At 72.5% G+C, this 57,671-nt stretch carries 53 protein-coding genes and 2 tRNA genes (1 of these 55 running past the window's edge); 12 read left to right on the forward strand and 43 right to left on the reverse strand.

Features of this window, described 5'->3' with window-relative positions:
• Positions 1-75: 75 nt before the first annotated feature.
• From MXD61_RS12940 to rpsB, 6 genes are all read right to left on the reverse strand, one after another.
• Positions 76-1,359, reverse strand: coding sequence for a PHB depolymerase family esterase (locus MXD61_RS12940; protein ID WP_248813221.1), 1,284 nt, complete (start codon positions 1,357-1,359; stop codon positions 76-78).
• A gap of 58 nt (positions 1,360-1,417) precedes the next feature.
• Positions 1,418-2,647: a 23S rRNA (adenine(2503)-C(2))-methyltransferase RlmN gene (gene rlmN, locus MXD61_RS12945; RefSeq protein ID WP_248813222.1), complete on the reverse strand. Its 1,230-nt coding sequence runs from the start codon at positions 2,645-2,647 to the stop codon at positions 1,418-1,420.
• A 94-nt stretch (positions 2,648-2,741) separates the two neighbouring features.
• Positions 2,742-3,632, reverse strand: a complete 891-nt coding sequence (locus tag MXD61_RS12950) for a phosphatidate cytidylyltransferase (RefSeq protein WP_248813223.1) — start codon at positions 3,630-3,632, stop codon at positions 2,742-2,744.
• Between the two features lie 54 nt (positions 3,633-3,686).
• Entirely contained in the window at positions 3,687-4,244 is a 558-nt protein-coding gene (frr, locus tag MXD61_RS12955; RefSeq protein ID WP_163547021.1) for a ribosome recycling factor, read from the reverse strand.
• Between the two features lie 307 nt (positions 4,245-4,551).
• Positions 4,552-5,166 (reverse strand): translation elongation factor Ts, encoded by a 615-nt coding sequence (locus tag MXD61_RS12960; RefSeq protein ID WP_163547023.1) that lies wholly within the window; start codon positions 5,164-5,166, stop codon positions 4,552-4,554.
• A 147-nt stretch (positions 5,167-5,313) separates the two neighbouring features.
• A complete protein-coding gene (gene rpsB / locus MXD61_RS12965; RefSeq protein WP_248813224.1) occupies positions 5,314-6,324 on the reverse strand; it encodes a 30S ribosomal protein S2 in 1,011 nt (336 codons plus the stop codon).
• 1,163 nt (positions 6,325-7,487) lie between these two features.
• On the opposite strand from rpsB, the gene MXD61_RS12970 reads away from it, so the two are divergent.
• Positions 7,488-7,904 carry a murein hydrolase activator EnvC gene (locus tag MXD61_RS12970; RefSeq protein ID WP_248813226.1) on the forward strand — a complete coding sequence of 139 codons (417 nt, stop codon included), beginning with the start codon at positions 7,488-7,490 and terminating at the stop codon, positions 7,902-7,904.
• A 48-nt stretch (positions 7,905-7,952) separates the two neighbouring features.
• On the opposite strand, the gene MXD61_RS12975 is transcribed toward MXD61_RS12970, so the two are convergent.
• From MXD61_RS12975 to MXD61_RS13055, 17 genes are all read right to left on the reverse strand, one after another.
• A complete protein-coding gene (locus MXD61_RS12975) occupies positions 7,953-8,951 on the reverse strand; it encodes a tyrosine-type recombinase/integrase (protein WP_308222743.1) in 999 nt (332 codons plus the stop codon).
• A gap of 79 nt (positions 8,952-9,030) precedes the next feature.
• Positions 9,031-10,224 (reverse strand): DNA-processing protein DprA, encoded by a 1,194-nt coding sequence (gene dprA / locus MXD61_RS12980; RefSeq protein WP_248813228.1) that lies wholly within the window; start codon positions 10,222-10,224, stop codon positions 9,031-9,033.
• Entirely contained in the window at positions 10,221-11,777 is a 1,557-nt protein-coding gene (locus MXD61_RS12985) for a YifB family Mg chelatase-like AAA ATPase (RefSeq protein ID WP_248813231.1), read from the reverse strand. The genes dprA and MXD61_RS12985 overlap by 4 nt, the downstream gene beginning before the upstream one ends.
• Entirely contained in the window at positions 11,777-12,133 is a 357-nt protein-coding gene (locus MXD61_RS12990; RefSeq protein ID WP_248813233.1) for a YraN family protein, read from the reverse strand. The genes MXD61_RS12985 and MXD61_RS12990 overlap by 1 nt, the downstream gene beginning before the upstream one ends.
• A gap of 235 nt (positions 12,134-12,368) precedes the next feature.
• Positions 12,369-12,665 carry a DUF2469 domain-containing protein gene (locus MXD61_RS12995; protein ID WP_163547032.1) on the reverse strand — a complete coding sequence of 99 codons (297 nt, stop codon included), beginning with the start codon at positions 12,663-12,665 and terminating at the stop codon, positions 12,369-12,371.
• On the reverse strand, positions 12,662-13,384 hold the full coding sequence (locus MXD61_RS13000) for a ribonuclease HII (protein ID WP_248813235.1): 723 nt from the start codon (positions 13,382-13,384) through the stop codon (positions 12,662-12,664). Before MXD61_RS13000 ends, MXD61_RS12995 begins: the two co-directional genes overlap by 4 nt.
• Before the next feature lie 11 nt (positions 13,385-13,395).
• Complete coding sequence (gene lepB / locus MXD61_RS13005) at positions 13,396-14,535, reverse strand: signal peptidase I (RefSeq protein ID WP_248813237.1); 1,140 nt, start codon at positions 14,533-14,535, stop codon at positions 13,396-13,398.
• A 182-nt stretch (positions 14,536-14,717) separates the two neighbouring features.
• Positions 14,718-15,074: a 50S ribosomal protein L19 gene (gene rplS / locus MXD61_RS13010; RefSeq protein WP_163547035.1), complete on the reverse strand. Its 357-nt coding sequence runs from the start codon at positions 15,072-15,074 to the stop codon at positions 14,718-14,720.
• Between the two features lie 242 nt (positions 15,075-15,316).
• Complete coding sequence (gene trmD, locus MXD61_RS13015) at positions 15,317-16,090, reverse strand: tRNA (guanosine(37)-N1)-methyltransferase TrmD (RefSeq protein WP_248813238.1); 774 nt, start codon at positions 16,088-16,090, stop codon at positions 15,317-15,319.
• Positions 16,091-16,132: 42 nt separating this feature from the next.
• On the reverse strand, positions 16,133-16,690 hold the full coding sequence (gene rimM / locus MXD61_RS13020; protein WP_248813240.1) for a ribosome maturation factor RimM: 558 nt from the start codon (positions 16,688-16,690) through the stop codon (positions 16,133-16,135).
• A 45-nt stretch (positions 16,691-16,735) separates the two neighbouring features.
• The gene (locus MXD61_RS13025; RefSeq protein WP_163547041.1) at positions 16,736-16,969 is read right to left on the reverse strand and encodes an RNA-binding protein; all 234 of its coding nucleotides are present in this window, start codon (positions 16,967-16,969) and stop codon (positions 16,736-16,738) included.
• Complete coding sequence (gene rpsP, locus MXD61_RS13030; RefSeq protein WP_163547043.1) at positions 16,970-17,416, reverse strand: 30S ribosomal protein S16; 447 nt, start codon at positions 17,414-17,416, stop codon at positions 16,970-16,972.
• Positions 17,417-17,729: 313 nt separating this feature from the next.
• Positions 17,730-19,328: a signal recognition particle protein gene (ffh, locus tag MXD61_RS13035; RefSeq protein WP_248813242.1), complete on the reverse strand. Its 1,599-nt coding sequence runs from the start codon at positions 19,326-19,328 to the stop codon at positions 17,730-17,732.
• A gap of 387 nt (positions 19,329-19,715) precedes the next feature.
• Positions 19,716-21,026 (reverse strand): signal recognition particle-docking protein FtsY, encoded by a 1,311-nt coding sequence (gene ftsY / locus MXD61_RS13040; RefSeq protein ID WP_248813243.1) that lies wholly within the window; start codon positions 21,024-21,026, stop codon positions 19,716-19,718.
• A 70-nt stretch (positions 21,027-21,096) separates the two neighbouring features.
• Positions 21,097-24,855: an AAA family ATPase gene (locus tag MXD61_RS13045; protein WP_248813244.1), complete on the reverse strand. Its 3,759-nt coding sequence runs from the start codon at positions 24,853-24,855 to the stop codon at positions 21,097-21,099.
• Positions 24,856-25,241: 386 nt separating this feature from the next.
• Positions 25,242-25,439 (reverse strand): hypothetical protein, encoded by a 198-nt coding sequence (locus MXD61_RS13050; protein WP_163547050.1) that lies wholly within the window; start codon positions 25,437-25,439, stop codon positions 25,242-25,244.
• Between the two features lie 213 nt (positions 25,440-25,652).
• Positions 25,653-25,964, reverse strand: a complete 312-nt coding sequence (locus MXD61_RS13055; RefSeq protein ID WP_248813245.1) for an acylphosphatase — start codon at positions 25,962-25,964, stop codon at positions 25,653-25,655.
• A gap of 48 nt (positions 25,965-26,012) precedes the next feature.
• Between MXD61_RS13055 and MXD61_RS13060 the strand changes: the two genes are divergently transcribed.
• Positions 26,013-26,330: a hypothetical protein gene (locus tag MXD61_RS13060; RefSeq protein ID WP_248813246.1), complete on the forward strand. Its 318-nt coding sequence runs from the start codon at positions 26,013-26,015 to the stop codon at positions 26,328-26,330.
• 240 nt (positions 26,331-26,570) lie between these two features.
• Here the strand turns inward: MXD61_RS13060 and mutM are convergent, their stop codons facing one another.
• From mutM to recG, 8 genes are all read right to left on the reverse strand, one after another.
• Positions 26,571-27,455: a bifunctional DNA-formamidopyrimidine glycosylase/DNA-(apurinic or apyrimidinic site) lyase gene (mutM, locus tag MXD61_RS13070; protein ID WP_248813247.1), complete on the reverse strand. Its 885-nt coding sequence runs from the start codon at positions 27,453-27,455 to the stop codon at positions 26,571-26,573.
• 18 nt (positions 27,456-27,473) lie between these two features.
• Entirely contained in the window at positions 27,474-28,370 is an 897-nt protein-coding gene (rnc, locus tag MXD61_RS13075) for a ribonuclease III (RefSeq protein WP_248813248.1), read from the reverse strand.
• On the reverse strand, positions 28,367-29,530 hold the full coding sequence (locus tag MXD61_RS13080) for a phosphate starvation-inducible protein PhoH (RefSeq protein ID WP_248813249.1): 1,164 nt from the start codon (positions 29,528-29,530) through the stop codon (positions 28,367-28,369). The genes rnc and MXD61_RS13080 overlap by 4 nt, the downstream gene beginning before the upstream one ends.
• 7 nt (positions 29,531-29,537) lie before the next feature.
• The gene (rpmF, locus tag MXD61_RS13085; protein WP_163547060.1) at positions 29,538-29,708 is read right to left on the reverse strand and encodes a 50S ribosomal protein L32; all 171 of its coding nucleotides are present in this window, start codon (positions 29,706-29,708) and stop codon (positions 29,538-29,540) included.
• Positions 29,709-29,765: 57 nt separating this feature from the next.
• Entirely contained in the window at positions 29,766-30,392 is a 627-nt protein-coding gene (locus MXD61_RS13090; protein ID WP_248813250.1) for a DUF177 domain-containing protein, read from the reverse strand.
• A 240-nt stretch (positions 30,393-30,632) separates the two neighbouring features.
• Positions 30,633-31,115, reverse strand: a complete 483-nt coding sequence (gene coaD / locus MXD61_RS13095; RefSeq protein WP_163547064.1) for a pantetheine-phosphate adenylyltransferase — start codon at positions 31,113-31,115, stop codon at positions 30,633-30,635.
• On the reverse strand, positions 31,112-31,669 hold the full coding sequence (gene rsmD, locus MXD61_RS13100) for a 16S rRNA (guanine(966)-N(2))-methyltransferase RsmD (protein ID WP_248813251.1): 558 nt from the start codon (positions 31,667-31,669) through the stop codon (positions 31,112-31,114). The genes coaD and rsmD overlap by 4 nt, the downstream gene beginning before the upstream one ends.
• Positions 31,670-31,679: 10 nt before the next feature.
• On the reverse strand, positions 31,680-33,911 hold the full coding sequence (gene recG / locus MXD61_RS13105) for an ATP-dependent DNA helicase RecG (protein WP_248813252.1): 2,232 nt from the start codon (positions 33,909-33,911) through the stop codon (positions 31,680-31,682).
• A gap of 341 nt (positions 33,912-34,252) precedes the next feature.
• On the opposite strand from recG, the gene rpmB reads away from it, so the two are divergent.
• Both rpmB and MXD61_RS13115 read left to right on the forward strand, forming a co-directional pair.
• Positions 34,253-34,441 (forward strand): 50S ribosomal protein L28, encoded by a 189-nt coding sequence (gene rpmB / locus MXD61_RS13110; protein ID WP_163547068.1) that lies wholly within the window; start codon positions 34,253-34,255, stop codon positions 34,439-34,441.
• Between the two features lie 55 nt (positions 34,442-34,496).
• A complete protein-coding gene (locus MXD61_RS13115; RefSeq protein ID WP_248813253.1) occupies positions 34,497-35,603 on the forward strand; it encodes a D-alanine--D-alanine ligase family protein in 1,107 nt (368 codons plus the stop codon).
• Between the two features lie 52 nt (positions 35,604-35,655).
• On the opposite strand, the gene MXD61_RS28480 is transcribed toward MXD61_RS13115, so the two are convergent.
• Both MXD61_RS28480 and MXD61_RS13125 read right to left on the reverse strand, forming a co-directional pair.
• Positions 35,656-36,099, reverse strand: a complete 444-nt coding sequence (locus tag MXD61_RS28480; protein WP_248813254.1) for a DUF3515 family protein — start codon at positions 36,097-36,099, stop codon at positions 35,656-35,658.
• Positions 36,100-36,398: 299 nt separating this feature from the next.
• The gene (locus tag MXD61_RS13125) at positions 36,399-36,632 is read right to left on the reverse strand and encodes an Lrp/AsnC family transcriptional regulator (RefSeq protein WP_248813255.1); all 234 of its coding nucleotides are present in this window, start codon (positions 36,630-36,632) and stop codon (positions 36,399-36,401) included.
• Positions 36,633-37,074: 442 nt separating this feature from the next.
• On the opposite strand from MXD61_RS13125, the gene thiD reads away from it, so the two are divergent.
• The gene (gene thiD, locus MXD61_RS13130; protein ID WP_248813256.1) at positions 37,075-37,848 is read left to right on the forward strand and encodes a bifunctional hydroxymethylpyrimidine kinase/phosphomethylpyrimidine kinase; all 774 of its coding nucleotides are present in this window, start codon (positions 37,075-37,077) and stop codon (positions 37,846-37,848) included.
• A 111-nt stretch (positions 37,849-37,959) separates the two neighbouring features.
• Positions 37,960-39,351 carry a UDP-N-acetylglucosamine 1-carboxyvinyltransferase gene (gene murA / locus MXD61_RS13135; RefSeq protein WP_248813257.1) on the forward strand — a complete coding sequence of 464 codons (1,392 nt, stop codon included), beginning with the start codon at positions 37,960-37,962 and terminating at the stop codon, positions 39,349-39,351.
• Positions 39,352-39,354: 3 nt separating this feature from the next.
• Here murA and MXD61_RS13140 read toward each other — a convergent pair whose 3' ends face one another.
• Positions 39,355-40,353, reverse strand: coding sequence for an NAD(P)H-dependent glycerol-3-phosphate dehydrogenase (locus MXD61_RS13140; protein WP_248813296.1), 999 nt, complete (start codon positions 40,351-40,353; stop codon positions 39,355-39,357).
• Positions 40,354-40,595: 242 nt separating this feature from the next.
• Between MXD61_RS13140 and cofC the strand changes: the two genes are divergently transcribed.
• Positions 40,596-41,270 (forward strand): 2-phospho-L-lactate guanylyltransferase, encoded by a 675-nt coding sequence (cofC, locus tag MXD61_RS13145; protein WP_248813259.1) that lies wholly within the window; start codon positions 40,596-40,598, stop codon positions 41,268-41,270.
• Here the strand turns inward: cofC and MXD61_RS13150 are convergent.
• Both MXD61_RS13150 and MXD61_RS13155 read right to left on the reverse strand, forming a co-directional pair.
• Positions 41,267-43,795 (reverse strand): EAL domain-containing protein, encoded by a 2,529-nt coding sequence (locus MXD61_RS13150; RefSeq protein ID WP_248813261.1) that lies wholly within the window; start codon positions 43,793-43,795, stop codon positions 41,267-41,269. The genes cofC and MXD61_RS13150 overlap by 4 nt on opposite strands.
• Before the next feature lie 195 nt (positions 43,796-43,990).
• Entirely contained in the window at positions 43,991-44,950 is a 960-nt protein-coding gene (locus MXD61_RS13155; RefSeq protein ID WP_248813263.1) for a transglutaminase family protein, read from the reverse strand.
• Positions 44,951-45,292: 342 nt separating this feature from the next.
• Between MXD61_RS13155 and MXD61_RS13160 the strand changes: the two genes are divergently transcribed.
• Positions 45,293-47,512, forward strand: coding sequence for an RNA degradosome polyphosphate kinase (locus MXD61_RS13160; RefSeq protein ID WP_248813265.1), 2,220 nt, complete (start codon positions 45,293-45,295; stop codon positions 47,510-47,512).
• 49 nt (positions 47,513-47,561) lie between these two features.
• Here the strand turns inward: MXD61_RS13160 and MXD61_RS13165 are convergent, their stop codons facing one another.
• The 3 genes from MXD61_RS13165 to leuC all read right to left on the reverse strand — a co-directional run bounded on the left by MXD61_RS13165 (position 47,562) and on the right by leuC (position 50,347).
• Entirely contained in the window at positions 47,562-47,846 is a 285-nt protein-coding gene (locus MXD61_RS13165; RefSeq protein WP_163547079.1) for an HU family DNA-binding protein, read from the reverse strand.
• A gap of 453 nt (positions 47,847-48,299) precedes the next feature.
• Complete coding sequence (gene leuD / locus MXD61_RS13170) at positions 48,300-48,887, reverse strand: 3-isopropylmalate dehydratase small subunit (protein WP_248813266.1); 588 nt, start codon at positions 48,885-48,887, stop codon at positions 48,300-48,302.
• Between the two features lie 62 nt (positions 48,888-48,949).
• A complete protein-coding gene (gene leuC, locus MXD61_RS13175) occupies positions 48,950-50,347 on the reverse strand; it encodes a 3-isopropylmalate dehydratase large subunit (RefSeq protein ID WP_248813268.1) in 1,398 nt (465 codons plus the stop codon).
• Between leuC and MXD61_RS13180 the strand changes: the two genes are divergently transcribed.
• The 3 genes from MXD61_RS13180 (at position 50,346) to MXD61_RS13190 (ending at position 54,153) form a co-directional block, all read left to right on the forward strand.
• Entirely contained in the window at positions 50,346-50,564 is a 219-nt protein-coding gene (locus MXD61_RS13180) for a hypothetical protein (RefSeq protein ID WP_248813270.1), read from the forward strand. The genes leuC and MXD61_RS13180 overlap by 2 nt on opposite strands.
• Positions 50,565-50,691: 127 nt before the next feature.
• On the forward strand, positions 50,692-51,408 hold the full coding sequence (locus MXD61_RS13185; RefSeq protein WP_163547087.1) for an IclR family transcriptional regulator: 717 nt from the start codon (positions 50,692-50,694) through the stop codon (positions 51,406-51,408).
• A gap of 537 nt (positions 51,409-51,945) precedes the next feature.
• Positions 51,946-54,153 carry a serine/threonine-protein kinase gene (locus tag MXD61_RS13190; RefSeq protein ID WP_248813271.1) on the forward strand — a complete coding sequence of 736 codons (2,208 nt, stop codon included), beginning with the start codon at positions 51,946-51,948 and terminating at the stop codon, positions 54,151-54,153.
• A gap of 300 nt (positions 54,154-54,453) precedes the next feature.
• On the opposite strand, the gene MXD61_RS13195 is transcribed toward MXD61_RS13190, so the two are convergent.
• Positions 54,454-56,085 carry an ATP-binding protein gene (locus MXD61_RS13195; protein WP_248813272.1) on the reverse strand — a complete coding sequence of 544 codons (1,632 nt, stop codon included), beginning with the start codon at positions 56,083-56,085 and terminating at the stop codon, positions 54,454-54,456.
• Positions 56,086-56,286: 201 nt separating this feature from the next.
• Between MXD61_RS13195 and MXD61_RS13200 the strand changes: the two genes are divergently transcribed.
• Positions 56,287-56,571, forward strand: a complete 285-nt coding sequence (locus tag MXD61_RS13200; RefSeq protein WP_248813273.1) for a hypothetical protein — start codon at positions 56,287-56,289, stop codon at positions 56,569-56,571.
• A 124-nt stretch (positions 56,572-56,695) separates the two neighbouring features.
• On the opposite strand, the gene MXD61_RS13205 is transcribed toward MXD61_RS13200, so the two are convergent.
• The 3 genes from MXD61_RS13205 to MXD61_RS13215 all read right to left on the reverse strand — a co-directional run.
• A tRNA-Glu gene (locus MXD61_RS13205) sits at positions 56,696-56,768 on the reverse strand.
• A gap of 120 nt (positions 56,769-56,888) precedes the next feature.
• A tRNA-Gln gene (locus tag MXD61_RS13210) sits at positions 56,889-56,960 on the reverse strand.
• A gap of 200 nt (positions 56,961-57,160) precedes the next feature.
• Positions 57,161-57,671, reverse strand: the 3' portion of a protein-coding gene (locus tag MXD61_RS13215) for a fumarylacetoacetate hydrolase family protein (RefSeq protein ID WP_248813274.1). The gene runs 269 nt beyond the window's last position; only the last 511 of its 780 coding nucleotides appear in the window; its start codon lies beyond the right edge, outside the window; its stop codon occupies positions 57,161-57,163.

The raw sequence follows: 57,671 nt of genomic DNA on the forward strand, positions 1-57,671 counted from the left end.
CCCGCCCCGCCGGGCCGCCCCGCCCCGCCGGGCCCCCCCGGCAGGGGCCCCTTCGCCGCCTGCCGCCGGCCCCGTTCAGCGGGCGCGCACGGCCCCGTTCTGGACGGCCGTGGTGGGCGTGACCTGCGGCGCGGGGGCGGTGGTCGCGGGTGTCTGCCCGTCGCCGTCCACCGGTGGGGCCGTGGACCCGCTCGCCGTCGGCGCGGGCGCGGTGGGCGGCGCGCTCGCCCCCGCCGGGCCGCTCGGGGCGGTCGGGGTGGGGGCCTGCGGGGCCACCGACGGGCCCGGCACCGTGGTGCCACCACCGGTGGCGGCGTCACCGCCCAGGTCGGCCGCCGTCGGCGTGTAACCGAAGAAGGTGAGCGCGACGATGGTGGCGTTCAGCGCCATCGACGTCGCACCGCGCTCCGGGCGGGCCTGGGCGCCGGGCCAGGTGTGCCCGCCGGCCTGCATGACCAGCAGCCCGACGTCGCGGTCAGCCGGGCAGCCCGACCACACCGTGCGGGACCAGTCGGCGGTGTCGACCGCCGAGGAGCGGGCGCCCGAGCAGCCCAGCGCGGAGGCGTACCGGGCCAGCCGGTCCGGCGCCGGCTGGGCGACGCTGCCGGTGTACGGCGCCGCCCGTGCCGGCCCGCCACCGTCCAGCGGTGCGATCGGGTCCCCCGCCCCGTGGATCTCCAACAGGCTGGCGGACGGGCGAGCGCACGACGTCGGCAGCACACTCGCCGCCACCGCCACGGCCGCGACGAAGCGACCCGGCAGCCCGCACAGCGCGGTGAGCACCATGTCCGCGCCGTCGGCGTAGCCCACGGTGAAGATCCGCTTGACGTCCAGGCACATCCGGCCGGTCAGATCGTTGAGCAGCAGCCCGCTGAACAGCACGTCGTCGGGCCCGACCGCCGCCGAACGCGGGAAGTTCCACCGGGCGCGCTCCCCGACCGGGAAGGCGACCACGAACCCCGCTCTGGTGCCCTGGTCGGCCAGGTGCGTGTACGCCTCGAGATCGAACGCGCTCTGACCGGTGTCGTGGTAGCCGACGAGCAGCGGCAGCGGCCGCGCCGCGCCACCGGCCGCGCCGGTGGGCACCGCGAGCACGTAGGACCGGGTCACGCCGGCGACCTGCAGCGTGCGGGTACTGACCCCCGAGGGCAGCGTCCGACCGGTCACACAGCCACTGGTCGGCGGCGGGGGAACCGTCGGTGTCGGTGCGGCGGACGACGCCGCGGCCGCCCGCGGACTGTCCGAACCCGCCGGGCCGCCATCGGCCGCGGTCGTCCTCGCCGGGCCCGGCCCGCGCGACATCGCGTACCACAGCAGCACCAGCAGGACGCCCACAGCCGCGATGATCGGCAGCCACACGGTGTTCGTCGTGCGGGTCCGGTGCCGCAGCGCCGCGCGACGTCGGCCCCCCGGCGGACTACCGGAGACCACGGCGCTGAGCCGGTTCGGCGGCCAGTTGGCCGCAGGCGGCAGCGATCTCCCGCCCCCGGGTGTCACGCACCGTCGTGGAGATGCCACGTTCGCGCAACCGGCGAACGAACGCCCGCTGCCCGGACTCCGCGCTGGCCCGCCAGGACGAGCCGGCCGTCGGGTTGAGTGGGATCAGGTTCACGTGTGCCAACTGGCCGGAGAGCAGGGTGGCCAGGGCGTCCGCCCGAGGCACGTCGTCGTTGACGCCATCGATCAACGCGTACTCGATGCTGACCCGCCGCCCGGTGCGCTCGGCGTAGGCCCACGCCGCGGCCAGCACCTCGGCCACCGGCCACCGGTTGTTGATCGGGACCAGTTCGTCGCGCAGTTCGTCGTCCGGCGCGTGCAGGGACACCGCGAGTGTCACCGGCAGTCGCTGCTCGGCCAGCCGGTGCATCGCCGGCACCAGGCCCACCGTGCTGACCGTGAGGCCACGCGCGGACAGCCCGAGCCCCTCCGGCGGCTCCGCCACCAGACGGTGCAGCGCCGCGAGGAGAGCGCCGAAGTTGGCCAGCGGCTCCCCCATCCCCATGAAGACGACGTTCGACAGCCGCCGGTTGCCCTCGCCGAGGTCGCCGCGGCGCAGCGCCCGCGCCGCGTGGACGACCTGCTCCACGATCTCCCCCGTCGACAGGTTGCGGGTCAGCCCGCCCTGACCGGTGGCGCAGAACGGGCAGCCCATCCCGCAGCCGGCCTGGCTGGAGACACAGACCGTGGCCCGGTCCGGATAGCGCATGATCACCGACTCGATGAGCGCGCCGTCCCCGGTCCGCCAGGCGATCTTGCGGGTCTGGCCGTCATCACAGGTCAGCGTCTTGGCCGGGGTGAGCAGCCGCGGCAGCAGCGCCGCGAGCAGCGGCTCACGGATCCGCTCGGGCAGGTCGGTCATCTGCGCGGCCGTGTCGACGTCGAGCAGCCGGGCGAAGTAGTGCCGGGAGAGCTGGTCGGCACGGAAGGCCGGCAGGCCCAGCGAGACGGCGACCGCCCGACGATCCTCCCGGCAGAGATCGGCCAGGTGTCGGACGGGCCGCCCCGTCCGCCGCGACAGGGTCAGGCTGACCGACCGGTCGGCTGGTGCGGATGCCTGCGCCGTGGGGGCCGCTGGCGTGGGGGTCGCCGGCCCGGGTTGGGCTGACCCGGGTTGGGCTGACCCGGATGGGGCGGTCGAGGAAGTCATAGCGGCTCCAGTGTGCCAGCCAGCCGCTGCCCAGACGAATACGGTGATTCGCCCCGGACCCGCGGGGCAGCCCGGACGTCCAGGTCAGCCGACGTCAGTGCAGGAAGGCTGTCAGCAACAGCCAGGAGATGGGAGCGGTGCACAACAGCGAGTCCAGCCGGTCCATGATGCCGCCATGGCCGGGTAGCAGACTGCCCATGTCCTTGATACCGATGTCCCGTTTGAGCAGCGATTCGCCGAGATCCCCGACGGTGGCGGTGGCGGCGGTGGCCAGCCCCAGCAGCATCCCCTGCCAGGCATGAGCCCCCAGCGGCCAGGCGACCACCACCGCGGCGACGGTCACACAGGCGAGCACGGAACCGGCGAAACCCTCCCAGGACTTCCCCGGTGACACACTGGGTGCCAGCTTGTGGCGACCGCCGGAGAGCACGCCGGCCGCGTAGCCACCGATGTCGCTGGCCACCACCGTGCCGATGAAGGCCAGCACCCGAAAGCTGCCCTGGGACGCCCCGGTCAGCAGCGCCGCGAACCCGGCGGGGAAGCCCACATAGGCGGCCACGAACACGATGCCGGCCAGATCACGCAGCAGTCCGTCGCTCGGCCCGAGGACCCGCGTGACGATCGCGGCCGCGATCGTCACCAGCACCGCGGCCAGCAGGCCGTCCAGCCCACCGAGGAAGGCGACGGGAGGGATCACGAACGCACCCACGGCCAGCGGCACGATCGGGATGCGCCGTCCGGTCAGGCGCAGCGCGCGGATGACCTCGACCGTCCCGATCGCGACCGCGGCACCGACCACGACGGTGAACGCCGCACGGACGGTGAACAGCGTGACCAGGATGATCGCGCCCAGCAACGCGCCGACGCCGATCGCCGCCGGTAGGTCGCGTCCCGCTCGGGACCGCCGGGGCGGGGCCGTCATCGGTGCTTCGGAGTTCGCGCTCTGCCCGCCGTCAACCACGGTCGGGCCGTTGACTGCCGTCATGAAGGCTTTCATCCCGACGCAGAAATCCGGTTCGAACAGGGCGACCCGCGCGGATCACACTGACAGCAGATCCGCTTCCTTGAGTCGGAGCAGCTCGTCGACCTGCCCGACATAGCGGTGCGTGGCCTCGTCGAGGTCCTTCTCCCCCCGGCGGCCCTCGTCCTCACCGGCGTCGCCGTCGCGGACGATGCGGTCGATGGCGTCCTTGGCGTGTCGCCGCACGTTACGGATACTGATCTTGGCGTCCTCGGCCTTGCCGCGCGCGACCTTGACCAGGTCCCGGCGACGCTGCTCGGACAGCTCCGGGAAGACGATCCGGATGATTGTGCCGTCGTTGCTGGGGTTGACGCCCAGATCCGAGTCCCGCACGGCCTTCTCGATCGCCGCCAGTGACGACTTGTCGTACGGCGTGACGATCACCATGCGTGGCTCGGGGATGTGGAACGACGCGAGCTGCTGTACGGGTGTCAGGGCACCGTAGTAGTCCACCACGATCTTGGAGAAGACCGCGGGGGTGATACGGCCGGTACGGATGTTCGCGAAGTCCTCCTTGGCGACCGTGACGGCCTTCTCCATCTTCTCCTCAGCATCGAGAAGTGTGTCGTCGATCACCGCAGTTCCTTCCGTCCGCTGCTCGCTACGATCACGATGCTCGCACAGCCGTCCGACGCAGTGTCCCGTACCGGCTCACCGCCGGGTGGCCCGGGGTGGCACGCCACGCCACGGTCGATGCATCCCACCCGCCGGTGGGTGCCGGCCGGGGCTCCGGCTGGAGGCCCGGCCGGAGCACCGGCCGGGGCCCGGCAACGCGAAACCGGCGGGTGGTCAGGTCGACCACCCGCCGGCTGGTCCGGTCTGATCCGATCCGATCCACGGTTCCCCGCGGCCGACCGGGTCAGCGCGACCGGTGCGCCCGTGCTCAGGCCTGCCGGATGTTGAACCGGGAGAACCTGGCGATCTCGATCTTCTCGCCCAGTGTCGCGCCGGCCTGGTCGACCATGGCCCGGATCGTGAGCTTTCCGTCCTTCACCCAGGGCTGGTCCAGCAGGACGCTGGCCTTCACGTAGCCGTTGACCCGGCCCTCTACGATCTTCGTGATCGCGGCCTCGGGCTTGCCCTCTTCCCGCGCGGCCGCCTCGTAGATCTTCCGCTCGGCCTCGAGCACCTCGTTGGGGATCTCGTCGGCGTTCACGTACAGCGGGTCAGCAGCCGCGATGTGCTGCGCGAGGTCACGGGCCAGCTGCTTGAAGCCCTCGGTCTTGGCCACGAAGTCCGTCTCGCAGCGCACCTCGACCAGCACACCGAGGGTCGGCGGGAGCTGCGGGTCGGTCCGGTGCAGGTAGGACTCGACCAGGCCGTTGGCGGCGCTGCGGGCGGCACGCTTGGCGACCTGCGCCTTGCCCTTCTCCCGCAGCCAGGCCTTTGCCTTCTCGAAGTCGCCGTCGTGGTCGACCAGCGCCTTCTTGACGTCGCTCATCCCGGCCCCGGTCAGTTCGCGGAGCTTGCGGATGTCAGCAACGGGGATGTCTGCCATGGTGCTCTTCTCGTCGGTGAGATCGAATGCTGTCGTTGTCCAGACCGGGGCGCGCGGCACCGCGGGGTCGGATCAACGGTCTCACGAGCTGTCCGCCCATGCCGCCGTGGGCCGACCCGCCTCGGAGCCGCCCGGCCCCGAGGGGGATCAGACCGCCGAACCGACCGGGGCCTGGGGCTCGCTCTCGGCCACCACGGCAGCCGCGTCGTCGACCACGGGCGTCTCGGTGGCCGCGCTCGCCTCGGTGACCGCGGGCGTCTCGGTGACCGCAGGCGCGTCGCTGGCCGCCTCGGCATCGGTGGCCGGGGCTGCCTCGGCATCGGTGGCCGGGGCCGCGTCGGCATCGGTGGCCGGGGCCGCGTCGGCCGTCGGCGCCGCGCCCTCACCGCGCAGCACCGCCTGCTCCCACTCGGCCAGCGGCTCGTTGCCCGTCGCCGGCTCGGGCTTGGCGTCCGCCGAGCTCGAGGCGCCGGCCCGGGACATCAGACCATCGGCGACCGCGTCCGCGACCACACGGGTCAGCAGGGCGGCGCTGCGGATGGCGTCGTCGTTGCCCGGGATCGGGTAGTCGACCTCGTCGGGGTCGCAGTTGGTGTCGAGGATGGCGACCACCGGGATACCCAGCTTGCGCGCCTCACCGACCGCGATGTGCTCCTTCTTCGTGTCCACGACCCACACGGCGCTCGGCACCCGGCTCATGTCACGGATGCCGCCGAGGGTCCGCTCGAGCTTGGCCTTCTCCCGGCTCAGCACGAGCTGTTCCTTCTTCGTGCGGACCTCGGTGCCGCCGGTGACCTCGATCTCCTCGAGCTCCTTGAGCCGCTGGAGCCGCTTGTAGACGGTGGAGAAGTTGGTCAGCATGCCACCGAGCCAGCGCTCCTTGACATACGGCATCCCGACCCGCGCGGCCTGCTCCTCGATGGCCTCCTGCGCCTGCTTCTTCGTGCCGATGAACAGCACCGTGCCGCCGTGGGCCACGGTCTCCTTGACGAAGTCGTACGCGCGGTCGATGTACGAGAGGGTCTGCTGCAGGTCGATGATGTAGATGCCGTTACGCTCTGTGAAGATGTAACGCTTCATCTTCGGGTTCCAGCGCTTGGTCTGGTGCCCGAAGTGAACGCCGCTCTCCAGCAGCTGCTTCATCGTGACGACGGCCATGGCACGTCGCTCCTCTCCGCCCGGCCGCAGCCGGACGCCTCGGTTGTGACGGCGCCGCCCCGCGGCTGGCGCCCCTGACGCCCGTGGTCATGGCCATCGCAGGTGCGATGGACCGAGGCGACCCTCCCGAGAACCTGCCCCGCGGGCTGTTCCGCCAGCAGCGATACCGGCGGTCAGACCAGCTGCGGGCCGGTCGGAAGTGGGCGTGCGAACTGGGTTCGGAGACCGATCCCTGTGGTCATGGTACCCGCCCGAGCGCCGGGGTCTCAGCGGCTGTCACCCCACGCCGGGACCCCCGTCACCGGCCGCGCGGACCGGCATGTCGGCGCGGCCGGCGCGACCGTCGAATCGATCTTGGACAAGGCGGCGTACCAGCCCCGTCCACAGCCTGCCCCGGGACGGCGACCCTGCCGCTATCCCGCAACGGTTCGTCCCGCTGTCGCCGCATCGCAGGTCAGCGGCGTGACCGCGGCCTTCCCCGCGCAAATTGTCCACAGCGCGAAACATCGTGCTTTCCAAGCCGTGGAATTACCCGCACCGTGGAACGCGGTCGACCCGCCGCGTCGCGGGTCGACCAGCGGCGGCCGGGAGCACCCCGGACCATCCCGGCCGCCGCACCTCCCCCGACCCCGGAGGTCGTTGCCCATGCCCCGCACGCCCCGTCCCGATCCGTGGTGGTTCGTCGTGCCGACGTTGGCCATCCTGATCGCCCTGGGCTGGCCTTCGCGCCTGCCGGTCAACCCTCGAGCGGACCCGCGAGCCACCGTCCTGTCCGAGCGGCCGGCACTCGCGGCGGGCCGGGCCGAGGTGGCCCCGCCGCCCCGGCCCGGCCCGCCGCGTGGCGCTGTCGCCGTGGTCGATCCGATCCGCCAGGCCCTCGCGCCGCTGGCCCACCCGGCCGTGCCGAACGCGACGCCCGCCACGATGCCGGTCACGATGCCGGTCGCGACGGCCACCCCAGGTGGCTCGATCACCCACCTGACCCCCGATCCTCTCCCCGGGCCGAGTGTTACCAGGCCCGGGGCTTCCAGGCGACCGGCCCTGCCCCCGCCGGTCGCTACCCGTCCGGGCATCCCCTGGGCGTCGCCGCCTCGCCGACGGTCGGGATACCCGCACCGGCCGCGAGCGGCTCGGCTACGGCTGCTGGCGGGTCCCGACCCAGGTTGGGATGGCCGCTACCCGGGCCGGTCGCCGTCAGCCGCGCCTTCGAGCGACCGGCGACGCCCTTCGGTCCCGGGCACCGCGGCGTTGATCTGCCCGCCCCGCCCGGCGGCCCGGTGATCGCGGCCGCCGACGGCACGGTGAGTTTCGCCGGGCCGGTGGCGGGCCGCGGCGTGGTGACGGTCACGCACGGCGAGCTGCGTACGACCTACGAACCCGTGCTTCCCACCGCCCAGGTCGGCGCGGTACTGCGCGCCGGTGAACCGCTGGGCACCCTGCTGGCCGGTCACGGCGGTTGCCCGGCTCCGGCCTGCCTGCACTGGGGGCTGCTCCGCGGCAGCGAGTACCTGGATCCGCTGGGCATGTTCCGTCGCGTCCCACCCCGCCTGCTACCGCTGGGCGGCGTCAACGCCAGGTAGGAGCACCGCCTCGCCAGGCGGCGCGGAACAGGCGCATCCCCGGGTCGGTCAGGCCCGGGGATGCGCCTGTTCGAAGGCCGCCCGGAGCCGTTCGGGCGTCACATGGGTGTAGATCTGCGTGGTCGCGAGACTGGCATGGCCGAGAAACTCCTGGACCGAACGCAGGTCGGCGCCCCCCTCGAGCATGTGCGTCGCCGCCGAGTGGCGCAGCCCGTGCGGGGTCAGCCCCGCAGGCAGGGCGGCGTCAGCCATACGTAGCCGCAGCACCCGCCGCACGGCGCGCGGATCGAGGCGTCCACCGCGCTGACCCAGCAGCAGGGCCGCCCCCGCGGCACCGGTCGACAACCATGGTCGCCCGGCCCGCAGCCAGGCGCGCAGGGCCGCCGCGGCTGGCACCCCGAAGGGCACACTGCGTTCCCGGCCGCCCTTGCCCCGCACCCGCAGCAGGCGCCGCTCCTCGTCCACGTCGCCGAGGTCGAGGCCACACAGCTCGGAGACCCGCAGCCCGCTGCCGTACAGCAGCTCCAGCACCAGGTCATCGCGCAACGCGACAGCGCGCCGGGTCCGCGCCGCCGCCTCACGCTGCTGGCCCACCCCCGCGGCCGATGCCGGCGGCGGCGAGGCCGGGGGTGCCGAGGCGAGCAGGGTTCTGGCCGCCTCGGCGCTGAGGATCTGCGGGACCTGGCGGACCGTGCGCGCGCCGACCAGGCGGGCGGCGACATCCTCGGTGAGATAGCCACGGCGGGCGGCGAAGGCGCAGAAGACCCGCGCCAGTGAGGCCCGACGCGCCAGCGTGGCCGGGGCGACCCCGGCCACGCGCATGGCGGCCAACCAGCCGCGCAGAAGGTTCAGATCCAGCTCGGCGAGATCGGCGGCCCCGGCCCGTGCCGCGTGCGCGCGCAGACCCGCGAGGTCACCCAGATAGGCCCGGACTGTCTGCGGGGACCGGTTGCGCTCGGCGATGAGATGGCGCCGGAAGGCCAGCGTCGCCTCGGCCCAGCCCTGGCCGCCGGCACCCGCCTCCGCGGGTTCCTGTCCTGCCGTCACGTCCTGTCCTGCCGTCACGTCCAGGACGGTGCCGGTGGCCGGGCAACCCGTCAAGGCCTGCGCGCGGGCCGGCCGAACCTCACTGCCGGCGGGTGGTGGACGGGGCCCGGCCGAGTTCGGTGAGCCGGTATCCCCCGGGCACCGCGTCGACGAGCCCCTCGACGACCAGCGGCCCCAGCATCGCCAGCACGTCCTGGGGTCGCAGGCGCAGCGCACCGGCCAGTGCGGACAGTCCGATCGTGGCCCGGGCGGGCATCGCGTCCAACAGCTCCCGGACGATCGCGGACAGCCCGTCGCGGGCGTCGCGGGCGTTCTCGCGCCCGGCGAACGAACCGACGTCGGCGATCTCCTCGCAGATGTCGTCGGCGCTGGTCACGAGAGTGGTCTGCTCCCGGAAGTCGCGTAGCAGCCGATGACAGCCGGCGCTGGTGGAGCTGGTCACCGGACCCGGCACGGCCAGCACCTGACGCCCGAGTCGCCGCGCGTGCGCGACGGTGTTCAGCGCCCCGCTACGCAGCCCCGCCTCGACGATCACCGTTGCCCGGCACAGCGCGGCGATCACCCGGTTGCGGGTCAGGAAGCGGCGCCGAAACGGCGGTGTGCCCGGCGCGATCTCGCTGATGACGGCGCCGACGTCGGCGATCTCGGCCAGCAGCCGCGCGTGCGCGCCCGGGTAGGGCACATCGACACCGCCGGCGAGCACCGCGATCGTGCGGCCGTGGGCGGCCAGCGCCGCCCGGTGGGCGGCGGCGTCGATGCCGAAAGCGGCTCCTGACACGATCGTCCAGCCACGTTCGGCCAGGTCGAAGGCGATCTCGCCGGCCAGATGGAGCCCGTAGCTCGTCGCCGCCCGACACCCCACCACCGCGACGCTCCTCGCCGCGAGCTCCTGCGGATCCGCCGGACCACGCACCCACAGACACAACGGCGCGCCCGGCAGCGCGCCGCCCCGCTCCCCGGGCAGGCGATCCAGGGCGTCCAGCGAGGTCGGCCACTGCGGATCACCGGGGCACACCAGGCGGGCCCCCACCCGGGCGGCGGCCTCCAGATCGCGGTGTGGGTCGACCCCCGGGTGCGCCGCCCGGGCCCGCTCCCACACCGCCGCGGCACCGAACCGGCCCACCTCGAGAGCCACCGCGCGCCGCTCCGGGCCGTAGGCGCGGGACAACGCGACCCGGGCGAGCCGCTCCGGGCTCGACGCGTCGCCACCGGCCGCCCCGATCGGCCCCGGCCGGACCGGCTCCGGCTCGGCGGACTCGCCGCGCGCACTCATCTCGCCCACCCGGGCAGCCGCAGATCGAGGGCCGCCCCGACCTGCTCGGCTCCTGGCTGCGACCGATCGGCGAGATCGGCGAACGTCCAGGCCAGGCGCAGCACGCGGTCGAACCCGCGCAGGGTCAGCAGGCCCCGTTCAAGGGCCCGTTCAGCCGGCGCGACCACCCTGCGGGGCAGCGGCCAGTCGCGGCGCAGCACCGGACCGGGCACCTGGGCGTTGCACCGCCATGGGGTGGCGGCCCATCGGGTGGCCGCCCGTTCGCGGGCTCGCGCGACCCGGGCGGCCACCGTGGCTGTCGGCTCGCAACGCCGCGCGTCGGCGCGCAGCTCGGCCCGGCTCGGCACACTGAGCGCCACCTGGATGTCGATGCGGTCCAGCAACGGCCCGGACAGCCGGGCGAGGTAGCGCCGACGGACCAGGCTCGGGCACTCGCAGGCCGCCGAGCGCGACCCCTGCGCCTTCGCGCACGGACATGGATTGGCCGCGAGAACGAGCTGGAACCGCGCCGGGAAGCGGGCGGTCACCCGGGCCCGGGCGATCTCGATCGTGCCGGTCTCCATCGGCTGGCGCAGCGCGTCGAGGCTTGATCTGCCGAATTCCGGAGCCTCATCGAGGAACAGGACGCCGTGGTGCGCCTGGCTGGCCAGACCGGGTCGTACCACCGCCACACCCGAACCGACCAGCGCCGCGGGCGTGGCACTGTGATGCGGGTTGCGATAGGGCGGCCGGGTGATCAGCGGGGCCTCGACCGGAAGCTGCCCGGCCACCGAATGGACCGCGGTGACCTCCAGGGCGGCGCCGCGGTCGAGATCGGGCAGCAGGCCCGGGAGCCGGTCGGCGAGCATCGTCTTGCCGCTGCCGGGTGGGCCCTGCATGTACAGGTGGTGGCCGCCCGCCGCGGCGACCTCCACCGCCAGGCGCCCCCGGCTCTGCCCGACCACCTCGGCCAGGTCACCCGCCTCGTCCGCCGGCATGCCGGGTGGGGCCGCCGCGGCCCCCGGGCTGCGCGGTGAAGCCTCCCGGACCGGGGCGGGCGCCGCTCCCCGGAGCATGGCGAGCACTCCGGCGAGATCCTCGGCCGGCTCCACCCGGGCGCCAGGCACGAGTGCGGCCTCGGCGGCGTTCGCCGCCGGCACGACCATCCGCTCGATACCAGCCCGGGCCGCGCGAAGCACCGCTGGCAGCACCCCCCGCACCGCCCGCACCCGCCCGTCGAGGGCCAGTTCCCCCAGGAAGAGCCACCCGCGCAGGGCGTCGCGGGGCACCACCGCGGCCGCACCCAGCACCGCGACCGCCATCGCCAGGTCGAATCCGCTGCCCGCCTTGGGCAGCGTCGCGGGAAACAAACCGATGGTGATGCGCCGGTCCGGCCAACGTTCGCCGGAGTTGACCACGGCGGCACGAATCCGGTCCCGTGCCTCGTGCAGGGCCGTGTCGGGCAGGCCGACCAGGGTGAGGCGGGGCAGGCCGGCGGCCAGATCCGCCTCCACCTCGACCAGGTGACCCTCGACGCCCAGGACGGCCACCGCCTGCGTGCGTGCGAGCGCCATCAGAACGCCCCACGCAGGTGCTCGACGCTGACCGGACCCTGCCGCGGCCGGAACACCAGCACCACGTCGAAGCGCACCGGGGACGGCGGATGTGGATGCTCGGCGAGCCAGCGTGCCGCCAGCCGGCGGATCCGGGCGGCCTTGGGGCCCACCACCGCTTCCGCCGCGGACCCGAACCTGGTGCTCGACCTGGTCTTGACCTCGCAGAACACCAGAGCGCCACCGTCGCGCACGACGATGTCGAGCTCGCCGTCGCGGCAGCGCCAGTTGCGGTCGAGGATCGCCGCCCCGGCCTGGGCCAGGTGCCGGCAGGCGACCTCCTCGCCGAAGCGACCCAGCTCGTCCTTAGCCCGCATCGTCGCGCTCCCGTCCGCGGCGGGGCATTCGCCCGCCTGTCGGACCTCAGCGTCCGCGCGATCCGGGAGCCGAACCAGCGACGGTCACCGGCCTGTGGACACGACGACGCTGTCCACAGGCCCACTCCCGGCACGCGGACCGCCGCAGGACGAATCCGACCCACAGAGCCAGATCAGACAGGGGCGACCATCCGCGGAACGACCATCCGCGGGACGAGCATGGGGAGCGGACGGTTCAGAGCTCCGCCTTGGTCAGCTCCTCGACGTTGATGTCCTTGAACGTCACAACTCGGACGTTCTTCACGAATCGTGCTGGACGGAACATGTCCCAGACCCAGGCGTCACGCAGGGTCAGCTCGAAGAAGACCTCTCCGTCCCCGCTGTTCCTGATCTCGATCTGGTATTCGTTCGCGAGGTAGAACCGACGCTCCGTCTCGATGACGTACGAGAACAGACCGACGACATCGCGATACTCGCGATAGAGCTGAAGCTCCATCTCGGTCTCGTACTTTTCGAGATCTTCCGCGCTCATGCGTACTCCGTGACGCCGGGCAGGCTGGTCGCAAGCACCGTGTCCTCCAGGCGCGAAGATCGGGCGTCCCCCGTCGGCGTCGCGTGCGCAGCCACGTTCACGTACGACTTCCGATGCTCGTCACACGGCCCGTACCGCGCCAGCGCCGCCGTGTGGGCCGCGGTGACGTATCCCTTGTGTTGCGCGAAATCGTACTCGGCATAACGCGTGTGCAACGCCCGCATGATCCGGTCCCTCGTCACCTTCGCCACGATCGAGGCCGCCGCGACACACGCGGCGACCCGATCCCCCTTCACCACCGCCAACGACTCCGTGCCGAAGCCGGCGACCGGAAACCCGTCGGTAAGGACATAACCGGGCCGCTGGTCCAGGCGCGCGACCGCACGGCGCATTCCGGTGATGTTCGCCGCGTGCACACCGACCTGGTCGATCTCGGCCGCGGAGATCACGATCGCGGCCCAGGAGACCGCTGCGAGCATGATGTCGTCGAACAGCCGCTCCCGCACCGCCTCGGTCAGCAGTTTCGAATCCGCCAGCCGTCCCAGTCGCCGTCCGCCGTCCGCCGGCAGCACCACGGCGGCCACGACCAGCGGGCCGGCACAGGCACCCCGCCCGGCTTCGTCGACTCCCGCCACCGGGCCCAGCCCGCGGCGCGTCAGGGCGCGTTCATAGCCGAACAGGCCCGCGTCACGGCGCACCGTGGCCCGCCGCGGTGTCATGGACAACAGCGTCACCCGTCCCGGCCCCGACCTGCGACCTGGGCCGCCTGGTCCCAACGCCGCCGCGAGCGCCATGCCGGCGCCACACCGATGGACAGTGCCACCAGCGTCGGCCCGTCGGCCGAGATCGGCTCCGAGCCGGACGGATCCGCCGGGCCGGCCGAACCGCCGGCCGGCCCCAGGGCGGCGGGACTGGGCGCGCTCGGCCGCGGCGTGACACGCGAGGACGATGACGTCGCCGCGGCGGGGATGCCGCTGAAGGTGCCGGGGACACCCAGGAAACCGAACCGGTTCAGAGGCCAGACCCGCACGAACGCCCGTCCGACGACCTTGCTCTGCGGGACGGGTCCGTTCTGCCGGGCGTCCGAGGACGCGCCGCGATGGTCACCCATCACCCACAGGTAGCCGTCGGGCACCTTCACCGGGCCGAAGCGCTGGTAGTCGTTCTCGTAGACGTAGGGCTCGTCGAGGGGATGGCCGTTGACCGTCACCCGGCCCTCCGCGTCGCAGCAGGCGACAGTGTCCCCACCCACGCCGATGACCCGTTTGATGAAGTCCGTCTCGCTCGGGGCGCCGAGGCCAAGCAGGCGCTGTACATCCCGAACCAGGCGACTGACGACGTTCGTCGGCTTGGGAACGATCGACTCCTGATGGTCGAATCCGGTGCCCTTGCCATTGAAGACCACCACCTCGCCCCGATGGACGTCGCGGAAGTGGTACACCACCTTGTTCACCAGGACGCGGTCGTTGATCAGCAACGTCCGTTCCATGGACTCGGACGGGATCCAGAAGGCCTGGACCAGCAGCGCCTTGATGAGCAGCGCCAGCAGGAAGGCCACCAGCACCAGAACCGGCAGCTCGCGCAGGAACGAGCCGCGCCCACGCGGACCGGAGCCACGCGGGTCGGAGCCAGGGCGTCGATCCGCGTCGGTCCTACCCGTGTCGCCCGCGTCCGAGCCGCCCGCGTCCGAGCCGCCCGCGGGCGGACGCCCACCTGGGCCAGCCCCGGCGTCGTCGGTGGCGGACAGCGCACCGCTCGGGTGTGGGGGCTCGGCCGCGAGCGGGTCCGCACCCGCCCAACCGTCGGCGTTCGACTCGTCACCGTCCGCATGTGAATGTGGACGGTGACCACCCGGGCTCGCTGCGTTCACTCCGCCACCTCGCTGGTTCGGCCGTCAGAGCTCATCGGACCGGCCGACGTGCCAACAGCCGCCCTCGCGACGACGTTGCGGACCGTGACTCCCATCTTGGTCCAGAAACGAGGTCAACACGCGGACGGAGTGCCGGCAAGTCGCCAACCAGGACTCAGGCGGGACACGGAGGATCGAGATCCTCAGCGCGCGATCGGCTCGCGCTTCTCCTTGATCTTCGCGGCCTTGCCGCGCAGCTGACGAAGGTAGTAGAGCTTGGCGCGCCGCACATCACCGCGCGACACGATCTCGACCTTGGAGACGATCGGGCTGTGCACCGGGAAGGTGCGCTCCACCCCGACGCCGAAGCTCACCTTGCGCACGGTGAAGGTCTCCCGCACGCCACCGCCCTGGCGGCGGATGACGGCACCCTGGAACACCTGGATGCGCTGACGGTTTCCTTCGACCACCCGCACGTGAACCTTGAGGGTGTCGCCCGGCCAGAACTCGGGCACGTCGGTCCTCAGCGACTCGGCGTCGAGGCTGTCCAGGGTGTGCATGGCAGTCGCTTCCTGAAGAAAGTGGGGGTGGATCGCCCGGCGACCGATGGCCGCAGCGAACGATCCGTGTTCGAACCCGACCCGGACCACATGTCGACCTACGCCACCGCGGGCATCCCGCGGGGAGCGACCAAGCAGGGGTCACCGAGCCGGCCACGAACCGGCGGACACTGCATTCTACTGTGCCACACGCGCGGGTGACCCGACCGTGCGACCCAGAGTGGTCGCGCTTCGTGGCGGGGTCAGTCGGTTTCGCGATCGGCCCGGCCGGCGCCGTCACCGGTGGCTCCGGCGGCGACCTCAGCGGCGGCACGGTTCGCTGTCCCCGCCCGGGTGGCCTCGGCCAGCAGGTCCGGGCGGCGCTGGCCGGTACGCGTGAGTGACTGCTCCCGCCGCCAGCGCGCCACCGCGCCGTGATCGCCCGAACGCAGCACGGCGGGAACCTCCATGCCCCGCCAGACCTGCGGCCGGGTGTACACCGGCGCCTCGAGCAGCCCGTCGGAGAACGAGTCCTCGGCGGCCGACGCGCTGTTGCCGAGCACACCGGGCAGCAGCCGAGCCACCGCTTCCAGGATGACCAGGGTCGCCACCTCACCGCCGGCGAGCACGTAGTCCCCGATGGAGATCTCGTCGTCGGCCCAGGCCTCGACCACCCGGGAGTCGATGCCCTCGTAGCGACCGCAGCAGAACACCAGCCACGGCTCCCGCGCCAGCTCCTCGGCCTTGCGCTGGGTGAAGGGCACCCCGGCCGGGGTGGGGACGACGACGCGCGGCCGGGACCCGGGGACGGCAGCGGAGATCTCGGTGAGCGCGGCGTCCCAGGGTTCTGGGCGCATGACCATCCCCGGCCCACCCCCGTAGGGCGCGTCATCAACGGTGCGATGCAGATCGCTGGTCCAGGTGCGCAGGTCGTGCGCCCGCACGTCGAGCGTCCCGCGTTGCTGGGCCCGCCCTACCAGCGACAGCCGCAACGGCTGCAGGTAGTCGGGAAAGATGGTGACCACATCGGCACGCATCACGAGGCTCCGCTGGGACGTGGACTGGCCCGCCAGCCCGGATCAGTCAAGCTCCAACAGACCCGGCGGCGGGTCGACCACGATGCGCCCGGCCACCGGATCCACCGTCGGGACGATCTCTCGAACGAACGGGACGAGATGCTCGCCGCCGCCTGGGCGTGCGATGGCGAGCAGGTCTCCCGCCGGGGAGTGGATGATGTCGGTGACCCGCCCGAGCGGCGCGTCGGTGGTCGTCACGGCCGCGAGGCCGACCAGGTCGCGATCCCACCAGAGATCGGCGGGATCGCCGTCGGCGCCACCGTCGGCGTCGTCGTCGGCCGGCGATCCGGCGTCGGAGGCGTCGATGGTGAGCAGCACGTTGCGCAGGGTCTCGGCCGCGACACGATCGCCGATGCCCTCGAAGCACAGCAGCAGACGGCCCGAGTGCCACCGGGCATCGGTGACGGTGAGGGCCGCACCGCCGCCCGCACGCCCGAGGACCGCACCGACCGTGAACCGGCGCTGCGGCAGGTCCGTGCGAACCTCGATCGTGACCTCGCCGCGCACGCCGTGCGGTCTACCGACCCGTCCGACGACGATCGGGTCGTCGACGCCGGCCATCAGCCGGCGCCGATGACAGGACGGGGGGCGCTGCGCGGACGACGACTAGCGGTCCACATCGACGACGTCGATCCGCAGCCCGCGGCCACCGACACCGCCCATGACGGTGCGCAGGGCGCGGGCGGTCCGCCCGCGCCGACCGATGACCTTGCCGAGGTCATCCGGATGCACCCTGACCTCAAGAGTGCGGCCACGGCGGCCGTTGTTGAGGTCCACGCGGACATCGTCGGGATGCTCGACGATGCCGCGCACGAGATGCTCGAGGGCAGCTTCCAGCACCTACTGCCCCGCGGCCGTCGACGCGTCTGCGGCCGGAGCCTCGGCACCCTCCGCCGGCGCGGCCTTCTTCGCCTTCTTCGGAGTGGTCGCCGGACGGTCCTCGGCACCGGCGGCGGCCCGGGCGGCGGCCTGGAAGACCTCACGCTTGTCGGGCTTGGGCGCGGCGACCAGCATCGGCGGCGGTGCCGGCAGGCCCTTGAACTTCTGCCAGTCACCGGTGACCTTGAGGATGGCCACGACCGGCTCGGTGGGCTGGGCACCGACCGACAGCCAGTGCCCGACCCGGTCGGCGTCGACCTTGATGATGCTCGGGTCGGACTTGGGGTGGTACTGCCCGATGGCCTCGATGACCCGACCGTCCCGCTTGGTGCGGGCGTCGGCGACGACGATGCGGTAGTGCGGCTCGCGCATCTTGCCGAGGCGCTGCAATTTGATCTTGGTTGCCACGGTGGTCGTACGACTCCAGACGTATCGGTGACCGCCGGGCCCCACGTGGGTGCGGAGAAATCGGCGGCGGGGAGAGCACCAGCGCCGGAACGGCCACTCGGACGACGTCACCCTACGCGGGGAAGCTCTGCGGGTGGACCAAGGATCATCCACGCAGGGTCATCCACTCAGGGTTCTTCCGGGGCAGCCACACCGACGCTGGTAGGCAGGGCCTGCACTAGAGCTTACAGTCTGCCAGACCTCGTGCGGGTCGGGTGCCACCAGCATCGCGGCACCCGACCCGGGGCACCGTCACGGATGCCACCCGGGCTGGTCAGCGACCGCCACGACGCGAACCTCGCGGCGCCGGTCCACCCGGTCCGCCACCCGGCCCGCCGAGCCCGCCCTGCCCTCGCATGAGGGCGGCGAGATCCGGCATGCCGTCCGGCAGGCCGCCGGGCAGCGCGGCGCCCGGGGCGAACGGGTCGGCCGGGGTCGCCTTCGGGTTCTGCGCCCTGGTGGCCTCGGCCGCGCGCGCCGCCGGGTTGCCCTTGCGGTTGGCCCCCTTGCCCTTCTTGGGCGCCTTGCGTGCCGAGGCCTTGCCCCGGCCCCCCAGCGCCCCGGGCAGGCCCATGCCCCCGGCCATCTGGCGCATCATCTTGCGGGCCTCGGCGAACCGGTCGAGCAGCTGGTTGACCTCGGTCACCGTCACCCCGGAACCACGGGCCACCCGGGCCTTGCGCGACGCCTGCAGAATGCGGGGATCCTGGCGCTCGGCCGGTGTCATCGACCGGATGATGGCCACCACCCGGTCGACGTCACGGTCGTCGACCTGCGCGAGCTGCTCCTTCATCTGCCCCATTCCGGGGAGCATGCCGAGCAGGTTGCCGATCGGACCCATCTTGCGTACGGCGAGCATCTGGTCGAGGAAGTCCTCGAGGGTGAACTCCGAGGCGGCCATCTTGGCCGCCATCGCCTCGGCCTGTTCGACCTCGAAGGCCTTTTCGGCCTGCTCGATCAGGGTGAGGACGTCACCCATGCCGAGGATGCGCGACGCCATCCGCTCCGGGTGGAAGACGTCGAAGTCGTCCAGTGCCTCACCGGTGGAGGCGAACATGATCGGACGGCCCGTCACCTGGGCGACCGACAGCGCCGCGCCACCGCGGGCGTCCCCGTCGAGCTTGGTGAGCACCACACCGGTGAACCCGACCCCGTCGGCGAACGCGCTGGCCGTCGCGACCGCGTCCTGGCCGATCATGGCGTCGAGCACGAAGAGGATCTCGTCCGGGGAGACCGCGTCGCGGATGTCGGCGGCCTGGCGCATCAGCTCCTCGTCGACACCGAGCCGACCGGCCGTGTCGACGACGACCACGTCGAACACGTGTCGGCGGGCATGCGCGAGGGCGTCCCGGGCGACCCGGACGGGGTCGCCGACGCCGTTGCCGGGCTCGGGGGCGTAGACCTCCACCCCGGCCCGGGAGCCGACCACCTGCAGCTGGTTGACCGCGTTCGGTCGCTGCAGGTCGGCCGCGACCAGCAGCGGGCTGTGCCCCTGGTCCCTGAGCCAGCGGCCGAGCTTGCCGGCCAGGGTCGTCTTACCGGTGCCCTGGAGACCGGCCAGCAGAATGACCGTCGGGGGGGTCTTGGCGAAGCGCAGCGTCGTCGTCCCGCCGCCGAGGATCGCGACGAGCTCCTCGTTGACGACCTTGATGACCTGCTGCGCGGGGTTCAGCGACGTGCTGACCTCGGACCCGCGCGCCCGCTCCTTGACCGCCGCCACGAAGGAACGCACCACGGGCAGGGCGACGTCGGCCTCGAGCAGGGCGATTCTGATCTCGCGGGCGGTCGCGTCGATGTCCGCATCGGTCAGGCGACCCCGACCACGCAGCGACGTGAAAACCTTGTCGAGGCGGCTGGAAAGGGTGTCGAACACGCGCACACTCCGAGATCGCAGGCGGACCGCAGGCACCAGCGTACGCACCCGACGACGAGGACAACACACCCGCGGCCGATCACCCGTCGCGGACACCGCCGCCGCGGACGCCCGGTCGCCGCGGGACGCGCGCGACCCGGCGAGGCGCACCCGCACGGACCCCGACCTGGTCGGCACCGGCCGGATCCGCCCTCTGCGCTGAGGACGGCGAGTCGCCTCGCCGGACGCTGACCCCCCGGCCCGTACCGCGCTGGGGACGCCTGTCGCGACGCGCCGGGAAACCTCCCGACTGCACTCCGCGATGAAGCGTAGATCACATCGACGGCGACGGGAAGTCCTTGACCCACGACACTTTGTGGTCCCCGCGGCCGGCCTGGTCGGCCGGGTTCAGGCGGGGTCGCCGAGCAGGGCGTCCACGAACGCCTCGGGCTCGAACGGCGCCAGGTCGTCCGGGCCCTCGCCCAGGCCGATCAGCTTCACCGGCACCCCGAGTTCGCGCTGCACCGCGATGACGATGCCGCCCTTGGCGGTGCCGTCCAGCTTGGTCAGCACGACCCCGGTGAGATCCACCGCCTCGGTGAAGACCCGGGCCTGCACGACCGCGTTCTGCCCGGTGGTGGCATCCAGCACGAGCAGTACCTCGTCGACCGGACCCTGCTTGCCGACCACTCTTTTGATCTTGGCGAGCTCGTCCATCAGACCGGCCTTGGTGTGCAGCCGGCCGGCGGTGTCGATCAGGACCGTGTCGGCCTCCGAGGTGATACCGGTGCGGACCGCGTCGAAGGCGACCGACGCCGGGTCGCCGCCCTCGGCCCCACGCACGGTCCGCGCGCCGACCCGTTCACCCCAGGTCTGCAACTGGTCCGCCGCCGCGGCCCGGAAGGTGTCGGCGGCGCCGAGGACCACCGATCGCCCGTCCGCCACCAGCAGACGGGCGATCTTGCCGCAGGTGGTCGTCTTGCCGGTGCCGTTGACCCCCACCACCAGCACCACGGCCGGCCGGTCGGGCACCGCCGTGAGCAGGGTGCGGTCCATGCTCGTGCCGACCTGGGCCAGCAGTTCGTCGCGCAGCATCTGGCGGGCCTGCGCCGGTGTGCCGGCACCCAGCACCCTGGTCCGTTCGCGCAGGGCCGCCACGAGTTCGGTGGTCGCCGCCACGCCGACGTCCGCACCCAGCAGCGTCGCCTCGACGTCCTCCCAGGTCTCCTCGTCCAGCCGGTCGCCGGACAGCAGCGACAGCAGGCCACGGCCCAGCGCGTTCTGCGACCGGGACAGCCGCAGTCGCAGCCGGACCAGGCGACCCGCGGCCGGCTCCGGCACGTCCGTCGGGGGACGCTGCTGGGGCGGGCCCACCGGCGTGGCCGGCTCGGCCGTCGTCGCCGCGCCACCGCCCGAAGCACCGGAGAGCAGATCAGCGGACGGCGGGGAACCGGCCGCCGCGGGCTGCGCGACATCGACACCGGCACCGGCCTCGGCACCGGCCTCGGGGGGCGCGGTGGCGGACGTCGGTTCCCCCGTGTCCGGCCCGGTCAGCGTCAGGTCGGCGGAATCGGCTCCCGGTCGCGTCAGAAGGTCCGGTCCGGAACCGGTCACCCCCGGCCGCCGACGGGGGCGCCTGCGCACCGCGCTGCCCACCGCGAGCCCCGCGGTGGCCACCACGACGACGGCGAGAACGACGATCAGGATGAGGAGCTCCACACCCCGATCCTGACAGATCCGCGGACCGACCCGGCACGCTCACCCGGGTGGGACACCCGCCCGGGTGGCCTCAGACCGTGGCTCGCTCCCGCAACCGCTGACTGATCACCGTGGTCACACCGTCGCCACGCATCGCGACGCCGTACAGTGCGTCGGCGATCTCCATCGTGCGTTTCTGGTGCGTGATGATGATGAGCTGGGACTTCTGCCGCAGCCCTTCGAGGGCTTCCAGCAACCGACCGAGGTTGCGGTCGTCGAGCGCGGCCTCGACCTCGTCGAGCACGTAGAACGGCGACGGACGCGCCCGAAAGATCGCCAGCAGCAGGGCGAGCGCGGTCAACGACCGTTCGCCGCCGGACAGCAGGGACAGCCGTTTCACCTTCTTTCCCGGCGGGCGCGCCTCCACCTCGATGCCGGTGGTCAGCATGTCGTCCGGCTGGGTGAGGATCAGTCGGCCCTCCCCACCGGGAAACAGCGTGGCGAAGACGATCTCGAACTCCCGAGCCGTGTCCGCGAACGCGGCCTCGAACACCTCCCGCACGCGGAGATCAACCTCCTCGACCACCTGCAGCAGGTCCCTACGGGTGGATCGGATGTCCTCCAGCTGGGTGCTGAGGAAGGCCGCGCGTTCCTGCAACGCGGCGAACTCCTCCAGGGCCAGCGGGTTCACCCGGCCGAGGCGGGCCAGCTGCTTGTCCGCGGTGGCGGCCCGGGCGGCCTGCTCCGCACGGACGTAGGGGACGGCCGCACCCGGTGGGTCGCCGGGCACCTCGTCCGGCGGTACCAGCTGGTCTGGTCCGAACTCGGCGACGAGGTCGTCGGCGGTGATCCCGAAGTCCTCCATCGCCTTCGCCTCGAGCGTCTCCACCCGCAGTCGCTTCTCGGCGCGGGCCAGCTCCTCGCGGTGAGCACTGTCCTGCAGCGCGGTGAGCGCGGCGGCGAGTGTGCGGCCGAGCTCCCGGGCCGTGGCGAGATCCGCCTCGGTGGTGCGGCGCAGGGCGTCGGCCTGTTCGCGTTCCGTCGCCGCGCGGGCCAGGGACAGGTCGAGCCGGTCCAGGGTGTACCCCGCCGCGTCGCCCAGGGCGGCGGCCACAGCGGCCTGTCGATCACGCACCTCCCGGCGGCGGGCCGCGGCGGCCCGGGCGGCCCGCTCCCCCGCCGCCGCCCGGATCAGGCCCTCGGCCCGACCCTGCAGCGCCCGCGCACGTTCCTCGCTGGTCCGCACCGCCAGCCGGGCCTCGACCTCGGCTGCCCGTACCGCCGAGGTGGCGGCCACCAGCCGGTCACGCTCCGCGGAGGGTCGTTCGTCCACCTCCGGACGGGCCGAGGCGGCTGCCAGGGCCGCCTCCAGTTCGTGCAGCGCGCCGTAGGTCCGGTCCCGGGTGCTCTCGGCGCGGGTGCGGACCTGTTCCAGGCGGACCACCTCGGTGCCGGCGTTACCCCTGGCCCGTTCGAGTTTCGCCATCTGCTCGCGGAAGGCACGGGACCGCGCGTCGGCGCTGTGCAGTGCCGCGGAGGCGGCGTCGATCGCCGCCCGGGTTCGGCTGACCTCCATCCGGGCCGGTTCCAGCGCCTCGTGGGCGAGTTCGGCGCGGCGGGTCGACTCGTCCACCCCGGCCTGCGCCTCCTGCGCCGCGGCGGTCAGTTCGATCGCGCTGGGTGGATGGGCGCTGCCGCCGACCGAGACGGCCGGACCCAGCAGATCGCCCTGGCGGGTGACCATCCGAAGCCGCGGACGGCTCTCGAGGACCGCACCCGCGCTCGGCAGGTCCTCGACCAGAACGGTGCCGGCCAGCAGGGCCCGCACCGGAACCGAGAACCGCTCATCGACGATCTCGACCAGGTCGACAAGCGGCACGCAACCGGACGGAAGCGTCCCGCCGACGCCGGAGGCGTCGCTGTCGGTGTCGGTGTCGCTGGTCACCGCGGCCGCGGTGACCAGGGTGGCGCGACCGGCGTCGGCCGCACGCAGCCAGGCGAAGGCCAGGCTCACGTCGCCCGCCGCCGCCACCAGCAACGCGTCCGCGGCGGGTCCAAGCGCGGCGGACACGGCGACCTCGGCGCCGGGCCGCACCCTCAGTACGGTCGACAACCGTCCGAGGGCCGTGAACGCCGGGTCAAGCGGCGGCGGTGGGCCGGCTTCGGTCGCCGCCCCGGTCCCGCCGACCGCGGATCGCCCGGCGCGGTCCCTGCGCCGGGCGGAGCGCCCACCGGGGCGATCCGCCTCGGTGGGCGGCGCGATCGCGGCCGTACCCGGGTCGGATCGCACGTCCTGATCGTCCCCGGCGCCCTGCTGGGCCCGACTGGCCGCCTCGAGCAGGGCCGCCGCCCCGTCGGCGGGGGCCAGCGACAGCCGCAGCGCGTCCCGGCGCGCGGCCCAGGACGCCCGGTCCCGCTCCGCGGAGCGCTCTTCGGTCCGCAGCGTCTCCAGTCGCTCGTTGGCGGTGCTGTGGACGGCGACAGCCGCGGTGTGGGCCTCGGCGAGTTCGTCGCGGGCGCCGTCCATCTGCTCGAGTTCGACCTCGAGATCGGTGTGGGAGCGGGTCGTCTCGGCATCGCGCTCCTGGGCGGCCCGGACAGCCTCGGTCGCCTGGGTGATCTCGTTCTCGGCCGCGCTGGCTCGCGATCTGGCCGCCTCGACCTGGCCCGCCAGCCGGGCGATCTCCTCTCGGCGAGACGACGCCGCCCGGGCCGCCGCGATCAGTTCCCGCTCCTCGTGGGCGAGGGTCGCCTCCAGCTCGGCCCGTCGGGTGACCACCTCCTCGAGGCGCTCACGGTCGAGTTCCAGGCGTTCGGTCAGGACCATCTCCTGCTCCCGAACGGCGGTGGCCTCCTGCTCCAGCTCCTCTGGATCGCGCCGGCCGGCCAGGTCGTCGCCGCCCGCGCGCAGCAGCCGGACCCGTTCGGTGGCAAGCGATCGGGTGCCAAGCAGCCGCTCCCGCAGGGAGGCCAGCGCGTACCAGGTCTCCTGCGCGGCGGCAGCCCGTGGGACGGCGGCGGCCAGGGCGGCCTGTAGTCGTTCCTCGCCGGTGACGGCGTCCCGATGCCGGGTCTGGGTCTCGGCCAGGCGGCGGCGCAGCGCGTCCTCGTCGGCGGCGTCGACGGACAGGGTGGAGCGGGCGATGCTCAGATCATCGGCGAGCAGGCGCAGCCGCGCGTCGCGCAGGGCGGCCTGGATCGCTCCGGCCTTACGGGCGATCTCCGCCTGACGCCCGAGCGGGCCGAGTTGGCGTCGTAGCTCGGCGGAGAGATCGGTCAGCCGGGTGAGGTTCGCCGACATCGCCTCGAGCTTGCGCAGCGCCTTTTCCTTGCGCTTGCGATGTTTCAGGACGCCGGCGGCCTCCTCCACGAAGGCGCGACGATCTTCCGGCCGGGCCTGCAGTACCGCGTCCAGCTGCCCCTGGCCGACGATCACGTGCAACTCACGCCCGATTCCGGAATCGCTCATGAGCTCCTGGATGTCGAGCAGCCGGCAGGTCGTGCCGTTGATCGTGTATTCGCTCTCACCGCTACGGAAGAGGATGCGACCGACAGTGACCTCGGTGTACTCGATAGGCAGCGCACCATCGGAATTGTCGATCGTCAGAAGGACCTCGGCCCGGCCAAGAGCGGGGCGAGCGGGGGTACCCGCGAAAATGACGTCCGACATGGCACCGCCGCGCAACGCCTTCGCGCCCTGTTCGCCCAGGACCCAGGCGATGGCATCGACGACGTTGCTCTTACCGGAGCCGTTCGGCCCGACCACACAGGTGATTCCCGGCTCGAGATGCAGCGCTGTCGAGCTGGCGAAGGACTTGAAACCCCGCAGGGTGAGGCTCTTGAGATGCACCGGACTCCGGAGCAGCGGTGAGGAGGACGCGCCGGACTGGCGACAGATCTCTCTGGGCAGTCGGCCAGGACATGGACATCCTAGCGAGCAGCGGAGCGTAGCTGAAACGCTACACTCCGCCTATACCCCTACACCGACGGATCGGTCTCACACCCGTATGTGGGCGGTGCTGGTCATGTGATCCATCCGTGCGCCGCTGCGCACGGGACCGCCACTCGAGATCACAAGCCCGGCACCCTCACCAGCCCGCGCCCACCCGGAAACCGAATAAACACATAGAGTGAGGAATGCCGAGATAGTAGTTCGCTGAACATTGAGAACCGGTGGTACTCGGTACCTGCTGGGAGTCGCCGGAACCTGCCCCCGGCAACCGACTCCCCGCCAGATCAGCTGTAGGCCGGCTCCGCGTCGAGCGCCCGGACATCTTCCGGTACGTCGACACCACCAACCAGAGCCTCGTTGACGTCGCGTACTCGAGCCAGTTCCGCCTCAAGCTCCGCAACCCGGGCGCGAAGCCGGCGCACCTCATAAGAGAGGCGCAGATCGTTGCCGGATCCGACGTGGCCGAAAAGGGCCTTCGCCATAGTGATGGTCCTCCACGATGAGTGACCTAGTGGGCGTTGGACAACACCAGACCCAAAAAGATCAAAGTGCGCCCCCAACAATGGCTCCAGAGTCCCACGCCGGAGGGTCGAAAGTCAAGAGCATGCCACATGCCCAGCTGACTGATCCGGTGAACACGCAAATCCCGGTCGTCATGCTGGCGACATGATGACCAGCGCAGCGTCCACAAGCCGTCACGTGCGGCGAAAGCCGACCAGATTGCCCTGTGCGCTCCGCCACAGAAGTTCGACCCGATCAGTGCGGCCCGGAGTATGACCGGTCACCAGCAGACGCGCCAGCTCCTGACACGCCGCGACCGCGCCTTCCGCAATCACCTCGACCGTGCCATCGGACACATTCGTCGCGGAACCCACCAAGCCGAGCCTGCGAGCGCGAGTACGCACATAGTCGCGAAATCCAACCCCCTGCACGCGGCCACATACGCGGGCGGTGAAGCGGACCACCGTCGGGCCACCTGCCACTGACGTCAGGCGTTCGTCGGTCATCAGCGAGGTAGGGTACTGGCCATCGTGGACACCTCATCATTCTCAGACATGGCAGGCCGGCCGAGCGCGCCGCGGCGGTCTGCGGACCCGGTGCGCACCCGCCCGCGCGCGCACCGCAGGTCGACCTCCGCGGCACTGATCGCCCTGGCCGCCGGAGCCGCCCTCGCACTGAGCGGCTGCGGACAGGACTTCCACCAGGACGGCGGCGCTCTGCCCGTACCCAGCCCGAGCGCGAACGGCGACCGGCACGTCACACCAGAGCCGGTCGACAACCAGGAAGCGATCATAGGCCCTGGTTACGCCCCGCCGCGGACCGCCGGCCCGACCCAGACCGCTGTTCCGAACCTGCCCGGTGGCAAGGCCTGATCCGCCACCTTCCGACCACTACGTCCGCGAGCCGATCGCGGGTGTGACCCTACCGGCCACCCGGCCGCCACACCCAAGATCGGCTCGCTCACCGGCCCGGTATCCGGCGCCGACCCCACTGCCGCAGAGCTGACGGGCTCGCGGCGAGCGCAGCCGGCACAGACCGCGGCGAGACGCTGATCCGCCTGACGGTCCGCCCCGGGATTCTCCCGCCGCGGCGACGGCAAGCTCGATCCCCTACTACCACCGTGGGTGGCGGGGTGGAGGCTGGCAGATCGGGCACGTGAAGCTGGAGCGGTTCATGAAGGCATCGCGGCGGATCGTGCCCCCGCAACGCGCGCACGAGTCCCCCGCCCGCCCGTAGACCTGCAGCGATCGCTCGAACAGACCGCTGACACCCTCGACCGACACGTACAGGCGGTCAAAGGAGGTACCCCCCGCGTCCAGCGCGGCCGACATCACCGTGGTGGCGGCGGTCAGCACGCGGTGCGCCTGCTCCCGGGTCATCGTCTCGGTCGGGCGGGCGTAGTGCAGCCGCGCCGCCCACAGCGCCTCGTCCGCGTAGATGTTCCCGATGCCGCTGACCAGTGTCTGGTCGAGCAGGGCTCGTTTCAGGCCGGTACGTCGTGCGCGCAGGCGCCGGATGGCCTGATCCAGGTCGAAGACGGGGTCGAGGGGGTCGAGCGCGATGTGGGTGACCGGCGCGGGCAGCTCGGCACCGCCGACGGCCACCGCGAGACCACCGAAGGTCCGCTGGTCGACGAAGCGGAGCTCACGACCACCATCGGCGAAGGTGAACCGGACACGCAGATGTGTCTGGTCCGGACTGTTCGATGGCACCACCAGCAACTGTCCGCTCATCCCCAGATGGGCGAGCAGCGCGTCCCCGTCCGCCGGTGCGTCGGCGGCCGGCGTCGGCGCCCGCAGGGCCAGCCACAGGAACTTGCCCCGGCGACGCGCGGCCATGATCCGCTGGCCGATCAGTGCGGCCCGGAAGTCCTCGGCGCCGAGGGTGTGCCGGCGGATGGCCCGAGGATGGTGGACGTCCACGTCGGCGATGACCCGGCCGACGACCCCGCGCTCCAGACCGCGCCGGACCACCTCCACCTCGGGCAGCTCAGGCATGATCCACCATCCGCGGGCTCAGGTGCCGGACGACTCGCCGACGCCAGAAGTCGAGGTCGGGGCAGCGGTCGAGGTCGGGGCAGCAGGCGAGGCCGAAGCCGCGGCACGATCGTGCCGGCCGGCGGAACCGGGACCGGAACCGAAGGTGGCGGCCACGCCGGTGGCGGCCGCCTTCGCCTCCTGCGCCAGCTTCGCCGCCGCTGCCACCCGACCTTCCAGTACCGCGAAGGCCGCCTCGGCGGCACGCTGCTCCGCTTCCTTCTTGCTGCCGCCTTCGCCTTCGCCCAGCGACTCGCCGGCGATCCGGGCGTAGGCGGTGAACCGCTTCGCGTGATCGGGGCCGTCCTGGTCGACGGTGTACTCCGGCGGGCCGAGCGAGAGCAGCGCGGTCTGTTCCTGCAGGGACGTCTTCCAGTCGAGACCCGCACCACGGCCGGCGGCCTCGTCCAGCAGCGGATCGAAGAGCCGGTGGACGAAGCGGGAGGCGACCTCGAGCCCACCGGACAGGTAGACGGCACCGATGATCGCCTCGAGGGTGTCGGCGAGGATGCTCGCCTTGTCCCGTCCGCCCGTGGTCTCCTCGCCGCGGCCGAGCAGCAGATACGGCCCGAGCCCGATCGGCCCGATGGTCCTTGCGACGTCCGCCAGTGCCCGCATGTTCACCACGGAGGCGCGCTGCTTGGCCAGCTGCCCCTCGGCCAGGTCGGGATGACGCACGAACAGGGCCGTGGTGACCACGAGGCCCAACACCGCGTCGCCGAGGAACTCGAGGCGCTCGTTGGTGGGCAGGCCGCCCTTCTCGTAGGCGTAGGAGCGGTGCGTCAGGGCGCGGTCGAGCAGCTCGGTGTCGATCGCCGAGTCCAGCACCTTGATCAGGTCGCCGCGCGGGGGCGGCGGCGGCAGGTGGCGGGTCATCCGGGCATCCCGGCCAGCGCACGACGCCGCGAGACCAGCGCCGCCATCGCGGCCCGGGTGCGGTCGACCAGGTCACCACGCACCGCGAGCGAGGCGGTCTGCACCGCCGTCACCAGTGCGCTGCCAGCGGCATCCACGGATCCTCCTCCGGACCGACCGGCGTGGGTCACGACAGCGTCAACCCCCAGCACGATCGTTCCTCCCAGCACGTCATGGTCCTCATGTGTCATCCTCGCCGGCTCCCCCTCGGGACCTCGACGCAAGCTCGCCGCCGCGGGCCGCAGGGCCCGGACCACCGAAAGAAGCATGGCCCCGGCGCGGCCCTCGGCGACAACGACATCGATTCTGCCCTCGTCGGTCACCCGCGACGGCGCGGACACCTCGGCCGTTCGGGCGGCATCGCCGCCCGGTTGGCCCGGTTGGCCCGGTTGGCCCGGTTGGCCCGGTTGGCCGCTGAGCTGGCCACCGTGCTGGCCGCTGAGCCCGGCGGCGGTCAGCACGCGACCGGCCGTCCAGGGCCCGACGAAGTCCACGTCCAGAGCGCGAAGCTGGGTGGCCACGGCGTCGTGCACGGGGTCGGCCAGCGCGGGGCCGGGCGAGAGCAGCCCGACCTTCGGTCGTCCGGACGCGCCTCGCACCCGCGCGTGGACGGCGGCGAGCAGCGCGGCCTGAACCAGTTCGTCGGATGTCGCACCCGCCGCCGCACCGGCATCGCACAGCGTAACCACATCACGGTGGACGGCGTCGCCGTCGGGTGTGCACCCGACATCCGCGGCCAGCACCGCCCGGGTCGCCCCGGGCAGCAGCCCGTAGGTGAACTGGGCCGCGGCCACGACCGCTTCGGCGGGTGCGACGGACACCAGGGCGTCCGCCTGCCCGTCCCGCACGAGGCGGGCCGCGACGCGCACGCCGCAGTCCCGCCGGGCACGCACGACGCGCACGGCCTCGGGACCCGACGGCACGCTCCGGGCGGCGGGACGGACCTGCACCCGGGCTCCGGGAGTGATCCCGAGCCGGGCAAGGTCATCCGCCACACCGTCCGCACCGGTCACCAGGATCAGTGTCAGGTGCGGATCGGCGTCCAGAGCGATCGGCAGGGCCTCGAGGAGGTCGGCGGTCGGCCGCCCCTCTCCCAGCAGGTCAAGGGCGATCCGGGTCACACCGAACTCAGACGTCCAGCACCTGACGATCGTTGTAGCGACCGCAGGTGGTGCACACCGTGTGCGGACGGACCGTGTGCCCGCGCGAGCACTTCGACAGTGTCGGCACCTTGGCCTTCCACTGCGAACGGCGGGAACGGGTGTTGCTGCGCGACGTGCGCCGCTTCGGGACGGCCACTGTGCCCTCTCCTTCGTACTTCAGGGGTATGACGATCTCGCCGGGATGGCGAGCGTGTCAGGGTCGAACGTCGTCACCGCGATCGGCTCCCCGACCAGGGGTGTCGATCGCGGGATCGGGCCCGGTCGAGGTGTCCCGCGCCAGGCCGGACAGCGCCGCCCACCGGGGGTCGGCGCTGTCGTGGGTGTGGTCGGACCCCACGTCGTCCAGGCGGACGCCGCAGTCGACGCACAGGCCCGCGCAGTCCGGCCGGCAGACCGGGGACAACGGCAGGTCGACCACGAGCGCGTCGCGCAGCGCGGGTTCAAGATCAGCCCGGTCGTCGACGAGGACTCGCTCGTCCTCGTCCTCACCGGCCTCCACCGCGCGGTCAGCGTAGTAGAACAGCTCGCGGAGCTCGACCGTCACGGTGTCGGACACCGGATCGAGGCAGCGCGCGCACTCTCCCGTCAACGGCGCGATCACCGTCCCGCTGACCAGGACACCTTCGATCACCGACTCGAGACGCAGGTCCAGCTCCGCTGGCGCGCCCGAGGCGATCCAGATCATCTCGGTACCCAGGCCAGCAGGAACCTCCACCCGGGCCTGGACACGCAGCAGCGAACCGGGCCGCCGGCCCAGCTCCCTGGTGTCAAGCACAAGCGGGCCCCGGGGGGTCCGGCGGCGGGGGTGGGATCCACTCATGGCGGCAGTCGCGTTCACGTCTAGGTCCGGCTCAGGAAGCCCACCGGGGTGGGTTCAGCATGGATGCGGGGTCGTACGGCGAAGGCCGGCGATAGGGGCCAGACGACGACTGTCCCCAGCCTATCCGATCGCGCCGTCCAACGACCAAGGCGCCCGCCGACCAGCACGCACGGACACCCCGGGGTACGCACGGACGCACGGGAGCACGCGCCGGCGGGAGCCTGAGGACGGCCGGGGGCGCTACGCCCGATCCCGCAGCTGCTTGAGCACGACGTCGGGCACGAGACCCGAGACGTCGCCGCCGTAGCGGGCGACTTCCTTCACCAGGCTCGACGACAGAAATGCATATTGTGGATTCGTGCTCATGAACAGCGTCTCGACGCCGGCCAGAGAATTGTTCATCTGCGCCATCTGCAGCTCGTAGTCGAAGTCGCTGACCGCCCGCAGGCCCTTGACTATCGACTGGATTCCCCGGGACCGACAGAAATCGACAACCAGCCCCTGGGACGAGTCCACGATCACGTTGTCCGGCGCGGACGGATGATCGCGCAGTGCTTCGCGGATGAGATCGATCCGCTCTTCCACGGTGAACAGAGTGGCCTTGTTCTTGTTGATCAAAACTGCGACAACGACCTCGTCGAAGAGCCGGCTAGCCCGGATGACGACGTCGAGATGGCCGTTGGTGATCGGATCAAATGAACCGGGACAGACTGCCCTTCTCATGATCGTGTACCGTACCAGAGGACACCCTCTCCGTACCTCCGTTCACGGAGCGCACACAGACCATCCGGCCAGACCACCGGCGCCGAGCGGTGCGACCGCTCGACCACACAGACACCGTCCGCGGCCAGCCAGGCGCCGTCGCGTAGTTGTTGCAGCACCTCGCCGAGCTCAGGATCGCCCAGCGCGTAGGGCGGATCGAGGAATATCACCTCGTAAGGCTTCCCCGGAGTGTTCTGCACCACACGTGACACCGGCGACTGGCAGATCTCCGCTCCGCAAAGACCCAAAGCCTCGACGTTGCGGCGCAAGGTCCGGATCGCGCCGGCATCCCGCTCGACCAGCAGGGCATGGGATGCCCCCCGGGACAGCGCCTCCAAGCCGACCGCACCAGAACCCGCGTAAAGGTCGGCGATGCGAGCCCCGGTGAGATCAACACAGGTCGCGAGCGTGTTGAACAGACCTTCACGGGCTCGGTCGGATGTCGGGCGGGTCGATTTTCCGGGCGGCACGATAATCTGCCGTCCACCGGCCGTACCGCCGATGATCCGAGTCATCGGAACGCTGTCATCCCTTCTCCAGAAAAGCCGCGCTCTCCTCGTCGAGCACGGTCGCGAGCAGGCGGCGCAGAGCGGGATGGTCGGTCAGGGCCGGGTCCGCGTCCACCAGCTGGAACGCTTCTGTCCGGGCCTCCCGGATGAGTTTCTCATCGCGCAGCAACGCGAGCAGACGCAGCGATCGGCGACCACCGGACTGCGCGGCTCCGAGCACATCGCCCTCCCGGCGCTGGACGAGGTCGAGACGGGCCAGTTCGGCGCCGTCGGTGGTGGCGGCCACCGCGCTGAGCCGCTGCCAGGCCGGGGTGTCCTGGTCCGCCGCGGTGTGCAGCAGACACCAGCCGGCCGCTTCGCCTCGGCCGACCCGCCCGCGCAGCTGGTGCAGCTGGGAGACCCCGAACCGGTCGGCGTCCAGCACCACCATCACGGTCGCGTTCTGCACGTTCACCCCCACCTCGATGACCGTGGTCGCCACCAGGACGTCCAGCTCACCTGCCGCGAACCGGTTCATCACCGTCTCCCGCTGAGCCGACGGCAGACGGCCGTGCAGGCATTCCACCCGCAGGCCGGCGAGTTCACCGCCGACGAGCTGCGGGAGCACCTCGGTCACGGTCGCGGTCGGTCGATCCTCGGTGTCGGCGCCGTCCTCGGGACCGGCGCCACCGATCCGGGGGCACACCACATAGGCCTGCCGGCCGGCGGCCACCTCGTCCCGGATGCGCCCCCACATCCGGTCGGTCCACGAACTCACCATCGCCGGGACGACGAAGGTGGCCACCGGTGAGCGGCCGCTGGGCAGTTCGGTGAGCTCCGACACCTCGAGGTCGCCGAAGACCGTCATCGCGACGGTCCGCGGGATGGGCGTCGCGGTCATCACGAGCAGGTGCGGCGGCCGACGGCCCCGGGCGCGCAGGGCGTCGCGCTGCTCGACCCCGAAACGGTGCTGCTCATCCACGATGACCAGGCCCAGATCGGCGAACTGGACGTCCTCCTGCAACAGGGCGTGGGTGCCGACCACGAGACCGGCCGACCCGTCCGCGATCGCGGTGAGCGCCTCGCGGCGTGCCCGCGCGCCCAGCGACCCGGTGACGAGGGTGATCCGGGTGGCCCGCTCGGCACCGTCGAGCTCCCCGGCCCGAGCCAGGTCACCGAGCATCTCGCGCAGGCTGCGCTCGTGCTGGGCGGCCAGCGTCTCGGTCGGCGCCAACAGCACCGCCTGCCCGCCGGAGTCGACGACGGCGAGCATCGCCCGCAGCGCCACGACCGTCTTGCCCGAGCCGACCTCGCCCTGCAGCAGTCGGTGCATCGGCACCGGACGGCCCAGATCCGCGGTGATGGCCTCGCCGACCGCGCGCTGCCCCGCGGTCAGCTCGAAGGGCAGGCTGGCCTCGAAGGCGGCCAGCAGACCATCCGGACGGCCGGGTCGCGCCACCGTCGCCAGCGCCTCCACCTCGCGGCGACGCCGGGCGAGGGCGACCTGCAGCACCAGCGCCTCGTCCCAGCTCAGCCGGGTGCGCCCGAGGTGCACGTCGCCGCGGTTCGCCGGCTGGTGCACCTTGCGATACGCCTCGAGCAGACCCGGCAGCCGGCGACGGTGACGCAGGTCCGCCGGCAGGGGGTCGGTGACGGGGTCGAGCGAGTCCAGGGCCAGGCGCACGCATCGGGCCACCGTCCAGCTCGGCACCTTCGCCGCCGCCGGATAGATCGGCACCAGCGCGTTCACGAACTCCGCGCCAGCCCCGTCTCCTGTCCCGCCCGGGCTCTGCGCGCCAGCCAGGACATCCACCTCCGCGGCGCCCCCGCCCCCCGCACCGCTCCCGCCGAGTTCGCCGGGGTCGGCCTCGAGCAGGTGCACCTCGGGATTGGTCAGCTGGACCCGACCGCGGTACTCCTCCACCTTGCCGGCGAACAGCGCCGTCACGCCACGGCGAAGATCCCGTTCGCGCCAGGTCTGGTTGAAGAACGTCAACGTCAGCAGCTGCCGGCCGTCGGTCACGGTGACCCGCAGCATCGACCGCCCGGAGCGGATCGGTCGACGCTCGATCCTCTCCACCCGCGCGGCCACGGTGGCGGACTCGCCGACGACCAGATCGGCGAGATCGGTGAGTTCACCCCGCTCGTGGTAGCGGCGCGGGAGATGATCCAACAGGTCACCCACCGACCGCAGCTCGAGGCCGTCGGCCAGCAGGGTGGCAGCACGGGCCCCCAACAGCGTCTTCAACGGGGTGTCAAGGTCGACCACACCTCCGATACTGCACTGCGGCACCGACAGAACCGTGCCCGCACACCCCGACCATCCGTCCGGGACCACGGGGCGCGCGGTTCCCCGGGACCGCCGGACGGCTCCGCCCGGCCAGCGCCACAAGGCCGCCCGGCCGGCCCCGCGCGGCCGGCTCGGCCGCATCCGCGGGGATCGCGTCGGCCGGTAGCCCGGCGGCTGAGGTAGGCTCGGAGCGGTTTCCGCTGTGCGCGTTCTCCCGATCATGCCGTCAGGCCACTGGGATGAGTACGATCGCGGTTCCGACCGCCCGATATCCCGGAGTTCGACCCCGGGCCTGCGACTATTTCGACGGAGTGTTTCTCGTGTCTTCGGTGTGCGACGTCTGCGGCAAGGGACCGGGCTTCGGCATGTCGGTCTCTCACTCCCACCGACGCACTCGCCGTCGCTGGAACCCGAACATCCAGACGGTCCGGGGCATCGTCGGCGGTACCCGGCGGCGGATGAACGTCTGCACCTCCTGCATCAAGGCCGGCAAGGTCACCCGCGGCTGAGGTTCCCGCCTGGCTGGCCGCCCGGTCAGGCACCCCGATCCGCTAGGGTCCCCGCATGCCAGGAACCCGGGGCCGGATTCGTATTGCCGTTGTGTTCGGTGGCCGTAGCACCGAACACACGATCTCCTGTGTGTCGGCCGGTGGCGTGGTGCGTGCACTCGACCGCCACGGCTATGACGTGGTCCCGATCGGCATCGATGTGGATGGCCGCTGGATCGTGTTCGCGACCGATGCCGACGTCCTGCGGGCGGACGGTGAGCAGCTGCCCGCCGTGCGCGCCGCCGCCGGTCGCCAGGTGGTCCTCACCGCCGACCCGACCGCGCCCCGGCTCGTCCTGCGCGATCCCACGGACGCCCCCCTGGGCGAACTCGCCGACATCGACGTGATCTTTCCCGTCCTGCACGGCCCGTTCGGGGAGGACGGCACGGTGCAGGGCCTGTTCGAACTGGCCGGGGTCCCCTATGTGGGCTCCGGGGTGTTCGCCAGCGCCGCGGCCATGGACAAGGAACACATGAAGGCGCAGCTCGCGGCCGCCGGTCTCCCGGTCGGGCCGTACGTCGTGCTGCGCGCCGGCGAGAGCCTCACCGAGACCGATCGGCAGCGGCTGGGCCTGCCGGTGTTCGTGAAACCCGCGCGCGGTGGCTCGAGCATCGGCATCAGCCGGGTGGACGCCTGGGCGGACCTCGACACCGCTGTCAAGACGGCACGCACCCACGATCCCAAGGTGCTCATCGAGGCGGGCATCGTCGGCCGGGAGATCGAGTGCGGTGTCCTCGGCCGTGTCGACGCGCCCGGTGCGCAGGCGAGCCTGCCCGCTGAGATCACCGTTGACTCCCCGACCGGTTTCTACGACTTCGACGCGAAGTACGTGACTGACCGCACCCGGTTCGACGTTCCCGCCGTGCTTTCCCCGGACGTCCTCGAGGAGGTCCAGGCCGTGGCGGTGCGGGCCTTCGAAGCCCTGGACTGCGCCGGACTCGCCCGGGTCGACGTGTTCCTCACTCCACAGAACAAAGTGGTGGTGAACGAGGTGAACACCATGCCCGGTTTCACCCCGACGTCGATGTTCCCCCGCATGTGGGCGGCCAGCGGCCTCGATCTCCCGGCATTGGTCGACCGGCTGGTGCGCTCGGCCCTCGGCACCGGCTCCGGCCTGCGCTGAGGCCGCACGGCTTCTCGAACCGGCTCCGCTCGGGTGGCCGGGTGGGGCGGGGTCAGGCCGTGGTGGCCCTGGTGTGTGCCCGGACCGCGGCGCCGACCGTGACGAGGACGTCGAAGGGCTGGACCTCGGCCAGGGTGGTCGCGGGCAGGGAGAGCACCACGTGCGGGGAACGGGTCGGCGTCGAGAACCGCAGACCGTCGCCGATCCGCTCGCTGAACCAGCCGACGTCGTCGACGAAGGACAACGTCGCGTCGGGCCGGTAGCTCGCCGGCACCCCGGCCGCGCCACAGGTGAGCACCGCGGGACCACGCCCGTAGGCGACCGCGGTGGCCTGTGCCGGCTTCAGTGTGCGCCGATCCAGGTGGGCGCCCAGCGATGACGGCAGCGCCCGCACCAGGGCCTCGCAGGCCGCTCCCAGCGAAGCCGCCGGCACCGGGACGTTGGTCAACCGGACCGGACCGGGGCCGCCACAGGCCGCGCCCAGCAGGACGACCACGACTGCGACCCCGACCCGACCACCCAGCCACCCGGCGCGGCCGCCACCCCAGCCCCGGCCGGGACGACCACCGCCCCACCCGGGACGACCAGCACCCCGCCGGGGACGACCGATCCCCCGCGCACGACGGCTGGCCGCCCACCCGGGACGTCCGGCCAGCCGTACGTGACGGCTACGGCTGGCCGCCCGGGCCGAACGTCCAGCCGCCCAGGTGGCATGGCTGACCCGGCCTGGCGTGACGCCGGACCGGGTCAGTGGACGGCCGGCCCGCGGTGGTGCGGGACGACCCGAGACGATGTTCAGAAGTGGACGACCGGGCAGGTGAGTGTGCGGGTGATGCCGTCGACCGCCTGAACCCTCGACATCACCATCTTCCCGAGGTCGTCCACCGTGGGCGCTTCGGCCCGGACGATGACGTCGTAGGGACCGGTCACGTCCTCCGCCTGCGTGATTCCGGGGATCTGCTCGATCTCCTTGGCAACCGAGGCGGACTTGCCCACCTCGGTCTGGATAAGGATGTACGCGTGGACCACAGACGCTCCCTCGTCGGACGTCGACAGCCCGCCCTGCAGAACTACGGGCCGACAGAAGGTAACAGGCAAACGGGCCGGATGAGAGGTTCCGCGACCGAGGAATTTCACCTACCCGGTCGACCAGCGCACATCGGCTGCCACGTGGACCTCTTCTGGCCGGCAATCCTGCGGCCCAGCCGCCCCGGCCCGTACTCGATTGTGAGGACGGCCACCACCGCGGCCGCCGAACCCGCGGCCGTGATCCGAAGACGAATGGTGGGATATCCGATGTTCTCGAGGCTGCGTTGAGCCGGCCGGCCGGCCCTGCGAGCGCGAGCGGGGCGGGGGGGGGGGGGGGCGGGGGGGGGGGGGGGGGGGGGGGGGGGGGGGGTGCCGCCCCCCCCCGCCCCGGGGGGGGGGGGGGGGCGGCGCGCCGCCCGGGGTGGGGGTCGCGCCGCCGAGGGTGTTGACGATCGCCGGTTCGGACTCCGGCGGCGGCGCCGGAGTCCAGGCTGATCTGAAGACCATGCTCGCGTTCGGCGTGCACGGCATGAGCGCGATCGTGGCGGTGACGGCCCAGAACTCGCTGGGGGTGCACGGCGTGTGGGACCTGCCGGCCGACGCCGTGCGGGGGCAGATCCGCGCCGTCGTCGACGACATCGGCGTCGACGCGGTCAAGACCGGGATGCTCTCGTCCGCCGCGCTGGTCGACCTGGTGGCCGCGGAGCTGGACCGGATCGACGCGCCGGTGGTGGTCGACCCGGTGGGGGTGTCCAAGCACGGTGACCCGCTGTTGGCGCCGGACGCGGTCGATGTGGTGCGCCACCGGCTGCTGCCGCGGGCCACGATCGTCACGCCGAACGTGGACGAGGTCCGCCTGCTCACCGGCTTCACCATCGAGGATGTGACCGACCTGCCGCGCGCCGCCGAGGCGGTGCTGGCGCTCGGCCCCCGCTGGGTGCTGGTCAAGGGTGGGCATCTGGCGGGCGATGCCGTCGATCTGCTGACCGACGGAGCCGTGCGCGTGGAGCTGCGCGGCCCGCGCTATGATCGCCGTCACACCCACGGGACCGGTTGTACCCTCGCGTCAGCCATCGCTTCGCGCCTGGCGTGCGGCGATTCGCCGGCACGGGCCGCACAGGCCGCCAAGGACTATGTCAGCGGCGCGCTCGCGGCCGGGTTCCCGCTCGGCGCCGGCATCGGACCGGTGGATCACGGCTATCGTCACCGTGGGTAGTTTTTCGATCGCGGGGTGACGCGCGGACGGTTCGGGCCATCCGGACTCTGCTTCCATCGCCCCGCCCAACGTGACCTGACGCATCCGCACCCTTGCCAGGGGAGGCAGCCCGTGGGGGCTCCCAGCACGACAGCGACCACGCCAGGCAGCACGGACCAACGGTGGTACCGCATCCGCGGTGGCGCGCCGCTGCACGGCTCGGTCGAGGCCTCCGGCGCCAAGAACTCGGTCACCAAGCTGATGGTCGCCACCCTGCTCACCCCGGCGCCGTGCACGCTGACCCGGGTGCCGCGGATCGCCGAGGTCGATGTCGTCCTCGGGATGCTGGCCGAGCTTGGCACCCACGTCGAATGGCTCGACGGGCACACCGTGCGCCTGACCACCGAGCGGATCGCGGACGCCTCCCTGTCCGAGGCCTACTCGGGGGTGAACCGCATCCCGATCCTGATGATGGGTCCGCTGCTGCACCGGGTCGGCGAGGCCGTGATCCCGCTGCCCGGGGGTTGCCGGATCGGCAAGCGGCCGGTCGACTTCCACCTCGCCGGCCTGCGGGCGATGGGCGCGGAGATCGTCGAGCAGGTCCGCTCGGTCCAGGTCAAGACCCTGGGGCTGCGGGGGACGCACGTCGCGCTGCCCTTCCCCAGCGTCGGCGCGACGGAGAACCTGCTGCTCGCCGCGGTCCGTGCGCAGGGCACCACGGTGATCTCGAACGCGGCGGTCGAGCCGGAGGTCGTCGACCTCATCCTGTTCCTGCAGCAGATGGGTGCGCTGGTCGACGTCGAGGCCGACCGGACGATCGTGGTGCAGGGGGTCGACCGGCTGCGCGGGGCGACCCACGCGCCGATCCACGACCGGATCGAGGTCGCCTCGTTCGCCGCCGCCGCCGTGGCCACCAACGGCCGGATCGAGGTGGTCGGTGCCCGCCAGGACCACCTGATGACCTTCCTGAACCACCTGCGTCGGCTCGGCGGCGAGTTCGAGGTCACCCCGCGCGGCATGACCTTCTTCCGGGCCCGCGCGCTGGAGGCCACCCACGTGCAGACCGACGTGCACCCCGGGTTCATGACCGACTGGCAGCAGCCGCTGGTCGTGCTGCTCACCCAGGCCCGCGGGGCCTCGGTGATCCACGAGACGATCTACGAGGACAGGTTCGGGTACACCCGTCAGCTCGCCGAGATGGGGGCGGACATCGCCCTGTCGACGCTGTGCCTGGGCGGCAAGTCCTGCCGGTTCGCCGCCCGCGACTTCGAACACTCCGCCGTCGTCAGCGGCCCGACCCCGCTGACCGGCGTCGACCTGACGATCCCCGACCTGCGGGCCGGCTTCGCCTATGTGCTCGCCGCCCTGAGCGCGGACGGGACCAGCGTCATCCGGGGCACCCGGTTCCTCGAGCGCGGCTACGAGGACCCCGTCGGCAAGCTGCGCTCGGTCGGCGCACAGGTCGAGACCGACCCGGTTCCCGCCGACCCGGTACCCGCCGACCAGGTACCCGCCGTCCACTAGCGATCAGTACTCGGGGCCCGGCTCGCGGCTCATCAGCTCCTTGACCGCCTCCAGCGGCGGGAGGCCCTCGTACAGCACGCGTTCGACCTGTCGGGTGATCGGCATGGCGACCCCGTGCTGGTCGGCCATGGCCAGCAGCGGTCGGCACGACCGCACCCCCTCGGCGACCTGCTGTTGCTCCGCCTCGACCTGGGCCAGGGTCATCCCCCGGCCGAGCTTCTCCCCGAAGGTCCGGTTGCGCGACAGCGTCGACCCGCAGGTGGCCACCAGGTCGCCGAGGCCGGCGAGGCCGGCGAACGTCATCGGATACGCGCCCAGTGCCGTCCCCAGCCGTTGGGTCTCGGCCAGACCCCGGGTGATCAGGGATGCCTCGCTGTTCGTCCCGAACCCCATGCCCGCGAGCATGCCCGCGGCCAGGGCGATCACGTTCTTCACCGCGCCGCCCAGCTCGCAGCCGATCACGTCGGCGCTGGTGTACGGCCGGAAGTAGGGCGTCCAGCAGGCCGTCTGGACCAGGTGGGCGGTCCGCGCGGACGTGCTGGCCACGACGGTCGCGGCGGGATGCTCGGCCGCGATCTCGTGGGCCAGGTTCGGACCGCTGACCACCGCGACCCGCTCCGGCGGTACCTGGGCGACCTCGGCGATCACCTGGCTCATCCGCAGTGTGCTGCCCGCCTCGACGCCCTTCATCAGACTCACGTAGATCGCGTCGGGGGCGGTCAGTGGCGCCCAGTGGGCCAGCGCCGGGCGGAGCACCTGCGCCGGTACCGCCAGCACCACCAGCCGCGCCGTCGCCAGCGCCGGCCCCGGCTCGGTGCTGGCGCGCACCCGCTCCGGGAGCCCGACCGCGGGCAGGTAGCGCGGGTTGACGTGGCGCTCGTTGATGGCCCGCACGAGCGCAGCGTCGCGGGCGACGAGATCGACCCGGGTGCCCGCGTCCGCGAGCACCTTGGCGAACACCGTTCCCCAGGACCCGGCGGTCAGCACCACCGCGCGCCGGATCGGCTCCTCGCTGACGGACGGGCGACCGGCGTCGTCGGCCCGGCGGCCCACCAGCACGTGACCGGGCGGGCCGGTCCGGGCCGGTTCGACGTCGACCGCGGGGGCGGCGTTGATCGGTTCGGCGATGACTGCTCCTCAGGGAGATCGGCGCCCTTCGGCGTCCCTTCGCCATCGACCGTAGACGCAACCTCCATGACCATCGTGCGCAACGCCCGCCCGACTCATGGCCTAGGGTCGCCTTCGTGTCGCTCCCCCGCGGCGAGGCGCCCTGGACGGTTCTGCTGCCCCTGAAGAACCTGGACCGAGCGAAGTCCCGCCTGCAACGATCCGATCGCCGCCGGCTGGCCCTCGCCATGGCGCTGGACACGGTGACGGCGGTGCTCGCTCTCGCCCCGGACCGCGTCGGCGCCGTCGTGGTCGTCAGCGGCGACCGGACGGTGGACGAGACGCTCACCCGGGCGTCGGGCTCCGACGCCCGGGTGCTGATCGTGGCGGACCGCCCCGACCGGGGCCTCAACCCCGCGCTGCGCCACGGCGACCAGCACGCGCGCCAGCGCTGGCCGCAGCGGCCGGTGGCGGCGATGTCCGCCGACCTGCCCGCCCTGCGGCCGGCCGAGCTGCAGCACGCCCTCACCGTCGCCGCAGGTCACCCGCGGGCGGTGCTCGCCGACACCTCCGGCACCGGAACGGTGCTGCTCACCGCGCTGCCCGGGGTCGCGCTGGTCCCGCTGTTCGGCGCGGACAGTCACGCGGCTCATCGCCGTTCCGGCGCTGTCGACCTCACTGTGGCGCTCGGCGCCACGGTGCCCGGCCTACGCCGCGACGTGGACACGACGACGGACCTGGCCGAGGCCCGCGTCCTCGGCGTCGGCCGCCACACCAGTGCCGCCCTGCGCGCCGCCGCACCCGCCCGCTAGTCGGCGAGGGGCGGCGGGTCGCCGCGGCCGACCAGCGGGATCGGCAGCGGGCCGGGCCGGGCGAACAGGTAGCCCTGGCCGAGTTCGCAGCCGAGTTCGGTGAGTTCGGCCAGCTGGGTCTCCCGTTCGATGCCCTCGGCCACCACCACCGCCCCCAGCGCGTGCGCCAGGCTGATCATCGAGCGGCGCATCGCCGCGACCCGCCCGCCGTCGCGCGGCGCCTCGACCAGCGTCCGATCGAGTTTGACGACGTCGACGGGCAGCAGGTGCAGGGCCGCCAGGGTGCTGTGGCCGGCGCCCACGTCGTCGAGGGCGACGGCCACCCCGAGGGCGCGCACCTCGTCGAGCACCTCGCGCGCACCGCGCAGATCGGTCAGCCGACTGGTCTCGGTGATCTCCACGACCAGCCGGGCCGGGTCGAACCGACTGGTCGCCAGCGCCCGCACCACACTGTCGAGCAGGGTCATGTCCGCCACCCGGCTGGCCGAGACGTTGACGTGCAACCGCAGGCTGGAGTCGGGGAACGCCCGGGCGATCTCCCCGCAGGCAAGACCCATGATCATATCGTCCAGGGTGCCGACGATCCCGCTGCTCTCGGCCGCGGCGACGAACGTGTTGGGCGGCACCGGGCCGCGGCCGGGGGCCGTCCACCGGGCGAGGGCCTCGAGGGCGACCGGCAGGTGGTCGGTCAGCCGCACGATCGGCTGGTAGTGCACGGCGAACCCGGCCGACCAGCCACCCCGACACAGCGCCGTGGCCAGCGCGTCGGCCAGGTGGGTGCCGGCGACGAGCTGCGCCTGCGGCGTCTGGCCCAGGCCCGGCCGGTACACCACCAGTCGGTTGCGACCGGTCTGTTTCGCCGCGTGCAGTGCCATGTCGGCGCGGCGCAGCAGGACCTCGGTCGTCTCCTGGGTCCGGCCGGCGACGACCAGGCCCACACTCGCGTGCACCGGCCACTGGTGGCCGCCCACCGCGACCGGTTGGCGCAGCGCCGTCAGGATCCGCTCGGCGACCTGTTCGGGCAGCTCCCGGCCGCCGTCGAGCAGGATCGCGAACTCGTCGGAGCCGAGTCGGGCGACCGTGTCCGCCGTGCGCACGCAGTGCCGCAGCCGTTGCCCGACGGCCCGCAGCAGCTGGTCGCCGGCCGCATGACCAAGACTGTCGTTGATCACCCGGAAGTCGTCGAGGTCGCAGTAGACGACGGCGACGTCGCTGCCGTCGCGCCGGCGGGTGGCAAGCGCGGTGTTCAGCCGCTCGCGGAACAGCTCCCGGCTGGCGAGCTCGGTGAGCGGGTCATGGGAGATCCAGTGCCGGACCTCCCGTTCCGCGTCGCCGAGCACGGAGATCAGCCGCTCGTTGGTCCGCGCGGTGAGCAGCTGGCGCAGGACCACCGCCGTGACCAGCAGGGCCACAACGACGCCCTCGACGGGGTCGAGCGCACCCCGCGTCCGCGACCGCCCCAGCACCAGCGCCGCCACCGCGCCCGCGGCGAGGTAGGGCACCGCCAGCCGCGCCAGCAGGCCGCCGCACGCGCCGACGCCCCGCGGGACGCCCGGGCGGCGCGCCCCCGATCGCGACCCGGCGGGACGGCGAAGCGCCGGGGGGGCACTGCCGTGGCGGACCACCCGCAGCGCCGCCGCCACCACGAGCAGGGCTCCCAGCACGGTGGTCGCGGCCAGCCCGGCGGCGACGGGGCCCACCGACACCCCCCAGCCGCGGGAGACGTCCAGATGGCCGGAACCCGGGCCCGGGCCCGGGACTGGGCCCGGTAGCGGCCCGAGGGCGGTTCGGGTGCTCCACAGGGCTGCCAGGGCCAGCGCGAGCAGGCCCACGCCCGCGCTGAGCACCGCCGGTCGGTCGACGGGCGCCCGGTAGCCGGCCACGTGCACGACGGTGAGGGCCAGCGCCAGGATCACCACCGGGTAGGCCACCGCCATCAGGTCCGCGCCGGCGGCGGCCTCGGTGGGCAGTCCGGTGAGCAGCCCCGACCAGGTGAGCAGGAACAGCGAGCCCGCCATGATCAGTTCGTCCAGGGCGACCGCGGCGGCCCCGGTGGGCAGGCCGGCCATGATCCCGGTACCGGTCCGGCCGAAGCCGGCCGCCAGGGCCGGGCCCCATCGGCCACCACCGACACCGGCCGCACCCAGCAGGGTCGCCGGTGGCCCCAGCGGCATCACCCGCTGCCGCGTCCGGGACGCCGACCCGCCGCGCGGCCAGGGCCGGTCCCCGCGTCGACCGACGTGCCGCGCCGGCACACTGGCCAGGGCGGCCAGCGCCAGCACCGGCATCGCCAGGTGCCCGGCATCCGCGAGGTAGCCGACCTGGGTGATCCCCCGGCGGCCGTCCATCGCCTGATCGAAGCGCCGCACCAGCCAGACCGCCTGACCCAGGGTCCAGCAGGACAGGGCGAGCGCAAGCCACCACATCCAACGGCCGCTGGAGCGGCCAAGCCGGCGCCCGGCCCAGCCGCAGCTGATCGCCGCACCCAGCCCAGCGGCGACGGCGGTGGCGTCGACGAGCAACACCCGCCTCGCCCTCCTCCCCCGTGCGTCGGCCACCCGGGACAGTGGGATCCGCGAAGAACGCGCACATCGGCCGAACTGATCGCAGAAAGTTGCCAGGGGGTCGCTGCCTCCCCACGCGACCCTATTCCGTGATCGCCCTACCACAAAGAGTGGCGACGCATCCCGCGTGCCGCGCGGTCCCGACGGTGCCTGTCGTCACTCTCGGTCGTCGATTGACTTCGGGGAGCGCCCATCCGGCGGGTGGACGGCCAGCACGCTCACCCGCTGGGTGGTCCGCAGCAGACCGCGGCCGGTGCCCGTGTAACGCCCCGAGGTGGGCGCGACGTCGGTGTAGTCCCGTCCGACGGCGACGGTGACGTAGCGCAGGTCGGCCTCCCGGTCGTGACAGGGATCGAAGGCGACCGCGACCGCGCCCGGCAGCCCGGCCAGACCCACGGGACCCGCCTGGCGCGGCCGGCCCGGCAGGCCGTCGGGCACGATCACCTCGACCCAGGCATGGGACGGCCCGTCGCCGACCAGATGCCCGGAGACGTAGCGGGCCGGCAGACCGGCCGCCCGGCACAGCGCCAGCATCACGTGGGCCTGGTCCTGACAGACCCCGGTTCCTCGGGTCAGGGCCTGGGCCGCGGTCGTCGTCACGTCAGTACTGCCGGGGACGTAGCGGATGTGGCTGTGCACCCAGGCGCAGAACCGGCGGGCGGTCAGCAGCGGGTCCTCGGCGCGCAGCGCCCTGGCCGCGGCGGTCAGGGCCGCGTCGGGCGCGGTCAGGGGGGTGGACGCGAGCAACCTGCGCCCGCCCAGCGCGGTGGCGCGCAGCGCGGGTCGCGGACCGCCGACCAGCCGCTCCAGGGTCACCTCGACGTCGAAGTCGAGCCGGGGCGGCACCCGCGCCAGTTCGATCACCGCCACCCGCAGGCCGTCGGCGCCGCGCTGCCAGGTGACCTCGGCGGCCGGCGCCGAGACCACAAGGCTCGACTCCCGCACCGACTGGTCACCATGACGCCGCGGCGGGACGACCACCAGACGGTGTCGCAGCGCGGTCGCCGCGCCGTCGTAGGTGTAGCCGAGCCGCTGGGTGATCTGGTAGCCGACCCGGGTTCCGGCGGGCAGCCCCAGCAGATCCTCGGTGGCGGTGGCCACCTGCTGACCGCTCACGATCGACCCGTCACGGCGCCACCAACGCCGGCCGCTGTGAGTTCGGACACGCTCCGGATGGTCGCCGCCCCACCCGGTCGACCGCCGTCAGCCCACCGGTCCGACCCGGCGAGCGCCGATGTTTCGCTCACGCTGCCGATCGTCGCCGCCAGGTGTTTCCACACCGTTAACTCGGCCCTGACGGGCGGGTCGAGGGTTGCCGTTACCGCAACCAGCCACTCACAGCGGGGACAGCCGAGGGAGACCCAGACCACACCGCACCGCCAGCCGCGCCCTGAGCGGGGCACTCGGGCTGTTCGGCCGCAGTGCCGAGTTCGCCGGGGACTGGCACCATCTAGTGTCATGAGCGAGCTGATGGCGACCCGACCCGAGCAGCCTCAGCGCAAGGCCCGCAGCGGTCTGCTCGAGCCGCTGGAGGCGCCCCGCACCCCCGCGCCCTCGGATCTTCCCGCCGACCGGTTCATCAACCGTGAGTCGTCCTGGCTGGATTTCAACGCCCGGGTGCTCGCGCTCGCCGAGGACGTCGCCACGCCGCTGCTCGAGCGGGCGAAGTTCCTGGCGATCTTCGCGAGTAACCTGGACGAGTTCTACATGGTGCGGGTGGCCGGGCTGATGCGCCGGGAGGCCACGGGTCTGGCCGTGCGCTCCGCCGACGGGCTGAGCGCACGCGAGCAACTGGACCTGGTGAGCCGGACGGCCTCCGAGCTGTCCCAGCGACAGTCGCGCTGCTTCACCGACGAGGTGGTGCCCTCGCTGGCCCACACCGGGATCAGCATCCGGTTCTGGTCCCAGCTCAGCGAGGCGCAGCGCGAACGGCTGCACGACTACTTCCACGAGCAGATCTTCCCGGTGCTCACACCGCTCGCCGTCGATCCGGCCCACCCCTTCCCCTACATCAGCGGCCTGTCACTGAACCTCGCGGTGCAGGTACGGGAGCCAGGTGGGGAGACCGACCGCTTCGCCCGGGTGAAGGTGCCGCAGAACGTCGGACGGCTGGTGCCGGTGTCCCCCGACGAGCCGGACACGGGTGGAGCCGGTCGCGGCCAGGGCGGCGCCGGGGGTGGCCAGCCGGACCGGCAGGCCTGCTTCGTGCCACTCGAGGAGGTCATCGCCGCCCACCTCGACCAGCTCTTCCCCGGCATGGAAGTGATCAACTCGCATCTGTTCCGGGTCACCCGCAACGCCGACCTCGAGGTCGAGGAGGACGAGGCGGAGGACCTGCTCCAGGCCCTGGAGCGGGAACTGGCCCGGCGGCGCTTCGGCCCGGCGGTCCGCCTCGAGGTGGACGCCGGCATCGACGCCGACCTGCTGTCGCTGCTCATGCGCGAGCTCGAGGTGACCGAGCGCGAGGTGCACCGGGTGTCGGGCATGCTCGACCTGTCGGCGCTGTGGGCGCTCTACGAACTGGACCGCCCGGAGCTGCGCGACCCGCCGCGGGTTCCGATCACCCATCCGCGGCTGTCCACCGAGGAGGGGGAGACCCCCGACTTCTTCTCGGTGCTGCGCGAGGGCGATGTGCTGGTCCACCATCCCTACGACTCGTTCACCACCTCGGTGCAGCGGTTCATCGAGCAGGCCGCCGCCGACCCGCAGGTACTGGCGATCAAGCAGACGCTCTACCGCACCTCTGGCGACTCACCGATCGTGGACGCGCTGGTCGCCGCCGCCGAGGCCGGCAAGCAGGTGGTGGTGCTGGTCGAGATCAAGGCTCGGTTCGACGAGAGCGCGAACATCCGCTGGGCCCGGGAACTGGAGCGGGCCGGCTGCCATGTGGTCTACGGCCTGATCGGGTTGAAGACCCACTGCAAGACCTGCCTGGTCGTCCGGCAGGAGCGCGGCGGGCTGCGCCGGTACTGCCATGTCGGCACCGGCAACTACAACCCCAAGACCGCCCGGCTCTACGAGGACCTGGGCCTGCTCACCGCCGACCCGGGGGTGGGCGCCGACCTCACCGACCTGTTCAACGTGCTGACCGGGTACAGCCGGCAGACCGAGTACCGCTCGCTGCTGGTCGCCCCCCAGCACATGCGCGACGGCATCCTGGCCCGGATCGACGCCGAGGCACGGGCGGCGGCGCAGGGCCGTCCGTGTGGCATCCGGCTGAAGGTGAACAGCCTGGTGGACGAGCAGGTGATCGACGCGCTTTACCACGCCTCCCAGGCGGGCGTACCGGTGCACTGCCTGGTCCGTGGAATCTGCGCACTACGCCCGGGTGTGCCGGGACTTTCGGAGACCGTACGCGTCCGATCGATTCTCGGTCGGTTCCTCGAACACAGCCGGATGCTGGAGTTCGCGTCCACGGACGAGTTCTGGATCGGCAGCGCCGACATGATGCACCGCAACCTCGACCGTCGGATCGAGGCGCTGGTCCGGGTGGGTCAGTCGGCGGACCGCGACAGCCTGCGCGACCTGCTCGACCACGCCTTCTCCGACCAGGTCTCCGCCTGGGACCTGCGCTCCGACGGCCGGTGGGAGCGGCACACCAACGGGTCGGACGACGTCCGGCTCGCGGACTACCAGCATGACCTCATGGCGCAGGCCGTCCGGCGCGGGCACCGGTAACCGGCACCGGCTGGCGCCAGCCAGCCGTGACCGGCGCCCGCACCGCCGGTCAGTCCGAGCTCGCCGAGACGCTGGACTTGAACTCCGAACCGGGCCGGAACTTCGGCACGACGGAGGCGGCGACGTGCACGGGCTCGCCGGTCGCCGGGTTGCGGCCGGTGCGCGCGGCGCGCTCCACCCGCTCGAACACGCCGAAGCCGGTGATCGTCACCTTCTCGCCGCTGGCGACGGCCTCCTGAATCGCGTCGAACACCGCGTCGACCGCCTTGGTGGCATTCGATCGTCCGCCCTCGATCTGCTGGGCGATGCGGTCAACCAACTGGGACTTGTTCACGACAACCTCCGGACGCCCCGCAGGGCGCGGGATGGGGAGCAGATCGGGCATCACACTGCGCTGCACCGTAGGCATCTCCACTGGCGAGGGCAATTCCCGCCACCGTGTCGCGTCACACAAACCCGCACGTCATCGGGTTCGTGCCAGTGGGCGACGGGATGCGTGCTGTGCGAACCACCCCAACCAACCGGTAGATTCATCACGTTCAGTGACGAGTGTCGCCGGAATTTTTGGGCTCAATGTCACGCTTTGGTCGCCAGCCGCCTCCAACGGGGGCAGGACCACTCTGCTACGTAGCCATCCAAACGCCTCGGGCGATGACCGATGGCCGGATTGCCGACACCGCAGGGCAAGTCGTCAACCCGCCCCCGCACCCCTGTCGGCCCTTATGTGATTTCGATCACATTCTTGGCCGCAGGGGCTCGGGGACACGCACGGGGGTGGGTCACCCGGTCAGCCGGTGGTCGGCAACCAGGCCGGCCGCGTGCGCTCGAACGCGGTGACGAGCTCCTCGTGCCGCAGGGTCAGGCCCACGTCGTCGAGGCCCTCCAACAGCCGCCAGCGGGTGAAGTCGTCCAGCTCGAAGGACGCCGCGACATCGGCCCCGCGGACCTCCCGGGCGACCAGGTCGACCGTGATCTCGAGGGTCGGGTCCTGCTCCACCGCCGTCTGCAGGCGCTCCACCGTCCGCGCCGCGAGCTGGACCGGCAGCAGGCCGTTACCGAGCGCGTTACCCCGGAAGATGTCGGCGAACCGGGCGGAGATGACCGCCCGGAACCCGTAGTCCTGCAACGCCCACACGGCGTGCTCGCGGGAGGAGCCGGTGCCGAAGTCCATCCCGGCGAGCAGGATCGAGGCGCCCGCGTAGGCGGGGTTGTTCAGCACGAAGCTCTCGTCCGCGCGCCACTCGGAGAACAGGCCGGCGCCGAAACCGGTCCGCTCGATGCGCTTGAGCCAGTCGCTGGGGATGATCTGGTCGGTGTCCACGTCGCTGCGGCGCAGCGGCACGGCCCGGCCGGTGTGGGTGATGAACGCCTCCATCGGAAACGCTCCTTTCTGCGGTGAGACGAAGACAGGGTCGAGCGCGCGGGACGGTCCGGGCGCTACAGGTCTGCCGGGGCGGTGAGCCGGCCGGTGACGGCGGTGGCGGCGGCCACCTCCGGGGACACCAGATGGGTCCGTCCGCCCTGGCCCTGGCGACCCTCGAAGTTGCGGTTGGACGTCGAGGCGCTGCGCTCCCCCGGCGCCAGGGTGTCCGGGTTCATCCCGAGACACATCGAGCAGCCGGCGCTGCGCCACTGCGCGCCCGCCGCCTCGAACACCTCGTCCAGGCCCTCGGCCTCGGCCTCGGACTTGATCAGCATGGAGCCGGGCACGATCAGCACCCGGACCCCGTCGGCCACCCGCCGGCCACGCAGCACCTCGGCGGCCGCCCGCAGGTCACTGAGCCGGCCGTTGGTGCACGACCCGATGAACACGGTGTCGACGGCGACCTCGGACAGCGGGGTGCCGGCCGTGAGGCCCATGTAGGTCAGCGCCCGCTGCGCCGAGGCACGGGCGGCCGGGTCGGCATAGTCCTCGGGGGTCGGCACCGGCGAGCCCAGCGGGGCGGCCTGGCCGGGGTTGGTCCCCCAGGTGACATACGGCGTGAGGGTCGTCGCGTCGATCACGACCTCGTGGTCGTACTCGGCGTCCGGGTCGGAGCCCAGGGTGCGCCAGTAGGCGACGGCGTCATCCCAGTCGGTGCCGGTGGCGACCCGCTCGCGGCCGGCGAGGTAGGCGAAGGTGGTCTCGTCCGGCGCGATCATGCCGGCGCGCGCACCGGCCTCGATCGACATGTTGCAGACGGTCATCCGGCCCTCCATCGACAGGCCCCGGATCGCCGCGCCGCGGTACTCGATGACGTACCCGGCACCGCCACCGGTGCCGATCCGCGCGATGATCGCCAGGATCAGGTCCTTGGCGGTGACGCCCGGGGGAAGGTCACCCTCGACGGTGACGGCCATCGTCCTCGGTCGCCGCTGCGGCAGCGTCTGGGTGGCCAGCACATGCTCGACCTGGCTGGTGCCGATGCCGAAGGCCAACGCGCCGAACGCGCCGTGGGTGGAGGTGTGGCTGTCCCCGCACACGATCGTCATCCCCGGCTGGGACAGCCCCAGCTGCGGTCCGACGACGTGCACGATCCCCTGGCCGGGGTCGTTCATCGGGAACAGCCGCACGCCGGCCTCGGCGCAGTTCCTGCGCAGCGCCTCGACCTGCGCGGCCGACACCGGGTCCGCGATCGGCAGCAGCGTGTCCGTCGTCGGAACGTTGTGGTCCTCGGTGGCCAGGGTCAGGTCGGTCCGGCGGACCGTCCGTCCGGCCAGCCTCAGCGCCTCGAAGGCCTGCGGCGAGGTGACCTCGTGCACCAGGTGCAGGTCGATGTACAGCAGATCCGGTTCGCCCTCGGCCTCGCGCACCACATGGGCGTCCCAGACCTTCTCCGCGAGTGTGCGGCCCATGACCGACCCGCTCCTTTCCGGTTTCCGGCGCTCGTCGTTCTCGCGCCGCTCGTCGATGCTGGGTGCCGACATCCCGGGCGTCACAGCCCCGGGCGCCATGACGTCGGGCGCCATGGCCCCGGACGCCACGACGCCGAACCGCCCGGATGTCGGGACGTCCGGGTGCCGGGGTGCCGGGGTGCCGGGTGCCGGCGGGGCTGGCGTCGTCGGCCGGTGAGCGCCGTGGGGTGACGTCGTCCCGAGATGGTCCGCTCGGGACGACGTCACCCCAGGATGTTGTCGTCCCAGGATGTTGTCGTCCCAGGATGTTGTCGTCCCAGGATTCAGGATGGCAGTATCAGCTTATGAAACAGCTTAGCGGAGTCGGCGTCCTTGACAAGGCGGCCCTGGTCCTGGCCGCCGTCGAGCACGGCCCCGTCTCGCTCACCGATCTGGTCGCGCGCACCGGGCTCACCCGGGCGACGGCCCATCGACTGGCCAGCGCCCTCGAGGTGCACCGGCTGGTCGGGCGCGACCCGGCCGGGCGGTTCGTGGCCGGTCCGCGGCTGGCGGCGGCCGCCGGTATCGCGGCCCCGTTGCCGTGGGAGCTGGTCGACCAGGCCGACGCGATCCTCACCGAGCTGCGCCACGCCACCGGCGAGAGCACCCAGCTCTACGTGCGCCGCGGCGCACTGCGGCTGTGTGTGGCGGCCTCCGAGCGGGCCAGCGGGCTGCGCGACACGGTGCCGGTCGGCGCCGCCCTGCCGATGACGGCGGGGTCCGGCGCGCAGGTCCTGCTGGCGTTCGCCGACGAGCCGGAGCCCGACCTGATCGGCGCCGCCCCCTTCGACGCGGCGGTCCTCGCCCAGGTGCGGGAGCGGGGGTGGGCGCAGAGCGTGGGTGAACGGGAGACCGGACTCGCCTCGGTGTCGGCACCGGTCCGCGACGAGGCGGGCACCGTCATCGCCGCGGTGTCGTTGTCCGGGCCGCTGGAGCGACTGACCCGTTCGCCGGGACGTCGTCATGGCGCGGCGGTGATCGAAGCCGCCCGGCGGCTGTCGACCGCGGTGGCATCCGACTGAGCAATCCGCGCAATCACGCGTTCCGCACTGTCAACTGCCGGACACCGCAACAGTCAACTGCCGGACACCGGAAATCGGCGGATGGTTGCGCGGAGACGGGTGTGATCCGCCATCCGGGCGTTCGATCACGTCCGCGGTTACCCCGATTCCGCTGGTGATCCGCGTGCTCGCGCCCCAGAGGGACAATGGGAATCACCCATTCGGGCCCCACAACAAATGCAGGCCGGGGCTACACCAACCGGGCGGTCAACCGACCGCGGCACCGCCCCGCCGCGGGTTGACGAGGCCCAACGTCGTAGCCTGTTCGAGTCGTCCGTCTCGGATGATCGGAGTGGCAGATCGGATGGTCCAAGCGGGCCATTGCAACTGGTAAGCACGTGGTGGTCCACCGCACCATCGAAATGGACCACCCGAGGCGCCAGCGGCATCCGGTCTCGGGGGATCTCCGGGTTCCGCACGGATGGGCGAGAAGCGCCCACGGCGGCGCCGTCGAAAGGCATAACCGCCACGGGCGGCGCCAGGGAGGGGCAGGGCGCGGTGCGCAGACTCGGTTCGCGGTACGTGCTGCACGAGGTACTGGGGCAGGGCACGACGGGCCAGGTATGGCAGGGCGAGCGGGTCTCCGACGGCACGCCGGTCGCCATCAAGGTGCTACGGCCCGAACTCGCCGATGACCCGGTGATCGTCGAACGGTTCCTGCGGGAGTGGGACCTGCTCGCCAAACTGGACGACCCCGGTCTGGTCGCCGTGCGCGACCTGGTCAGGGAGCCGGACACGCTGGCCCTCGTGATGGACCTCGTCGACGGTCCTGACCTACGGGCCCATCTGCGGCAGTACGGGCCACGCCCCGCCCGGGAGGCGGTCGGTATCGCGATCGGCACGCTGGACGCCCTCGACCGGGTGCACGCGGCCGGCATCGTGCACCGCGACGTCAAGCCCGAGAACATCCTCATCGACTCCGCCGACCCGGATCGTCCGGTGGTGCGACTCACCGACTTCGGGATCGCCCGGATGATCGGTCGCCACACCCAGCAGGCCACCGGCCCGGTCGGCACTCCCCTGTACATGGCGCCGGAGCTGGCCGCGGGGGCCCCGCCGACCGCCGCCGTCGACGTCTACGCGGCCGGCGTCGTGCTCTACGAGATCCTCGCCGGCTCGCCGCCGTACGACTCGCCGAACCCGGTCGAGCTGTTGCGCGCGCATCGCGAGGACGAACCACAGCCGATCCACGGCGTCCCGGCACCCCTGTGGGATGTCCTGTCCCGCATGCTCGCCAAATCGCCGCGGGCCCGGCCGATCAGCGCCGCCGAGGCGGCCGACGAACTCGACGAGGCCCTCGCCGCAAGCCTGCGTGGTGCCGCCGCGGCAGCGCCGGCAGGCATGCCGATCGGCCCCGCCGCGGCGCCCCCCGGGCGCTACACCTCCGTCGCCCGCCCCACCAGCACCCGGGTCCTGGGCGCCCGCTCCACCGGGGCCGCCGCCCAGGGTGCCACCGCGCCGCGCACCGCCGCGCTGGGAGCCGGCGTGATGGGAACCGCGGCGATGGGCGGCGGTGACACCCGGGGGAACTGGAGCGACCTGGAGCACACCCAGATCGCCGGCGGCCTGCCCGCGACCACCGTGGGACGAACCGGCCGAGGCTGGGACTCCGACGTGGAGATGACCCGGATCGCCGGAGCCACCGGTGCGGGCGCTGGTGCTGGTCGCGGTCTGGGTGCCGGTCGCGGCGCCGGTGGGGGCAGCCCGACCGGGAGCCGGGCCGGCGGCTGGAGCGACGCCGACGCGCCGACCGGGTTCGCCCCCGTCGTCCGGGTTCCGGCTCACTCCGGTGGCCCGGCGGCCGACACCAACACGGTCATGTCCGCGGCTCAGCAGCCCACCCCGTCCAGCGGTGGGCCGGGTGGCCACGGCGCACGGCGCGCCGACCGTCGGCGACGCACCCGGATCGCCGCCGGAGCCGGCCTCGTCGTCGCCCTGGTCGCCGGCGCCGGCGGCTGGGCGCTGGCGTCCAACGGTGACGCGAACAGCTCGCTGAGCGCGGCCACCGGCGTCGAGGTCTCGCTCGACCCGAGCGCGACCACCGCGCCGGGCGAGTCGACGAGCCCCGGCGGCGGGATCGTCGCGATCCCCGGTGCGACGCAGGCCGGGGTCGTCGGTCGACCCGGCGCCCACCCGGTGTCCACCGCGGCCGGCGCCGCGCCCGCGGCCACGGCCGCCCCCGCCACCTCGGCCGCACCCACGACCGGACCGACCGCGGGAAGCAGCCCGGCACCGTCCCCGACCGATGACGGGACGGCCACGGTGCCCAACACCGAGGGCTCGTCGGTCAACGCCGCGGTCAACACCCTCGGTGCCGCGGGCTTCCAGAACGTGGACAAGAAGTTCGACTGCTACGACAACGGGGCCGTGGACGCGGTCGTGCGCCAGAACCCCAAGGGCACGAAGGTCGCGAAGACCACCCGCATCGCGTTGCAGGTCCAGGGCAACGACTGCACGGTCGTCCCGAACGTCACCGGCATGACCGAGGCCAAGGCGAAGAGCACCCTGAACGCCGCCGGCTTCTACTGGATCAACGGTGCCTGCCCGTCCGGCTACACCAGCCAGGTCACTGGCTACACGCCCACCGGACGACGCCCGAGCGGCTCCACCACGGTGACCCTCACCCTCACCTGCGCCGCCCCCGCGACCACCCCGCCCCCGGCCAAGGCGCCGCCCGCCAAGGCGACGCCCGCGACCGCCAAGTAGGCCGGGGCCCTTCCCGGACACCCGTCCAACGCCCGGTCGGACTGCCCTCACCGGCAGCCCTGCCGGGCGTTGTCGTGCGTGGCGTCCCCGACACCCCACGGCCCGCTGCGCTGCCCGCTTGCATCGCCCGCCGCCCGCGGACGCCCGCCCTCGACGATGGCACGTCCTGTGGCGCGGCTTCTGGGGGCCGGCGGGGTCGGTGCCGGACCTGCGGCGGACACCGGGCCGGGGCGGGCAGCAGGACGAGCGGCGGCCTTCGGGCGTGCGGCGGCGGCCCGGCGGCGGAGGCGGCCCGGGAGGTCAGCCGAAGCGGTCGATCGGGAGGGAGCTGACGTCCGAGGAGGAGGGCAGGGAGCGCAGCTCGGGGCGGCTGCGGCCCAGCGATCGGGACGGTCGGCTGTCGTCCACCCGCAGCAGGCTGCGTGGCAGCGGCATGGGGACCGGGAGCTCGGACTCGGGTTCGTCCACGGTGGGGATGGCGGTCGCGGTGGCGGCCCAGAGGTTCACCTCGACGATGATCTCGCCGCTGTCCGAGGACATGCGCAGCCGGCCGCCGTGCACCTCGACCAGTCTGCGCACGACGTACAGGCCCATCCCGGCACCGTCCGTGGAGCGGGTCGCCGTGCCATCGCGCTGGGTGAAGGGCTCGAAGAGCTGGCGGATCGTGTCGGGATCCAGGTCGGGGCCGGGATTGCGCACCCGCAGGACGACCTCGTCGCCCACCCGGCCGGCGATGAGCCGCACCGGCGCACCCGGCCAGGAGTGCACCAGCGCGTTGTCCACCAGGTTCGCGACGACCTGGATGAGGGCCTGGCGGGCCATCCGCACGGACAGCTTGTCCGGCAGGTCGACCGTGACACTGCTGGGGGAGCTGGTGTAGGGCAGGCCGGCGAGGACGTGCCGGACGACCTCGGGCAGGTCGGCGATCGTCGTCTCGTCGGTGCCGGTGGCCGTGGCGGCCGTCAGCATGTTCTCCAGGAGCCGGGAAAGCCGGTCGGAATGGCGCACCGCGGTGTCGAGCAGGTCGTCGAGCTGGGCGTCGGTGAGCCGGTCGCGGCGGCGGCGGATGGTGAGCAGGTTTCCCCGGATACCCGTCAGCGGCGTGCGGAACTCGTGCGAGACCGTGGCGACAAGATCGCTGCGGATGCGGTCGGTCTCCTCCAGCCGAGCCATGAGGGACTGCTGCCCCTCGTGCAGCTGCTGACGGTAGTGCTCGACCCGGCGCCGGGACTGCTCGTTGTAGTGCCAGAAGACCATCTGCGCGCAGGCCAACGCGAAGATGAACCCGGCGTGCAGACCGGCGAGCAACCACGCGTTGTCCAGCATCTGCGAACCATCCGTGACGATGTTGCCCATCGTCAGGTTCGCCACGAACACGAACGCGATCGCCAGCAGGTAGACCGTCCACTCCTCGTAGAGCGCGATCAGGGCGACCACGACGAAGAAGTGGAAGTACATGGGCGTCAGACCGTCGGCGATGTGCACCAGCACGACGGAGCAGCACAGCAGGCCCAGGCTCGCCGCGAGCGCCCGCACCCGGCGCCGCCCCGGCACCACCGCCGCCGCGAACAGCAGACCCGAGGGGGTCGCCGCCAGCAGGCCGTGCCCGGCGCTGCGGCCCTCGACGACGGCGTAGCCGACGATGATGGGCAGGTGCAGGGCAAGCATCAGGCACATCAGGGTGTGCCGGGCGGTCCAGTCCTCCAACGGCAGGCCGCGCCCCTGCGGGAGGACGGCGGCGAGACGGCGCATCGGACTCGACGCGTCACGCTCGTCGTCATCGTCTATCGGCGGCATGGATCGTGCGACGCCCGTCACCGCTGCCTGCTGCGCGGCGGTGGCCCGCTCGCCCCGGCGCACACCGCGACCAGCCCGGGCGCTGCCATGACGACGGCGGGCCCGTTCGGGGGTCGGAGGGCTGACGGTGGACATCCGCGCAATTTTCTACCGTTCGAGCCCGGGAGCACCATGGTTGTCAAGGGTGGTGTCGCATGGCGACAGTGCCCAGGTTTGACTAGGCCTTCCGCACCACCTCCGACCGGGCTCATCGGAGGATGGCGCAAGGGTTGGTAGTCCGACCAGGCTGTGGTCCGCGAGGTGGTCCCAGGACGGCCACCCATGGAGGAGGACACCGTGCCCCCAGTGGCCCTGACTGCCTCGACCGCGATCGCCTTCGGTGTTGCGCGTGCGGCCCGCTCGGGTTCGCCGGCCGACGACCGCGCCGATGAGGCCCAGTCCGCCCTGGCGCTGACCGCACGGCCCCGGCTGCGGCTGGTCTCGACCATCGAGCCGCTCGCCGTGACCGACGGCCCGGCCCCCGAGGTGCACGGCCGGGGTGGCCCGAGCTCCTGCGGCTGCCGTGACTGCGCGATGGCCCGTCACCCGGCGGCGATGCCCCGGCTGGCCGTCGTCCGCTAGGGGCGGCACGCCGGGCCCACAGACGACAATGGCCCACGGAGAAAGCTCCGTGGGCCATTGTGACGCATGAAACACGTGCATACCTCTGGCCTTCTGAGGGAAGAAAGAAGATGCACAACTGCTGTAGCCCCGACCGGATTCGAACCGGCGCTACCGCCTTGAGAGGGCGGCGTCCTGGGCCACTAGACGACGGGGCCAAGACCTCCACACCGACACTGCGAAGAGCATCGAGTGGAACCATATTGAACTGTGCGACTTACTGTACATGATGCCGGACAGGTCCGGCGAATCGGCTCTGGTGACCGCCGATCATGCAGCTGGGGTACCAGGACTCGAACCTAGACTAACGGAGCCAGAATCCGTTGGGCTGCCAATTACCCCATACCCCAGGGGCCTCGCCAACCCCCTGGGTTACCCAGCGGGCCGTTCGGCGTTGCCTACTGTACCCCATCCGGCGCACTGACCGGACGGGGAGGTCCGACATCGCGTCGGCGTGGCGACCCCGCCCCGGGTGCCCGGCGCGAGGTCGCCGGGGCTGGGCTCCCTGTCCGCAAAAGGGCCCGGCGTTCGCCCCGCCGGCCCGGGTGGATCAGCGTGCGGTCACCGGGTTGGTCAGGGTGCCGATGCCCTCCAGAGTCACCGCGACCCGCTGCCCGGGCCGCAACGGACCGACGCCGGCCGGGGTGCCGGTCAGCAGCACGTCCCCGGGTAGCAGGGTCATCGCCGCCGACATGTAGGCCACCAGCTCCGGGACGCCGCGCAGCAGCAGCTTCGTGCGGGAGCTCTGCCTGGCCTCGCCGTCGACGGTGGTGCGCAACGCCAGGTCGGACGGATCGAGGTCGGTCTCGATCCAGGGGCCGAGCGGGCAGAACGTGTCGTGGCCCTTCGCCCGGGTCCACTGACCGTCGGCCGCCTGCTGGTCGCGGGCGGTGACATCGTTCGCGCAGGTGTAGCCGAGGATGACCTCCGCGGCCCGCTCGGGGGACACGTCCCGGCACAGGCGGCCGATCACGACGGCGAGCTCGCCCTCGAAATCCACCCGTTCGCTGTCGGGCGGCAGCACGATCGGATCGCCCGGCCCGGCCACGCTGGTCGACGGC

Origin of the sequence: Frankia sp. AgPm24, assembly GCF_023243055.1 — a bacterium.
GTDB classification, from domain to species: domain Bacteria; phylum Actinomycetota; class Actinomycetes; order Frankiales; family Frankiaceae; genus Frankia; species Frankia umida.

Bases quoted from the DNA above. Each gene is read 5' to 3' on its own strand.
- MXD61_RS13195 (WP_248813272.1), bottom strand. From the start codon at position 56,085: ATGTCCACCGTCAGCCCTCCGACCCCCGAACGGGCCCGCCGTCGTCAT.
- MXD61_RS12950 (WP_248813223.1), bottom strand. From the start codon at position 3,632: ATGACGGCAGTCAACGGCCCGACCGTGGTTGACGGCGGGCAGAGCGCG.
- MXD61_RS13055 (WP_248813245.1), bottom strand. From the start codon at position 25,964: ATGACCGACGAACGCCTGACGTCAGTGGCAGGTGGCCCGACGGTGGTC.
- MXD61_RS13160 (WP_248813265.1), top strand. From the start codon at position 45,293: ATGAGCGAGCTGATGGCGACCCGACCCGAGCAGCCTCAGCGCAAGGCC.
- mutM (WP_248813247.1), bottom strand. From the start codon at position 27,455: ATGCCTGAGCTGCCCGAGGTGGAGGTGGTCCGGCGCGGTCTGGAGCGC.
- MXD61_RS13115 (WP_248813253.1), top strand. From the start codon at position 34,497: ATGCCAGGAACCCGGGGCCGGATTCGTATTGCCGTTGTGTTCGGTGGC.
- dprA (WP_248813228.1), bottom strand. From the start codon at position 10,224: ATGAGTGCGCGCGGCGAGTCCGCCGAGCCGGAGCCGGTCCGGCCGGGG.
- rplS (WP_163547035.1), bottom strand. From the start codon at position 15,074: ATGCACACCCTGGACAGCCTCGACGCCGAGTCGCTGAGGACCGACGTG.
- MXD61_RS13180 (WP_248813270.1), top strand. From the start codon at position 50,346: ATGACCGACCCGCTCCTTTCCGGTTTCCGGCGCTCGTCGTTCTCGCGC.
- leuC (WP_248813268.1), bottom strand. From the start codon at position 50,347: ATGGGCCGCACACTCGCGGAGAAGGTCTGGGACGCCCATGTGGTGCGC.
- MXD61_RS12995 (WP_163547032.1), bottom strand. From the start codon at position 12,665: ATGAGCGCGGAAGATCTCGAAAAGTACGAGACCGAGATGGAGCTTCAG.
- trmD (WP_248813238.1), bottom strand. From the start codon at position 16,090: ATGCGTGCCGATGTGGTCACCATCTTTCCCGACTACCTGCAGCCGTTG.
- MXD61_RS13185 (WP_163547087.1), top strand. From the start codon at position 50,692: ATGAAACAGCTTAGCGGAGTCGGCGTCCTTGACAAGGCGGCCCTGGTC.
- rsmD (WP_248813251.1), bottom strand. From the start codon at position 31,669: ATGACTCGGATCATCGGCGGTACGGCCGGTGGACGGCAGATTATCGTG.
- rnc (WP_248813248.1), bottom strand. From the start codon at position 28,370: ATGACCCGCCACCTGCCGCCGCCGCCCCCGCGCGGCGACCTGATCAAG.
- MXD61_RS13000 (WP_248813235.1), bottom strand. From the start codon at position 13,384: ATGACACCGCGGCGGGCCACGGTGCGCCGTGACGCGGGCCTGTTCGGC.
- MXD61_RS13050 (WP_163547050.1), bottom strand. From the start codon at position 25,439: ATGGCGAAGGCCCTTTTCGGCCACGTCGGATCCGGCAACGATCTGCGC.
- MXD61_RS12960 (WP_163547023.1), bottom strand. From the start codon at position 5,166: ATGGCAGACATCCCCGTTGCTGACATCCGCAAGCTCCGCGAACTGACC.
- MXD61_RS12985 (WP_248813231.1), bottom strand. From the start codon at position 11,777: ATGGCGCTCGCACGCACGCAGGCGGTGGCCGTCCTGGGCGTCGAGGGT.
- MXD61_RS13060 (WP_248813246.1), top strand. From the start codon at position 26,013: ATGGCAGGCCGGCCGAGCGCGCCGCGGCGGTCTGCGGACCCGGTGCGC.
- rimM (WP_248813240.1), bottom strand. From the start codon at position 16,690: ATGGCCGGCGTCGACGACCCGATCGTCGTCGGACGGGTCGGTAGACCG.
- MXD61_RS13090 (WP_248813250.1), bottom strand. From the start codon at position 30,392: ATGAGTGGATCCCACCCCCGCCGCCGGACCCCCCGGGGCCCGCTTGTG.
- leuD (WP_248813266.1), bottom strand. From the start codon at position 48,887: ATGGAGGCGTTCATCACCCACACCGGCCGGGCCGTGCCGCTGCGCCGC.
- rlmN (WP_248813222.1), bottom strand. From the start codon at position 2,647: ATGACTTCCTCGACCGCCCCATCCGGGTCAGCCCAACCCGGGTCAGCC.
- rpsB (WP_248813224.1), bottom strand. From the start codon at position 6,324: ATGGCCGTCGTCACGATGAAGCAGCTGCTGGAGAGCGGCGTTCACTTC.
- coaD (WP_163547064.1), bottom strand. From the start codon at position 31,115: ATGAGAAGGGCAGTCTGTCCCGGTTCATTTGATCCGATCACCAACGGC.
- MXD61_RS12990 (WP_248813233.1), bottom strand. From the start codon at position 12,133: ATGCGGGCTAAGGACGAGCTGGGTCGCTTCGGCGAGGAGGTCGCCTGC.